Origin of the sequence: Hymenobacter metallilatus (assembly GCF_003944705.1) — a bacterium.
Lineage (GTDB): Bacteria > Bacteroidota > Bacteroidia > Cytophagales > Hymenobacteraceae > Hymenobacter > Hymenobacter metallilatus.
The window spans coordinates 57,672-115,010 of the sequence record NZ_RWIS01000005.1 but is presented as its reverse complement, the minus strand read 5'-3'; the positions used below and the strand labels follow the sequence as shown (position 1 = coordinate 115,010).

Sequence of the window (57,339 nt, the reverse complement as noted above, 5' to 3'; positions counted from 1 at the left end):
AAAGGCGAAGAGCAAGAAACTCCGTACGTAACCACGCCCTACGCGCTGGCACTGCCGGCTGGCCTCCCCCAGAACGTAGCCGTACCCACCGGCAACCCCCTCACGGTAGAAGGAGTGGCTTTGGGCCGCCGACTGTTCTATGAAGTAAAACTCTCTGGCAACGGTACCCAATCGTGCGGGAGCTGCCACCAGCAGAGCCGGGCTTTTACCGATGGGCAGTTGCGGGCCATTGGGGCCGACGGGCTGGCTCACCGGCGCAATACCATGTCGTTGGTAAACCTTCTCTGGGAGAAGAGCCTGACCTGGGACGGGGCCGCCACCAATCTGGAACAGCAGGCCCGCACCCCCATCGAAAACCCCGTGGAGATGCACCAGCTGCTGGCCGAGGGCGTCCGAAAGCTACAGCAAACGGAATTGTACCCGCCGCTTTTCCAGCAGGCTTTCGGCAGCAGTACCATCACCGAGGACAACGTGCTGAAGGCGCTGGCGCAGTTTGAGCGCACCCTGATTTCGGCCAATTCCCGCTACGACCGGTATTTGCGCAAGGAAATTTCGCTGAGCCCGACGGAGCGGGCCGGGGCCGCGCTGTTCAACAATCATCCGGGCGAGGTGAGCGGCTTGTTTATCCGGGGCGGGGCCTGCCACCACTGCCACATCAGCGAGAATGGCCTGTTCAGCTCCCCCGATTTCTTCAACAACGGCCTCGACCTCACGTTTACCGACCCCGGCCGCGGCGGCGTCACCAACCTGCCGGCCGACCGGGGCAAGTTCAAAGCGCCCAGCCTGCGCAATATTGCCCAAACAGCCCCCTACATGCACGACGGCCGCTTCTCGACGCTGGAGCAGGTACTCGACCACTACAACGAGCATATCCAGGTCAACAGCCCCGGCGTCGACCCCAATGTGCTGCTGTCCAACACTCCCAACGGCACCAAGCTCGACCTCACGGCTCAGGAAAAAGCCCAGCTGGTTGCCTTCCTGAAAACCCTCACGGATTCCACTTTCCTAACCGATAAGCGGTTTTCGGACCCATTTAAGCAATAGAGCCCCAAAAATCGGTAGGTTTGGCGGCTTCTTACGTTCTCACTTGCTGCTACCTGCTACTTCTTCCCCGTTGGCGGCTTCGCGGGCCGCTACGTACCTGCCGGCTTTCACCGGAGTGCGGGCCCTGGCTGCCTATTTGGTGTTTCTGCATCATTTCAACCCGTTTCAGCACTCTGCCGCCCTGGCCCCACTGGCTGCGCTGGTGCTGGAATTTCACGTAGGCGTGCCGGTATTTTTCGTGCTGAGCGGCTTTCTGATTACGCTCCGCTACGGCAACGCGCCCCTGACGCAGCCCCGGCAGTGGCTGCGCTACCTGCGCAACCGGTTTGCCCGGATTTACCCCATCTATTTCCTGCTGACGCTGATTACCTACGCCGTTTTCTGGCACCGGGGCATCTTTTATCCTACCGAGCTGGTGCAGAGCATCACGCTCACGCAGGCATTTTTCGATTCCACCAAGTATATCGGTATTGCGCAAGCTTGGTCCCTGACGGTGGAAGAATGCTTTTATCTGTGCGCGCCGCTGGCTTTCTGGCTGTTGCGGAAGCGCCTGATGCCCCTGTGGGCTCAGCCTTTCGGGCTGCTGGCGCTGGGTTGCCTACTGGTGTTGGTGTGCGCACCTTTCTACACCCCGCTCCAGGGCCTATTCGGCTCCTGGAAGTTCATGCTGCTCTTCACCTTTCCAGGCCGGTGCTTCGAGTTTTACGCGGGTATACAGCTGGCGCTGCTCTACCAGCGGGGCCAGCTGCGCCGCTTCCGCTTCCGAGCCACCTGGACTTTACTGGGCCTGGGGCTGATGCTGGCCTGCGTGTGTGGCATGGTGCTCATCAAGGGCGGCTACACGTACGGGCAGGAGCATCCGCTGGGCGTGGTGCTGAACAACGTAGCCCTGCCCGGCGGTATCCTGCTGTTCTTTGCCGGTCTGCTCACCGAAGAAACCATGCTGCGCCGCCTGCTCTCCAGCGAACTGCTCCAGGTTCTGGGCAAAAGCTCCTACGTTTTCTACCTGATTCACATGGGCGTGCTCCACGACTGGCTGGCGGCCCACGTCAGCGCAAATACCGGTATCTTGTTTCTGCTGCTCAACCTCCTGGCCATTCTGCTCCACTACGGCGTCGAAGAGCCCGTGAGCCGCTGGCTCCGGCCCGCGCCCGAGCCGGCACCCACCCTTTCTGTTCCGGCATGAAACCTTTGCTTGCTTCTCTCCTGATAGCCGTCCTACTTACCGGCTGTACGCTGGCTCCGCGCCGGGGGCAGCATCGGCCGCTCAGCCCCGACCATGAGGTGGCCGCTCCCGACCGGTGGCCGCCCGACACGGCCGCCACCGATTCGGTGGCGCCCGCCAAGCCCTGACCCGCTTCAAACAACAAGCCCCCTGCCGAAACCGGCCGGGGGCTTGTTGCATCTGGTAGCAGATGGGAAGGTTAATCCACGTTATCGTGCAGGAAACGGTTGTCGCCCAGCAGCTCGTTGTCATCCGAAAGGTTGAAGCGGCTGATGTTCTGCTCCGAGGAGGGCACCACGTTTTCCAGCTTCACCTGCCGACGCAGGTAGGCCGGGGTTTCCAGCTGGTCCTTGATGGCTTCCGAGTTGAGGCCGTTGCTCAGGGCCTGTAAGCGCTGCCGACGCTCCTCGGCCCGGGCGTCCAGCGACGGCCGCGGCAGCGAGTGGTGCGTGGCGGCCGGCTGCCCGGGCTGCTGTGAAAGCACCGGCTCCGGCGCCGGCATCGAAGGCGCCGAAACCACCGACGCATCATAGCTGGCAGGGGCCGGAGCGGAGGTTTCCAGGTCGTAGCGGGTGACGGGCTGGGGTTCGGCCGCGGCGGGCACCGGGGAACCAAACGTCGGAATTACCGGCGCAGCCGGGGCCTCCTGCCGGTCCTTATCGAAGATGTTGATCTGCGGATCGGGCTGGGCCACGGCAGCTTCCGCCTCCCGGGCTACCACGTTGGTGATGTTGTGCGCGTCGCGGGCAAACCCGGTGGCAATAACCGTCACGCGGATGCTCTGGCCCAGCGTGGGGTCAATACCGTGCCCGAAAATCACCTCGGCGTTCTGGCCGGCCTTCTCCTGGATGTACTCCGTAATTTCCGTGAGTTCATCCATTTCCAGCTCGGCCTGGTCGCCCGACATAATGCTGAGCAGGATTTTCTGGGCCCCGTGGATATCGGTGTTGTTCAGCAGCGGCGAAGCCAACGCCTCCTCGGCCGCCCGCTGGGCGCGGTTTTCGCCCTCCGTGATGCTGCTGCCCATTACGGCCGCGCCCGAGTCCTTCATGACGGTTTTCACGTCTTCAAAGTCCACGTTCACATCGGCCGTTACCGTAATAATTTCAGCAATGGATTTGGCTGCCGTGCTCAGCACGTTATCCGCTTTGGCGAAGGCCGAGCGAATAGGCAGATTCCCAAAAATCTCCCGGAGCCGGTCGTTAAGAATCACCAGCACCGTGTCGCAGTTGTCGCTCAACTCCTTGATGCCCTGCTCAGCCTGCTGACGCTTCTTCTTGCCTTCAAACAGGAAGGGGGCCGTTACGATGCCCACCGTCAGGATGCCCAGTTCCTTGGCCACCTTGGCAATAACCGGAGCGGCCCCGGTACCGGTACCGCCGCCCATACCTGCCGTAATGAACACCATCTTGGTGCCATTGCTCAGCAGCTCCCGGATTTGCTCCCGGCTCTCGATGGCCGCCTGCTTACCCCGCTCGGGGTTGGCCCCGGCTCCCAGCCCTTCGGTCAGGTCGGCGCCAATCTGGAGGCGGTTGGGTACGGTGGAGGAAGCCAGCGCCTGCTTGTCGGTGTTGCAAATGACAAACTCCACATCCTTGATGCCTTGGCTGAACATGTGGTTGACGGCATTAGAGCCGCCACCACCTACGCCAATCACCTTGATGATGGACCGGGACTGCGCCGGAATATCAAACGTAAAATTCATGTGGTGAGTCAATTAAAAATTAAAAATTATGAATTAAAAATTGAGCGTAATCCGCTTTCAGTTCGACCAACTTCAGGGCTCATTTTTAATTTTTAATTCACAATTCTTAATTGACAATTAATATTGCTTGTCGTCGAAGTCATCAATCAGCAACCCTTTGGTGCGGCTGATAATCTTCTGGAAAAAGTCGCCGGCTCCCGACGATTTTTTGGCGGCATCCGCAGCAGGCTGGGGGGCCGACTGCGGCATTTGGGGAGCAGTTACCGGGGGAGCCGGAGTGGCTGTGGGCCGCGCTTCGGGCGTTGCGCGGTAGTGGTTCTGCTCGGTTTCCTCGTAGGTGCGCTGGGTGGTGCGGTCGTCGATGGAGCGGTAGCCGGCTAGCACCAGGCCCACCGTGGTAGCGTACATCGGCGACTTCACGGCTTCAATCTTGCTCTTACCCAGGTGCTCGTTGGGGTAGCCGATGCGCGTATCCATGCCGGTTACGTACTCGGCCAACTGCACCAGGTTTTGGAGCTGGGAGCCGCCGCCCGTCAGCACGATGCCGGCGGCCAGCTTATCCTGGAAGCCCAGACGCTGAATTTCGGCGTACACCAACTCCACAATTTCCTCCATCCGGGCCTCAATGATGTACGCCAGGTTTTTCAGGCTGATTTCCTTGGGAGCCCGGTCGCGCAGGCCCGGAATGCTCACGATTTCGTATTCGGAAGCCTCCTCGGCAATGGCTTTGCCAAACTTCACTTTCAGCTGCTCGGCCTGGTTTTGCATTACCAGGCAGCCCTGCTTGATGTCGGAGGTGATAATGTTGCCGCCGAAGGGCAGCACGGCCGCGTGGCGGATGATACCATCCTTAAACACGGCCAGATCGGTAGTGCCGCCCCCAATGTCAATCAGGGCCACGCCGGCTTCCTTTTCCTCGTCGCTCAGCACCGACATGCTCGACGCCAGCGGCTCCAGAATCAGGTTGTCGATTTCCAGCCCGGCCTTGGTGACGCACTTGTAGATGTTGTTGATGGCCGTGCTCTGGGCCGTGATGATATGGAAGTTGCCTTCCAGCCGCACGCCCGACATGCCCACGGGGTCCAGAATGCCCTCCTCATAGTCTACTTTGTAGTCCTGGGGCATCACGTGGATAATCTGGGAGCCGGGTGGCGTTACCAAGCGGTACATGTCGCTGGTAAGGCGCTCCACGTCGGCCTGGGTAATTTCATTATCGACGGAGGCGCGGGTGATGCTGCCGTTGTGTTGCAGGCTCTTGATGTGCTGCCCCGCAATACCCACATTCACCACCCCAATGTTGATGCCCGATTGTTCTTCGGCCTGCCGGATAGCCTTTTTGATGGCATCCACGGTCTTGTCGATGTTTGACACAATACCGCGCACAACTCCTTCCGACACGGCTTTGCCCATGCCCAGAATTTCGAGCTTCCCAAATTCATTTTTACGCCCAACCAAGGCGCAGATTTTGGTGGTACCAATGTCGAGGCCGACTACAATCTTATCGTGTTGCATGGGGAGGAGGGGCGAGAGAGTTGCGGTTGGTTGCAGGAAAAGGGCGTCTAATTCGCTATAAGGTAGCGTTTTAGACGGATAATTTTATTCGCAGATGATTTGATCCTTGAACTCGACATTAACGCGGTGATACGTGTCCCAGCCGAGAACAGGGGGAATTTGACGGTAAAATACCATCAGTTTCGCAAATTTTTCCGAAATATTCTCAGGAAAGCCAAATTCTACTCGTTGGTCGCCGACTTGTTGGGTAAAAGATATCTTACCATTGGCACTAATAAATACCTCCGCAACCTGCGCCCGCCAAAATGGTTTCTCGTCGATAAAACGCAAAAATTCCAAATAGCGGGTGCCGGTAGTATCCTGAAAAAAACTGGCGGCCAGGGGCTGCCCGCCTAAGCGGGAAATGGGTACCACCCGAGCCGTGAACAGAGGTGAAAGAGGCAGACGGTGTCCATCGGCATCCAGGTAGCTGTCCTGGCGCGAGTCGGCGTGGACCAGGCGGGCAATGGGGCGGTTCTGGCGCACGTCGGCGTGCAGGTTGCCGGCCAGGTCGCGGTATACCTGGGCATCCTTCACGAAGCTGTGGGCCTTCAGGCGCTGCTCCAGGCTTTTCAGGTTGATGTCGGCGGGGGCGGCTCCTTCCAGCCGGTCTTCGCCCTGCCGGGTCATTAGGGCCGTTACCTCCCGCTCACTGATGAAGAAGTTGTTGAACTCGTTGCTGATGGAAACAATAACGCCTCCCACGGGCCGGTTGGCCTGGCGGAAAGCCGCAAATGCGCCCAGGCCGGCCAGCACGATCAGGCAGCCCGTGGCAAACAGCAGGTTATTGGCTTTACGCTTCAGCTCCATTCCAGCGAATATCCAAAATATTCTTTAAACGGGGAACAAGTTGATCAATGTCGCCGGCCCCGACCGTGGCTAATACGTCAAAATTCGGATTGGTTTCGGCATTCCGCAAAATTTCCTCCTTGGTTTGCAGAGATTTTTCGGGCGCGGTTATTTGTGACAAAATCAATTCGGAGGTTATGCCCGGCATGGGCAGCTCCCGGGCCGGGTAGATATCCAGCAGCACCACCTCATCGGCAAGGCTCAGACTCTCAGCAAATCCGGGGGCAAAGTCGCGGGTGCGGCTGAACAGATGCGGCTGGAAGATGACCCGCAACCGGCTGCCCGGGTACAGGGCCCGCACGGAACGCAGGAAGGCCTCAATTTCGCGCGGATGGTGGGCATAATCATCCACGTATACCTTGGGCGCGGCGGGCGTGCCGGCCGTCAGGATAAACTCGAAGCGGCGCTTGACGCCCCGGTACGCGGCCACGGCAGCTTGCAGCTGCGCGGCTGAGAGGCCATACAGTTGCGCCACGCAAGCCGCAGCAAGCATGTTTTCCACGTTATGATACCCGGGCACAGCCAGCTCCAAGTTCTCAACAGTACCGTACGGGCCATGCAGGGCAAACCGGAACTGGTGCCCTTGCGTGGAAATATCGGTGGCATACAGCTCCGGCCCCTGCTCGGACGTGAGGCCGTAGCGAATGACGCGCACGCCTGCGGGGGCGGCAGCGGCCACGCTGGGGTCGGCGGTGTGGTTGATGATGAGCGTGCCGCCGGGCTGAATCTGGCCCACAAACTGCCGGAACGACTCCACCAGCGCCTCCTTGTGGCCGTAGATGTCGAGGTGGTCGGCGTCGGTGCTCGTAACAATGGCCACCGTCGGGAACAGGGTCAGGAAGCTCCGGTCATACTCATCGGCCTCTACCACTACTGGAGTGTTGGTTGTTTGCTGTTCGGGGTTGGAGGCCAGGTCTTCAGAAGCTGCCGAAGAATTTTTAATTTTTAATTCTTCATTCTCAATTCCCTCCTCCGGCAGCAGCAGGTTGGAGCCCAGGTTCACGCTGATACCGCCCAGGAAAGCCGCGCAGGGCACGCCGGCGTGGTGCAGCAGGTGGGCTACCATGCTGCTGGTGGTGGTTTTGCCGTGAGTACCGGCTACGGCTATGGTGGGGCGGCCTTGGGTGAGTACTCCCAATACCTGGCTGCGCTTCTGAATGTCGTAGCCTTGCTCCCGCAGCCACGCCCATTCTTGGTGGTCCTGAGGAATAGCGGGCGTGAGGACCACCAGCGTCTGCTCCCGGTGCTGGCGCACGGCCAGCGGAATGTTGTCCACGGCATCCTGGTAGTGCACGGCAATGCCCTCGGCGGCCAGCTTTTCGGTGAGGGGCGTGGGCGTTTTGTCGTAGCCGCTCACCTCGTAGCCGTTGGCCCGGAACCACCGCGCCAGGGCCGACATACCAATGCCGCCAATACCGAGGAAGAAGACGTGCTTTTTCAATTAAAAATTGAGAATTAAAAGTTAAAAATGAATTTCTTCCGCCAGCACATCTACCTGAGCACCAAGCACTACATCCTGTGCACTAGTTTCAGCAACTCGTCCACGATGGTAGCCGTGGCTTGCGGGTGGGCCAGAAGGCGGATGTTGGCGGCCAGCTGCTGCTGGCGGGCTGGGTTCTGGAGCAGGGCCAGGGCCGTATCGTACAGTTGGGAGCCGGCCTCCGCGTCGCGCACGAGCAGGGCGGCATCTTGCTGAGTCAAGGCCAGGGCATTTTTGGTCTGGTGGTCTTCGGCCACGTTGGGCGAGGGCACCAGAATGCTGGGCTTGCCGGTGAGGCACAGCTCCGATACCGACAAGGCCCCGGCCCGCGAAATTACCACGTCGGCGGCGGCATAGGCCAGGTCCATGCGGCGCACGAACTCCAGGGCGTGCAGGTTGGCGGCGGCGAAGGGAGCGGCTTGTTTGGCGGCTTCGGGGTAGTAGGTTTTGCCGGTTTGCCAGAGCAGCTGCACCCCGGCTGCTTGCAGACGGGGCAGAGCGGCGGCCGTGGCCTGGTTGAGGGTGCGGGCTCCCAGGCTCCCTCCTATTACCAACAATACCGGCCTACTGGCATCCAGCCCAAAAAACCCTAGCGCTTCGGCCCGCTGCCCGTCGGCAATTTCGGTGCGCACGGGGTTGCCGGTGAGTACCAGCCGGTCGGCGGGAAAGAATTTTTCCATGCCCGCGTAGGCCACGCAGATGCGCTGCACCCGCCGGGCCAGCAGCTTGTTTACGAGACCGGCATAGGAGTTCTGCTCCTGGATAAGAGCCGGAATGCCCCGGGAAGTAGCGGCCAGCAGCACCGGGGCCGAGGCGTAGCCACCTACGCCTACCACGGCATCGGGCCGGAACTTCTCAATGAGTTTGCCGGCTTTGCGCACGGCGCGCATCACTTTAATCGGGAACAGCAGGTTTTTGGGCGTAAGGCGGCGCTGCAAACCGGCAATATCCAGGCCCACAATGTCGTAGCCGGCCTCGGGTACGCGGGTCATTTCCATGCGGCCGTTGGCTCCTACAAACAGGATAACGGCTTCCGGGTAGCGGCGGCGTACTTCGTTGGCAATGGCTATGGCCGGGAAAATATGCCCGCCGGTGCCGCCCCCGCTGATGATGAATTTCATGGAGTTTGGTTTTTGGTCGGCAGTTTTTGGTTTTTGGATTTCCGGCCGCCTAAACAGACCCAAAACCAGAAACCAAAAACTACAAACCAGTTAAGCGTACTGCGTCACGCGCGGAATGCGGGGGGTGTCGGCGGGCTCACCCACCATGGGGCGGATTTCCCGCTCGCCCCGACTCACGGCCAGGATGATGCCGATGCTGATGCCGGTGAAAATGAGTGAAGTGCCGCCCATACTGAGCAGGGGCAGCGGCAAACCGGTAATCGGGCCCAGGCCCACGGCCACGCCCATATTCACCATGGCCTGTAGCACCAGGCTAAAGCTCAGACCTGCCGACAGCAGCCCCCCGAACGCGCCGTAGCTGTTCATCACCGTTTTCAGGCCCCGGTACAGAAAGGCCAGGTAGAGGAACAGAACCACCACGCCGCCCACCATACCATACTCCTCAATGATGATGGCGTAAATAAAATCGGAGTATGGGTGGGGCATGATGTTGCGCTCCGTGCTCTTACCGGGACCCTTGCCGAAAATACCGCCGGTGGCCTCGGCAATGTAGGCGTGCTCCAGTTGAAACGGCACCGGCTTGCTCTTGTCGGTGAAGTTTTCAATCCGGGATTTTACCGTTTGCAGGCGTTGACCGGAGGCCAGCCCTACCCCGCCAATTACCACCCCAATCACCACCATTACCGCCATCTGCTTCAACGGAACCCGCCCAATGAACATCAGCAGCAGGCAGGTGGCAAACAGCAGCAACGCAGTGGAGGCGTTGGACAGAATGATGAGGCCGCAAATCAGCCCGACCCACAGCATAACGGGCAACAGCGTAGTCAGGAAATCATCGACGTGCTGCTGCCGACGGCTGAGCATGGAGGCTAAGTGCGAAATCAACGCCAGTTTAGCCAAATCGGAGGGCTGAAACGTTTGGTTGATGAGCGGAATGGTGAGCCAGCGGGAGGCATCGTTGAACGTGGTTCCGCCAAAGAAATACGTGAACAACAGCAGTGGCACCGAAACCAGCAGCGCGTAGAGTGAGAGGCGGGAGTAGTAGCGGTAGTCGATGCGGTGGGCCAGCCACATGAAAAACAGGCCCACGAAAATGAGGCCGGTGTGTTTGATGAGAAAGTACTCGGTGTTGCCGCCCATCTTCTTGTAGGCCAGCGTACCCGTAGCCGAGTACACCACCGCAATGGAAATGAACGAAAACAGCAGCACGATGCCCCAGAGCACGGGGTCACCTTTCAGGTTTTGTCGCAGCCAGTTGGTTATGGGTTCCATCGGTGAGTGGGTGACTGAGTGAATAAATGGAGTTCGAATTAATAGAACATCATGCTGAGCGAAGTCGAAGCATCTCTACCGCTTCGTTACAATGCTAACCTAACGAAGCGGTAGAGATGCTTCGGCAAGCTCAGCATGACAGTTACCTTCTGACGTGGCCGAGTGAGATGCTTCCGCTACGCCTCAGCATGACGTGCTGCTATTCGTTGGCTTCTTCGTTGGTTTTATCGTCAATGAGTTGCTGCACGGCCTGCATGAACTGCCGGCCCCGGTCCTCGTAATTTCGGAATAAATCGAAAGAGGCGCAGGCGGGCGAGAGGAGCACCACGTCGCCGGGGGCGGCGAGGCCGACGGCGCGCTGCACGGCGTCGGTCATGCTACGGGTTTCCTCCAGGTGAGGCACGACGGGGCCAAAATTGGCTTTAAGCTTCTCGTTATCCACGCCCAGGCAAATCAGCGCTTTTACCTTATGCTGGGCCAGCGGAATCAGCGTGGAGTAGTCGTTGCCTTTGTCGGTGCCGCCGGCAATCCAGATGATGGGCTGGTGGATGCCGTCCAGCGCGTACCAGGCGGCTTCCACGTTGGTGGCCTTGCTGTCGTTGATAAAACGGGCCCCGCCAATGTCGCCGACGGGTTGCAGACGGTGGTCGGCGTTGTGAAAGGACGCCAGGCTGGTTTCAATCTGCGCCTTCTCGATGCCGGCCAGGCGGGCACAGAGCACGGCGGCCAGCATATTCTGGCGGTTGTGCTGCCCAATCAATGGGGAAGCGGCGGTGCTAAGCTGCTCCGTTTTATTGTAGTAACCGGGCTGCAAATCCACGCACACCTGCGCATCGGCCAGGTAGTAAGCGCCTAAGTGATAATCGGGGCGGTGGTGCAGGCTGAACGGCAACTGCTGCACCGGCCGTAAGGCCGCCTGGAAATAGCGCTGAATGTTCTCGTCGTCGGCGTTGTAAATGAAGTAGCCGTTGCTGTCCTGGTTGCGCATAATGCGCAGCTTGGCCCGGGCATAGCTTTCCAGGGAATAGCCGTACCGGTCGAGGTGGTCGGGGGTGATATTGAGCAACACCGAAATCCAGGGCTGAAATTCGTAGGTATCATCCAACTGAAAGGAACTCAGCTCCACTACGTAGTAGTCGTGCTGGTCCTCAATTACCTGCTCAGCCAGGGAGTAACCCACGTTGCCGGCCAGGCCTACACTCAGGCCTGCTTCCTTGAGCAAGTGGTAGGTAAGCAGCGTGGTAGTGGTCTTGCCGTTAGTACCCGTGATGCAGATGCACCGGGCCTGGGTGTAGCGGCCGGCCAGCTCAATTTCCGAAATAATGGGCGTGCCTTTTGCTCTCAGGGCCTGAATAATGGGCGCCTTCTCCGGGATACCGGGGCTTTTCACCACCTCATCGGCCCGCAGGATTTCAGCTTCGGTGTGCTGGTTTTCCTCGAAAGGAATACCGGCGGCTTCCAGCTTTTGCTTGTAGGCGGGCTGGATAGGGCTTTTGTCGGACACAAACACGGTGTGGCCTTTGGCTTGCGCGAGCAGCGCCGCTCCTACCCCACTTTCCCCGGCTCCTAAGATGACGTAGTGCATGAGTCGTTCTTTATAGGTTCCCGCAGAGGACGCAGAGTTTTCCGCAGAAGGCGCAGAGTCGTTCCAGAACGACTCTGCGCCTTCTGCGGAAAACTCTGCGTCCTCTGCGGGAACCAACATTAGCGCAGTTTTAAGGTTACCAGAGTCAGCACCGCCAGCATAATTCCCACAATCCAGAACCGGGACACGATTTTGGATTCGTGGTAGCCCAGCTTCTGGTAGTGGTGGTGCAGGGGCGACATGCGCAGCAGGCGGCGGCCTTCGCCATACTTGCGGCGGGTGTATTTAAAGTAGCTCACCTGTACCATCACCGAGAGGTTTTCAATCAGGAACACCCCGCACAGCACCGGAATCAGCAGCTCCTTGCGCACGATGATGGCCAGCACGGCAATAATGCCGCCGATGGCCAAGGAGCCGGTGTCGCCCATGAACACCTGGGCCGGGTAGGAGTTGTACCACAGAAAGCCCACGCAGGCCCCCACGAAGGCAGCGCAGAAAATCACCAGCTCCCCGGAGTTCGGAATGAACATGATGTCGAGGTAATCAGCCAGCAGGGCGTTGCCGCTCACAAAGGCGAAGATGGCCAGCGTGATGCCAATGATGGCCGAAGTGCCGGCCGCCAGCCCGTCGAGGCCGTCGGTGATGTTGGCCCCGTTGCTCACCGCCGTAATGATGACGATGACGATGGGAATGTAGAAGAAGGCGTAGTACTCGTTGAAAAAGTCGCCGGCCGTGGCAAACAGGTCGCCGTAATTCAGCTCGTTGTTCTTGAGGAAGGGCACGGTGGTAATCATCAGCTTTACATCCTGGTACACGGAGCTGGCATCCACGGCCGAGAAGGCGCCGTTGGGCAGCGCGTACTGGCGTACGGTTACGTCCTTGCTGAAAAACAGCACCCAGCCCACCGTGAGGCCCAGCCCTACCTGACCCAGAATTTTGAAGCGGCCAGCCAGCCCCTCCTTATCCTTCTTCACCACTTTAATGTAGTCGTCCACGAAGCCAATCAGGCCCAGCCACACGGTACTCAGCAGCATGAGCACGATGTAGATGTTGTCGAGCTTGGCAAACAGCAGCACCGGCACCAGAATAGCCAGCAGGATGATGAGGCCGCCCATAGTGGGAGTGCCTTTTTTCTCCAGCTGCCCCTGCAGGCCCAGGTCGCGGATGGTTTCACCAATTTGCTGCCGCTGCAACGCCCGGATGAGGGGAGCCCCAAAAAACTGCGCAATAATAAGTGAGGTAACTACCGCCAGGGCCGCCCGGAACGAGCTGTACTGAAATACGCCCGTACCCGGCAGGTGGTACACTTTGTAGAGGTAGTTAAAAAGGTAATACAGCATGAGCGCAGGGGTCAGCAGATGGCCAGCAGATGAATTCCAAGCTGCAAAGATTCGGGTTTTCGTTGTTCGTTTCTCGTTTTTCGTTGTCCGTTTCTGGTTATGCGTTGTTTTTCAAGAGCTTATTAACACGCACCTTCTACCGGGCCAGCTCCGAAAAACAAAAAACGAATAACCAGAAACTCATTTCCCCAGCAACTCAAACATCTGCTGGAGCACTAGCTTGTCATCAAAATCGGTTTTGACGCCTTGGATTTCCTGGTAGGTTTCGTGGCCTTTGCCGGCTACCAGCACAATATCGTGGGGCCCGGCCAGGGCTACGGCGGTTTTGATGGCCTCGCGCCGGTCGGCAATGGTGAGCACCTTGCCCAGGGCCTCGGTGGGCACGCCGGCCTGCATCTGGGTCAGGATGTCGTTGGGGTCCTCGAAGCGGGGGTTGTCGGAGGTCAGCACGGCGCGGCTGGATAGCTCGGCGGCCAAGCGGGCCATGATGGGGCGCTTGGCCCCGTCCCGGTTGCCCCCGCAGCCCACCACCGTAATTACCTGCTGGCTGGGCTGGCGAATGTCGGCAATGGTCTGGAGCACGTTTTCCAGGGCATCGGGGGTGTGGGCATAATCCACGATACCCGTAATGCGGGCCTTTTCCGACACTACCGGCTCGAAGCGCCCCGGCGCCGAGGTTAGACCCGACAGCACGGTAAGCACCTCCGTGGGCTCCTCCCCCAGCAGCACCGCCGCCCCGTAGATGGCCAGCAGGTTGTAAGCGTTGAACACCCCAATCAGCCGGAACTGTACTTCCCGCCCATCAATTTCCAGGTGCAGGCCGTGCACGGCGTTTTCCAGCAGCCGGCCCCGGAAGTTGCCATTTCCTCGCAGAGAATAGGTTTCGCGGCGGCCCAGCACATTCTGCAGCATCACGGGGCCACGCTTATCGTCGGCGTTGGTGAGGGCAAAAGCCGACTTCGGCAACTGGTCAAAGAAGCCCTTTTTGGCCTTGAGGTAATTATCGAAGGTGCCGTGGTAGTCGAGGTGGTCGTGGGTGAGGTTGGTGAAGATACCCCCGGCAAAGTGCAGACCCGTAATGCGGTGCTGCACCACCGAGTGGCTGCTTACCTCCATAAACACGTGGGTGCAGCCGGCCCGTAGCATCTGGGCCAGCAGCTCGTTCAGACGAATAGCATCGGGGGTGGTATGGGTAGCCGGAATTACCTGCTCGTCAATCTGATTCTGTACCGTGCTCAGCAGCCCGCAGTGGTAGCCCAGCTCCCGGAACAGCTTATGCAGCATGGTAGCGCAGGTGGTTTTGCCGTTGGTACCCGTTACGCCTACCAGCTGCAGCCGGCGCGAGGGGTGACCGTAGAATTCGGCCGCCATCCGGGCCATAGCCTCCGCCGAATCGGGCACCTGCACGTAGGTTGTAGTGGGGTTTAATTCAGCAGGCAGTTCCTCACACACTACGGCCGCCGCCCCCTGTTCCGCAGCCTTCTGGATAAACTGGTGCCCATCGGTGGCAGTGCCGCGCAACGCGAAGAACACCGCGCCCGGCCGGGCCTGGCGCGAGTCCAGCGTAAGGCTGGTAATGGGCATAGCTGCGGGCCCATGCTGGGCCTGCACGGCTACTACGCCGAGAAGGGCAGAAAGTAAGGGTTGCGCGTTGTTCAAAGCGGATGCAGACAAGAGCGCGCCGCGGTGGCGCAGGAGTTAGCGGAATTGGATAGGGCCTTTTCAGGCTTTGGGCTTCGGTGCGGCTTTTACCGAAGCCGTTTGCTTGTGGGGAGGCGAGGCGGATTTCCGGTCCGCCGGTTTTGGCTTGCCGGTAATGCTGGCGGCGGCAGGTGCCGCAGCGTGGCCCGCCTGTTCCGTGGGGGCAGCTTCGGGGGCCGCCACTGGCACCGGGGCGGCCTGCAGCCGGCCAATGGCTTCCAGCTGCAATACTACCGTGGTACCACGCCGCACCGCCGAGCCGGCCGCAACGGACTGCGCCTTCACGCGGCCGGTGCCCAGGCTGCGTACCCGCAGGCCCCGGTTTTCGAGCAGAAACAGGGCGTCGCGGAGGGTAAGGCCCTGCACGTTGGGTACCCGGCCGGGGCGTACGGGCATGGGCCGCAGGGCCAGCTTTTCGGCGCTGGCGCCGGCGGTAGTGCGCACCCAGTCGTCGGTACCGGTGGCCCCGTCGTGGCCCACGCCCAACTGGGCGAATACCATTGTCAGCTCGTCCTGCATACCGGCCCGCACGAAGGGTACCCGGGAGCGGGACACCGGCGCCCGGGCCAGCAACGGCCGCAGGCTGGCCGCGTCGCGGGCCATGGCCTTATCGGCCACTTCCTTGAACACCGGCGCCGATACCTCAGCCCCCGACCAGCCGCCCCGCTTGGGCGAATCGACTACCACAATGCAGCTGTACTTGGGATTTTCGGCCGGGAAGTAGCCGCAGAAGCTGGTAGAGTACATTTTGGTGTAGGCTCCGTTCTTGAACTTCCAGGCCGTGCCCGTTTTGCCGGCAATGCCATAGTCGTTGGAGCGGATGCCGCGGGCAGTACCCTCACTCACCACGCCTTCCATCATGGAGCGCACTTTAGCCAGGGTTTCGTCGGAGCAGATTTTCGGGTTCAGCACCTGAGCCTCAAAGCGCTCCAGCACGTTGTCAGCCTGCTTGATTTCCTTTACGATGATGGGCTGCACCTTCACCCCGTCGTTGGCCACCGCGTTGTAAAAAGCCAGGGTTTGCAAGGGCGCCAGCTTCAGTTCGTAGCCAATGCACATGGTGGTAAGAGAGGTGCGGCTCCAGGTACGGTCTCGGGGGTCTTTGATATAGGGTCGGGCCTCCCCGGCCATCTGGAAGCCCAGGGGCTTATCCAGCCCGAATTTCTTGAGGTAGTCGGTGTACTCCGTCGGGTTACGGCCAAACTGCTTATCTACCAGCACCGCCACCCCAATGTTGGACGACTTCTCGAACACCTGCTTGAGGGAAATACGGCCGTTGGCGTGAGTATCAGTTTTTACGGCCCCACCAATTTTCATGGAGCCCGTGCGGCCGGTATTCACCGTATCGGTCAGCTGCAAATCGGGGTTGGCTTCCAGCACGGCCATCAGGGAAGCCAGCTTGAAGGTGGAGCCCGGCTCGGTACGGCCCTGGTCGGCAATGGCGTAGTTATAATCCTCGCGGTACACGCCGTCGGCTACCCGACCCAGGTTGGCCACGGCCTTGATTTCCCCGGTTTTCACTTCCATCAGAATCACGCACCCATACTGGGCATCGTTGTCCACCAGGGCTTTGTACAGGGCGTTTTCGGCCACGTCCTGCAGGTTAATGTCAATGGTGGTTTTGATGTCGTAGCCGGGCTGGGGCTTTACTTCGGTGCCGTCGTAGATGGGTTTGTTGCCCCCGGGCAGCCGCTCAAACAGAGCCTCCCCGTCCTTGCCGGCCAAATGGCGGTTGAAGGTGAACTCCAGCCCGGCCCCGTTTTTTTCCTCGTTCACGAAGCCAATGGTGCGCTGGGCCAACCCCCCAAAGGGCCGGAAACGCTTGTCCACTTTCTCGAAGATTACGCCGCCTTTGTTTTTACCCGCCCGGAAAATGGGCCACTGGGCCAACTCTTTCTTTTCCTGGAAGTTGATCTGCCGGGAGTTCAGGCGCAGGTAGCGTGACTTCTTGTTCCTGGCCTTGTTAAGCGTCATCAAATACTCCCGCTTCGTTCGGTCGCCGAAAAAGCGGGAAAGCATTTCCGCCAGCGAATCAGCGGCCTGGGTAGTGAATATCTTGTCAGTTACCACGCTCGGGTCCCAAGCCACCCGGTAGAAGGGCAGGGAGGTAGCCATGATGCTGCGGCCATCGGAGGCGAAAATATTGCCCCGGGTAGCCGGTACGGGCTGGTAGGTAACGCGCCGCTCCTGCTCCAGGGCCCGCCAGCGGGCCCCTTCCTTAAACTGCACCTGCCCGATTTTCCAGACCACGGCGCAGGAGAACAGACAGACACCCAGAAAAGCCAGCCGGACGCGGGTTACAATGCTTTTTTTAACGTTTCCTTTCATTGCGACGGGGGGCAGAACGATTGGAAGATGGTTCAGGAGTGGTGGGCACCGGGTTACCGTTCACATCCACGCCAATGGGCATGGGCGGGGCGGCTTCGGCCACCGAGTCGTCGTCGGAGAGTACCCGCTCGGCAGCCCGGCGCACCGAGTCGGCCTTGGCGCGGGCGGCCATGGCAGCCACGGAGTCAGCCGTTAGCAGGGGCACCTCTTCCAGCTTGGCCTCATCAATGCGGCCGGCGGGCACGGCAATGCGGAACGGGGGCGAAGAGCTTTCAATGAGGCCGTAGGCGGCTACTTTACGGGCCACCTCACTCTGCTTGCTGGCCTCCATGTAATCTGACGACAGGGTGGTGTAATCAGCCCGCAGGTCTTCGGTTTCCACTTTCAGCTTCTGAATGCTGCGGTTCATGCGGGTGGCGTAGTGCGTGTTGCCGATGTAGACCAGCGTCAGGAACATGATAAACAGCAGGTGGGGCAGGTAGCGCACCGGCAGCCCCTCCCGGAACAAGCCATCTACCCGCGTAATACGCTCCAGCAGGGAAAACACGCTCCAGGAGCTCCGCTTCTGAGCGGCCGGGCGCGGTTCCCGTGGTGCCCGGGCCGACCGGGGGGCGGGAGCCGGCGCCGGCTCGGGAGCCGCCACTGGTTCCGGCACCACGACAGGCACCTCACGCGGGGTGTTGGCGCGGGGTTGGTTGGCTGGTCGGAGCGTGTTGGCAGGCATCTTTAATTAAAAAATGAGCATTAAAAATTAAAAATTTGCTCCCCCTGTTTTGCACAGCTCACTAGGCTGAATATTTTCATCCTCAGCACCTTACCCGTCGCCATCTTCAAAAGCTGCGTCATCTTTAATTCTTAATTTTTAATTGCTACCCGCAGCTTAACACTGCGGGCCCGGCTATTCAAGGCAATTTCTTCGGCGTCGGCTTCCACAGGCTTACGGGTCAACGCTTCGAAGGGCACGTTGGTACGGCCGAACAGGTCTTTTTCCACCTCCCCGAAGAATTTACCTTTCGCAATGAAGTTCTTCACCAGCCGGTCCTCCAGGGAGTGGTAGCTCATCACCACCAGCCGACCGCCGGGGCGCAGCACCTGAGCGGTTTGCTCCAGCATCTCACGCAGGGCGGCCATTTCGTCGTTGGCTTCGATGCGCAGGGCCTGGAATACCTGGGCCAGGTACTTGTTTTCCTTACCCCGGGGCGTAACCGGGGCAATAGCCTTTTTGAGGGCCGCAATGGTGGTAATAGACTGCCCACGCCGGGCGGCGGCCACCGTGGCAGCCAGGGTGCGGGCATTGGTAACTTCCCCGTACATGCCAAAAATGCGGTGCAGCTCGGCCTCCGGGTACTCGTTGATGATATCAGCCGCGGAGGCATCGTCGCCGTCGGGGTTCATGCGCATGTCCAGGGGGCCGTCGAAGCGGGTGCTAAAGCCGCGCTCCGGGGTATCGAACTGGTGCGACGACACGCCCAGATCGGCCAGGAGCCCATCCACGGGCAGGGCGTTGTGGCGCAGCAGCTCTTGGTGCAGCTGGCGGAAATTGCTGCGAATAAACGTGAACTGCGGCCGGGCCAGTTTGGCGGCCTCCTGCTCGGCATCGGCGTCCTGGTCGAAGCTGTAGAGGTGCCCTTCCGGCCCCAGCCGCTCCAGAATGCGGGCCGAGTGGCCCCCCCCGCCAAACGTAACATCTACGTAGCGGCCGCCGGGCTGCAAATCCAGTGCCTCCAGGCACTGCTGCAGCATCACGGGGCGGTGGTAGTCGGTATCGTTGGGGTAGTGGCTCAAGGGTAGCTCAGGCAGCCAGTGGGTTGCCCGGGTTAGGTTCGGTGGTCAGAAATTTTTGGGCCAGCTTGGAGAAAGTCGGCTGGTCTTTGATGAGGAATTCGTCGTAGCGGGCCGGGTCCCAGATTTCGCAACGGTTACCCAGCCCCACTATAATGGCCTCCTTCTCAATGCCGGCGTAGCGGCGCATGGTACCCGGCAGCATAAAGCGACCGATGCTGTCCAGCTCCACTTCCGTCATGCCCCGGAAGAAGTTGCGCTGAAACTGCCGGTATTCCTCGTTGAACTCGTCCAGGGCCATTACTTTCTCGTGAATGACGCGCCAGGCGGCCCGGGGGTAGAGCACCAGGCAGGGCTCAAAGCCCCGCACCAGCACCAGCTGGCTGCCCGAAGCCTCCGGCAAGTTGGCCTTCACCTTGGCCGGCAGTACCAGCCGCCCCTTGGGGTCGAGCTTGCACTCGTATTCGCCGGAGAGCAGCTGGGTCATATCGGGTGAGGTGACAGGGCATGGGAACGGGATATAGCAAAAGTACGCAACCCATCGGAAAACCCCACCACCTTTTACCATTTTCTACCACCCGCTAAAACAGCCTGAAAACCCTGCAAATGCAGTTTATTCGGTGGTCCTGCGCTAACCCTCCACTAACCCTGACATCCTGACAGAACAAAACAGGAGGTTCCGCACCTTTCGCTTCTGAGCTCAGCCAGCGCCCAAAGTTCCACAATTTTACAGAGTTCAACGCTGGTTTTCTCGGCGGCTGGTACGCGGCCAGAGCAGTATATTTGTATCTGGTTATGCCCTACTTCCCCCTGCGTTGGCCCTTTAGCTTTTGGCTGGTTGATAGCCGACGTTCTGATGCTCCTGCCTGGGGCCGGGTGGTGAGTACTGGGGATGGTCCGGCGCTTTCTGGCTGGGTCCCGGCGTGGGGCTTAGCGGGCGGGCCTCTTGCTCGCCCCCGGCAGAAACACTAACTTCCTGACCCTTATGAACTCTGTATTCGGAGCCGGACGGCTACTTGCCACCCTGGGCCTACTTGCCGGTAGTGCCGCTGCTTCGGCCCAAACGCCCGATGCTTCGGTGGCACCGGTACGGGGTCAGGTGCTGGATGCCGCTACCAAAGCACCAGTGGCAGGGGCCGTGGTGCGCTGGCTGAGCACGCCTGCTCAGGCCACTACCACCGACGGGCAAGGCACGTTTTCCCTGGTGCGCCCCGCCACCCCTGATACCCGCCTGGTAGTTGACCTGCTGGGGTACCGCTCCGATACGGTGCAGGCCCGCGGCACCAGTTACCTGCGCGTAGGCCTGCGCCGCTCCCGCGAGCTGGGCGAAGTGAAGGTGGAAGGCCGGGCCCTCTCCTACTCCGGCCTCACCCCTACCAACACCCAGGTGCTCACCAGCCGCGACTTAACCAAATCGGCCTGCTGCAACTTGGCCGAAAGCTTTGAAACCAATGCCTCGGTAGAGGTTTCTACCACCGATGCCGTGTCGGGGGCCCGGCAGATTCAGCTGCTGGGGCTGGACGGGGCGTACTCGTTGCTGACCATCGACAACCTGCCCGCCCTGCGGGGTCTCTCAACGCCTTACCGCCTGGGTTACCTGGCCGGACCCTGGATTGAGAGTATCGACATCATCAAGGGCATGGGCTCGGTGGTGAATGGGTACGAAAGCATTTCGGGGCAGGTGAACGTGCGCCTCAAGGAGCCCGACAAAGCCGACCGGCTGCTGTTTAATGCTTATGGCAACGACCTAGGTAAGTTCGATGTGAATCTGAACCTGGCTACTAAAGTGGGGAAGAAGGTAAGCACGGCCCTGCTGCTGCACACCGACCACCTGGGCCGCCGCGTGGACCGCAACCACGACGATTTTCTGGACCTGCCGCTGGCTACGCAGCTCAACCTGTTTAATAAGTGGAAATATCTCTCAGGGAAGGGGGTGGTAGCGGAGGTAGGCCTGGGGGCATTGCGCGAAACCCGGCAGGGCGGTGATATGCGCTACCGTGAGTACAGTGCAACCGGCTATTACGGCATCACGCAGGAAACTAACCGCTTTACCGGCTACGCCAAAACCAGCTACACCTGGCCCGGCCGCCCCTACCAGAGCCTGGGGCTGCTGTTGAGCGGTACCAGCCACGTCTTTACCTCCCGTTACGGCCTGCGCACCTACGACGGTACCCAGCGCACCGGCCTGGCCACACTGCTGTTCCAGAGTATTGTTGGTACCACGGCCCACACCTACCGTACGGGCCTGAGCTTTCTGCACGACGACTACCAGGAGGTATACCGAACCGGCTTTACGTACCTGACGGAAACGCCCGCCGAACGGTACGCCCGGGAGCACCGCAACCGGCTGGAGCGGGTGCCCGGGGCGTTTGCCGAGTACACTTACCAGAATGCCCGCAACCTGACCGTGGTAACCGGCCTGCGCCTGGACTACCATAACCTGTACGGCTTGTTTCTGACGCCCCGCCTCAACGTGAAGTACGACCCGGCCAAAAACACGGTGCTGCGCCTGGCAGCCGGCCGGGGGCAGCGTACGGCCAACCCCCTGGCCGAAAACGCCGGTATGCTGGTTAGCTCCCGGGAGTTTGTCATCAGCCCCGGTTTGCGGCCCGAAACGGCCTGGAACCTGGGCGGCTCTTTTACGCAATATTTCACGGCTTTTGGGCGGCCGGGCACCTTCATCACCGACTATTACCACACCGAGTTCGGAAACCAGGTAGTTTCGGACCCTTACACGGCAACTACGCAGCTGCTCATCGGCAACCTGGAGCCGGGTGGGCGCAGTTTCTCGCGCAGCCTGCAAACGGAGGTGCAGGTGGAGCCCGTAAAAGGCCTGCAGGCCAAAGCTGCCTATAAGTACCTGGATGTGCGCACCATCTACGACGGGCAGCTGCTACCCAAGGTGCTCACGCCCCGGCACCGGCTATTCCTGAACCTGGGTTACGCCACGGCCTTTGATAAGTGGCGGGCCGACTTCACGGTGCAAGGCTTCGGCCGGCGGCCCCTGGCCCACCCCCCCGGCAGCACAGGCCACCAGCACGGCTCCGGCGAAGCTACTCTCCGGTACGCCCCACGCTATGCCCTGCTTAATACCCAGCTGACCCGGGCATTCAAGCGGTTTGAGGTGTACGCGGGCGTCGAAAATATCACCAATTATCGCCAGCGTACCCCCATCCAGGGGGCCTACGCTCCTTTCGGCCCGGATTTTGACGCGGCCATGGTATGGGGGCCGGTGTACGGACGCCTTACCTACGCTGGCCTGCGCTTCACCCTGCAATAACCCCGGCAGCTGCCGCATTACTGATTTCGCCGCATTACTGATTTCTGAATCACTTTCAAGCACCCCATGAAAATCTTCGCTTCCTTCCTGCTGACCTGCACACTGCTACTCTCGGCGGCGACTTCCTTCGCGCAGCAAGCGGCCCCAAAGGCCAAAGGCCCCGCCACCGAAACCCTGCAACTGAAAACGTCGGCGGTGTGTGAGATGTGTAAGGCCCGCCTCGAGAAGGCATTGGCCTACGAGAAAGGGGTCCAATCGGCTACCCTGGATGTATCCAGCCAGCAGTTGACGGTAACCTACCGCCCCGATAAGACCACCCCGACAGCCCTGCGCTCCGCCGTTCAGAAAACCGGTTACGACGCCGACGACCAATTGGCCGACGCCCGGGCCTACGACCGTCTGCCTGACTGCTGCAAAAAAACCAACAGTATCCACTAGCCTGCAGGGCCTACCAGGCCGGTTTTCCGAGCCAGAATAACAAAGCCGACGCCTCCCGCTGCTACCAGCAGGAGGCGTCAGCTTTAAGGACCACCGGCCAATCAGGCCAGCACCGAGGCAAGCATACGTACTTCAAACTGCAGGTTGGCAGTGAAGGCTAGTGGGCGGTTAAGTCGGCGGCGGTTGGTACCCGAAATTTCCAGCGTAAACCACTCGGAGCGCAGAAACTCCAGCAGATTAGGCTGCCCCAGCATTTCCATCTCAATGTGAGTGGGTTGCACATTGCGGGGGCCAAACGTGGCAATGGGTACCTTGCGACTATTGGCCGTCAGAAAGCAGCTCCCGCTTTCCAGCGCCCCCAGCGTGGGTGTGCCCCGGCCAATGCCGTGTTCCGGATCAGGGGCCCAGCTTAGCGAAGCCTGCCGCAGCGTTACGGCCGTAACGCCCGGATGCGTGAGCGAGGCCAGGCAGGGTAAGGAGCCAGGCAGCGTGGTTTCGCAGAGAAAAATAAGGTCCATGCCGGGGTCAATCCGCAGATTGATGGCGCGGGTGCTTACGCCAAACGCCGAGCGGATGGAACGGCGCAGTCCCTCATGGTGGGCAATTGTGAGAGCTACGCCTAAAATAACCGGCGGCGCGCCGGAAGAGGCACCCATCGGGGGGGCAGAGTAAGTGGAAGGTTTCATAACCAATAGGTGCGTGCAGGTGGGCAGTCATTGAGCCGAAAGAAGAAAGACCGGTGGCAGGACGGGCAAACAGAGCAGAATATGGCAGTATGGGTAGTATGATTGTACTACGACAGAATATAGGTAATCATCTAGATTTCACCTCATTAAAGTAGAGCAAGCCAGCTTAAAAGTAGACCAGCAGACACTACAGACCGTTGAAAATTGTTTTCTTTCAATAATTTATAAGACAATTCGATTTTATCTGTTTATATTGACCCCACTCCTCCGTAATAGTGCTTCGCGTATGAAGATTTCGTGCCTGCTCCTCGACGACGATCCGCTTGTGCTGGACTTGCTGCAAGCCTATGTGGCCATGACGGATATTCTGGATGTGAAGGCTGCTTTTACCGATCCGCTGGACGCGCACCGCTACCTGATGGACAACCACGTGCAGGTGCTTTTCTCGGATGTGACCATGCCCCACCTCAGCGGTATTGACCTGGTGCGCTCCTTGCAGCAGCCTCCCCTGGTGGTGCTGATGACGGCCTATCCGCAGTACGCCATGGAAGGCTTTAACCTGGATGTCATTGATTTTCTGCTCAAGCCTATTTCCCTGGACCGGTTTCTGAAAGCCGTGAATAAGGTAGCCGGTATTCTGCGCGTAAACACCTCGGCTTTGGATGTTCAGAATGATACACTCACGGGCTGGGGCTCTTTTTTTATCCGCACCGATGCGCAATTTGTGCGCCTGCATTACCGGGAAGTGCTCTACATTGAGGCCCTGAAGGATTTCACCAAGATTAACACCTCCGATGGTCGTACCCACCTGACGCTGGTGAACCTGAAGAACCTGGAAGAGCAGCTCCCACCCGGCTTGTTTGTGCGCACCCACCGCTCTTACCTGGTGAATGCCTCCCGCATCGATTCGGTCAGCAACCTGGAGGTAAAAGTAGGGGGCCACGCCCTGCCCCTGGGCCAGACTTACCGGGAACGGGTTACGGAGCGTATTGTAAACCGCTCCCTTATTCGGCGGCAGCAGTAACGGCGGACTGCCGCCGGCCAGCCAGCACTACCGGACTGTCTTCGTCGAGGGCGGGCAGGGTAAAGTGAAACTGCGAGCCAACACCCTCCTGGCTCTGAAAAGAAAACTCCCCGCCGTTGCGTTGCACAAATTCCTGACACAGCTGCAGGCCTAGCCCGGTACCTTTCTCGCGGGCAGTACCCAAGGTGGAGAAAGGGCCCTGATGCCCCAGCAGGCGAGCCTGCTGGTCAGCTTCCATCCCAACTCCTGTGTCCTGCACTGTTACCATCCACCACTGCGCTTGCCGCCGGGCGGCTACCGTTACCGTGCCGCCAGCCGCCGTAAATTTGAGTGCATTGCTCAGCAGGTTTCGCAGTACCAGCCGTATCATGTTGATGTCGGCGCGGGCCAGACACACCTCGGGTACCTTATTGAGCAGTTGAATCTCTTTGCGGTCGGCATCTCCCTGGAATAAGGCTACGGCTTCTTCAACCAGCTCGTCCAGCCGGATACGCTCCGGCCGGGCGCTGCCTTCGCCCTTCAGCTGCGAAGCCGACCAATTAAGCAGGTTGTCGAGCAGGTGCAGCGTACCATCGAGCATGCGCGTAAGCCGCTCAGAATGTGCCGCCAGCCGGTCGGCGGGCAGGCGGCCCAGCTTCAGCAGCGCCAGCAAGGAGTATAAGGAGCTAAGCGGCCCCCGCAAATCGTGGGAAATGATGGAAAACAGGGTGTCTTTGGTTTGATTGAGGCGGTCCAGCTCTTCCTTTTGCCGGTTGATGGCTGCGTTTTTCCAGTGCAGGAGGCGGTTGGTATGGCGCTGCCGGCGCTGGGCCCGGTACAGACCTAGGGCGGTGGCCAGCAACAACACCACACTAACAGCCAACAAGTTACGCACCATTTTCTGCCACCGCAGATTGGCCTGCTGCAGCTGACGCTCCTTTATCAGTAGCTGAATTTCTCTCTCCTTTTTTTCGGTTTCGTAGCGGGTTTGCAGCTCCGCTACCTGCGCCAGTCGTTGCTCGGCGGCTACACTATCCTGCAGGGCGGTGAAGCGCGTAAGGGCGTCCAGCGCGGCCTGGGGTTTGCGGTGGCGGCGGTACAGGCTGGTCAGGGCGGCGTACAGCTCACTCAGCAGCACCGGGGAGCCACTATGCCGGGCGGGCACCAGGGCCGCCTGCAGGTAGCGGCTGGCAGCAGCTTCATTGCCAAGCGAGTCGTAGGAAATGCCCAGGTCGCGCAGCACCACTGTACGCTGGCGGGCCGGGGCAGTGGTTGGCAACCACTGTAAGGCTTGCTGAAACCAGCTGTTGGCCGTTTCGGTATTGCTCAGCGACTGGTATACCTGCCCCATTCCGTTGTAGGCCGCACTGGTTTGGGCGCTGTCCTGCTGACGGCGGGCCCAGGCAATGCTTTGCTGCAGGTAGTACAACGCCCGGCTCGGGTGCTGCTGCTCCAGATGAGCACCCCCCAGCCGATGCAGCACCTGAGCGGTATGCGCGTGATTATGGGCCAGCTGCCAGGCCGCCAGGGCCTGCTCGTAGCTTTTCTGGGCCCGAAACCAGTGGCCGGTGCGGCCATACAATTCGCCCAGGTGCTCCCACACCTGCCCCTGCCCATTCAGTTGCCGCCGCTGCCGGAAGGTGTGCAGGGCCAGTTGATAGGTTTGGCGGGCCTTGCCCGTGTCGCCTTGGCTGAGCAGGGCCCGGCCCGCCAGCCAATGGGTCCAGGCAGTGGCCTCAGAATCGGGCTGGCTAAAGCGCCGGGCGTGCCGATACTGCTGCAATGCCAGCTCCGGCCGCCCCAGCGTGTAGTAGGCCTGGCCCGCCGACCAATACAGCTGCCGCAGCCGTAGCGTATCCTGCTGCCGGGTAGCGGCGGGCAGGGCCGCCAGCGCCGTGGCCAGCAACGTCCGGGCCTCGGGCACCGACAGCTCCCGAATGGTCGGGACGCCACCCGGATTACCGGCCCCGGCAGCCGACCAGCAGCAACTCACAAGCACTACCACTCCCCCCCAGCCCTTCAGTACCGCCCGGACTACGTGCTGCATGGTAGGGTAAGCTTAAGGGTAGATTATACGGAAAGCGGACGGGTTGTTCTTTCCTCAATATAGCAAAACACAATTATTAAACTACTCCTACGTCCATTCCCTCCCCTGGCAGACGAGCCGCCCTCGGGGCATTAGTTTTCGGCCGCTGCCTTGGCCTGCCACAGCCGCCACCACGGCAGATAGGGCTGGTCGTGGTGCTCATAATGGTATCCAAAAAAATAGCAGCTGAGAAAGGCCCAGACATGATGCCGGAACTGGCTGCGTGACTTGTGCGGATTTTCGGGGGCGTGCTCCCCACGGTGCGGGAGGTAAGTGCCGAAGAAAAACAGCTGCAGAGTGGCCAGCACAGCCGGCAGCATCCAAAAGGCAATGACGTTTACTGCCGGAAAAAAATACTTGAGGCCGTTGTAGGTGGCAGCCATCAGCAGTACCTGGGCCGCTGTCACGTAATTCCAGGCGAAGCGGGCAAACCAGGGCAGAAACCCCGGGTGCTTTCCATCATGAAAATCGGGGTCGGCCTCGGTGGCTACGTGGCGGTGGTGGGCGTGGTGCTTGGGTAGCATCCGCGGAAACCAGTTGAAGGCAAACAGACCAGCTGCTAGTGTGCCAATGGCATTGTTAAGCCACTTCCGGCTGCTTACGACCCCATGCATGGCATCATGCGCCGTAATAAACAGCCCGGTGTAGAGGTGGGTTTGCAGCAGCGCCAGTAAGTAGGGCCCGGGCGTATGCCAATCGGGCTGATAGTACGCCAGCAGATACGTCAGCAGGGCGGCCCAACTGCCCAGTACCAGCCCCGCTATGCCCACACCCCGGTAGCCCAAGGGCTTGGGCGGCACCAGCCGGCCTTGTTTGGGTGCCAAGTTGTGGGAGGTTGACAAAACCGGCATCTGTTTCCTGATTCCGTTAAAAAGCCAGCAGCGTATCGCGCACCTGTTCCATCTGCCACATGGGCGTGCTGGTAGCTCCGCAAATACCCACCGACTGGCCCGGCTGGAACCAGGTAGGGCATAGCTCTTCGGCCTTGGAAATAAAGTGGGTGGCGGGATTGGTATCCTTGCACACCTGGTACAGCACCTTGCCATTGGAGCTTTTGGTACCCGACACAAATACTACCTGATCGAACTGCGCGGCAAACCGGCGCAAGTCCTTGTCCCGGTTACTCACTTGCCGGCAAATAGTGTCGTTGGTGTTCACCTGGTAGCCCCGCGCCTCCAGCTTCTGCTTGATGCTGTAAAAGGAATCGGTGCTTTTGGTGGTTTGGCTATAGAGCGTAAGCTGCTGGGGCAACTCATGGCGGAGCAGTTCCTCCAGGTTTTCAAACACAATGGCCTGGCCGCTGGTCTGTCCCAGCAGCCCACGCACCTCAGCGTGGCCGTGCTTGCCATAAATGAAGATTTTTTCCTTCCGGTCGAAGCTGCTTTTGATGCGGTTCTGCAGCTTAAGCACTACCGGGCAGGAGGCATCAATCAGCGTAAGATTGTTCTGCAAGGCCGTTTGGTAGGTGCTGGGCGGCTCCCCGTGAGCCCGGATCAGCACGGCCTCCCCGCGCAGCTGGTGCAGCTGCTCGTAGTCGATAATGCGCAGGCCCCGGCGCTCCAGGCGCTCTACCTCTTCATCGTTGTGCACAATATCGCCGAGGCAGTACAGGTAGCCCTGCTCGTCCAGCAGGTCTTCGGCCATCTGAATAGCATAGATTACGCCGAAGCAAAAGCCGGAATTCGTGTCGATACGGACGCTCAGGTGGTGCGGCATAGCTAACGGACTAACTGCGGAGGTTCGCAGAAGGTTACGCTCAGGGGGAGGAAGATAGAACACAAACCGCGAAACCCCACAGTAGTTTTCATCTTCCGTCCTCAGAACGCCCCAAAGGCTTTGCGTTGTTCCAGGTCCCGGATAACCTTTTCCTCAACCGGCGAGGCGCGCAGAATTTCCTGCGCACGCCAGAATGCGGCGTCGTAGGGCTTTTTCCGGGCCTGCTTCAGGTCGTCGTAGCTGGCACCAGTGGTTTTGTAGCCTTTGCCGGCCGGGCGGGCGGTGTAACGGTAAAAAAACAGGTTGCCGTGAATGGTGGTGGTATCGGGCCGGCCCTGGTAGCGCAGCACAATCTGCTGCTCAGCCCGGATGGCCTGCACCCGGCTCAGGGAGTCGCGGTGCGGAGCAAATTCGGTGGTCATCTGCATCGTCTGGCTGGCCACGGTGGTACCTTGCCGCAGCTGCAGGGACATGAGGTTCTCAATCGGAATGCGGGCTTCCAGGCGGCGTAGGGCGGCCGTGTTGAAGTCGATGTATAGGGTACCTTCCGGCACAAACCGGTCGAGGCCGGGCCGCTTGCGGAACTCGATAACGGCCGTTTCCTGGCCCTGATTTTCCAGCACCTCCCGCAGCCGGAACGTAAACAGCTGCTCACTGCCTGGGCTCAGCGGTACCGACAGCGTGCGGCGGCTGGGCCGGGAGTCAAATACTGGAATCAGCCGTAGGGCCGACGAAAAGCTGCTCATTTCCACGCCGGTGTCCTCCGCAACGGAGCCGTAGCGGGCCTGCTCCATTTGCCAGCCATTGATGCCCTGTCCGTTAAAGCGCACATCATAAAACGCATCCAGAAATTCGGTGTAGCGGCCGTTGTGCTCCTGCTTCTGCCGGTAAAAGGCTTTCCCAAACTCTTCTTCTTTCTGGTGGCGGGCCAGCTTGGCATAGGCCCGCTGCACCAGGGCGGCGGCCAGCTGGTTAGGGTTGCGCACCTTCACCTCGGGCAAGGCCACAGTGCTGGCTTTCAGCGTTACAGTTACCGGCGCGGCCGAGGTGACATCCAGCACGGCGGTGGTGTAGCCCAGGCTCACAATGGCCAGTTTCTGGGGCAGCTTGCTCACGCGCAGACTGAACTCCCCGGCCTCGTTGGTAGCAGTGCCCGGCTCGGCACCCGGCGGGCCCACGTTGGCGAAGGGCACCGGCCGGTTCTGCTCGTCCACCACCCGGCCTTTCAGCACAGTTTGCTGGGCATAAGCAGTGCTGGTAACAATGACGGCAACGGTCAGAAGCAACAGTTTTTTCATAGACAACGGAATAGGCAAGCAGCCGGCCCGGGCGCATATACCCGGCCGAAACACTGCTAGAACGCACAAAAGCCACTGGGGTATATACGAAGGCCCTGCAATTCCGCAGGTGGAATGCAGGGCCCTGTAGTTTTCATCGGCCGGCTCGGCTAGAGCTGTGCCAGCTTCTGCGCCTCGGCTTCCGATACATGGCCGCGCTGCACCAGAAAGTCGCGCACCAGCCCGAACGACTCTGCATCGAGGCCGGATTTGGGGTGTTTGAGCAGGGTACTCACCAGAAATTGCCGGTCATCGTCCACGTGCGCGCTCAGGCCCAGAAAGCTGGGCAGGTTGCTTTCCACACTCAGGCGCAGAAACCGAATTTCGGCGTTGTCGTCGTCCAGCTTCACGGCCTGGTCGAATAGCTTGCTGGCCTGCTGCACGTAGGTGAGCTTATTGAACATGGAAGCGTCGCGGGCCCGAATGGCTTCAGCGGCAGCTTTATAGGCCAGCACCACGGCATCCTGCTTGTCGTAGGCAGCCATGAGCTTATGAAATTTCTCACCGGCCTCTTTGCTGGCAGCGGCCTGTTGATACTGGCGGCGCAGATGAGGTAGCGCGTAAGGGTTGGCTTCGGTTGACACGAGGGTGGAAAACGTCAGGGAAAGAAATAGGAATAGGAATCGATTCAGCTTCACGCGGGGGTGTTTTTCGTTGTTGGCTGTTCGTTTTTAGTTGCTCGGGAGCAGTTTGGGGGGAGGAAGGGCGCTAAGCTCCTGCGCTACCGCCCCGGCGAAACTAGCAGGTATCGGCCACTTCAAGCCACAACCGCGCCAAACACTTACCTACCACTCCCTAGCCCCAGCGCCTACACAAACAACTAACAACGAAAAACAACCAACCAAAAACCGCCCTATACCCGGGCCAGCCGGTAACGGAAGTAGGAGCCCAGCAGCAGCAGCAGCTTGGTATTGTTGGGCACGCGCACCCGCTCGCCCAGGATGGTAGTGGCCGGCAGCTGGCGGATTTTGTGGAAGAGCTTGAGGTAGTACACGTAGGCCAGATACACGCCCAGGCGGGCCGCCCGGGGCAGTTGCACGATACCCGCGTAGCCGGCCTCAAAATCGGCCCGGATGTCGGCCTCAATGTCGCGCTTCACCTCATCCGTGAACCGCTCGTACTGCACCCCGGGGAAGTACACGCGGCCCCGCTCCTCGTAGTCGGAGCGCACGTCGCGCAGGAAGTTCACTTTCTGAAAAGCCGAACCCAGCCGCCGGGCTGGCTCCCGCAGGTGGTCGAACAGGGCGGTATCCCCCTCACAGAAGATGCGCAGGCACATCAGCCCCACCACTTCCGCCGAGCCGTAGATGTACTGCTCGTACAGGGACTGGTTGTAGTTCCGGTCGTCGAGGTCCATTTCCATGCTCAGCAGAAAGGCATCGATAAACTCCCGGTCAATGCCGTAGCGGCGCACCACGTCCTGGAACGCATGTAGCACCGGGTTCAGACTCAGCCCGATTTCCAGGGCCTCGTAGGTCTGGCGCTTGAAATCGGCGAACAGGGCAGCCTTGTCGTGGGCGTGGAAGGTGTCCACAATTTCATCGGCCCAGCGCACAAAGCCATACACCGAGTACACCGGCAGGTGAAACCGCCGGTCCAGCGTGCGGATTCCCAGCGTGAAGGACGTGCTGTAGCGCTTGGTTATCAGCTTGGCGCAGGCCCGGCTGGTGTCGGTAAAAAGCTGAACGTGGTCCACTTTGTGTCAATTAAAAATTGAGAATTAAAAATTAAGAATTGGCCGGACTGCTACTCGTGGTACTCTATCTATCCCAGACAACTCCTACTTATTGCTTCTCAACGTCCATCATTTTTAATTTCTAATTCTCAATTTTTAATTGAAAACTCCTTCTCCACTTCCTTGGCCACCACCTGGCCCGAGATGAGCGAGGGGGGCACGCCGGGGCCGGGCACGGTAAGCTGGCCGGTAAAATACAGATTTCGCACCTTTTTGCTTTTGAGGGAAGGTTTCAGGATGGCCGTTTGGCGCAGGGTGTTGGCCAGGCCGTAGGCGTTGCCCTTGTAGCTGTGGTAGTCCTGCATGAAGTCCTGGTGGGCGTAGCTGCGCTTGTACACCACCGCGTCGCGGATACTGGTGCCGCAGTGCTTTTCCAGCCGGTCCAGCAGCAGGTTGTAGTAATACTCCCGGGTTTCTTCGGGGTCGGGCAGGTTGGGAGCCACCGGAATCAGCAGGAAAATGTTCTCGCAGCCTTCCGGGGCCACGCTGGGGTCCGTCTGGCTGGGGGCCGATACGTAGAACAGCGGACGGCTGGGCCACTTGGGGTCCTCGTAGATTTCCTGGGCGTGCAGGCTGAAATCCTCGTCGAAGAACAGATTGTGGTGGCGCAGGTTGGGCAGGCGCTTGCTCACGCCCAGGTAAAACAGCAGCGACGACGGGGCCATAGTGCGCGAGTCCCAATACGCCTCGTCGTAGGTGCGCCACTCGGGGGCCAGCAGGTGCTGCTCGGCGTGGTGGTAGTCGGCCCCGGCTATTACCACGTCGGCGGGCCGGAAGCCCTGGGCGGTCTGCACACCGGTAGCCCGCCCGTTTTCCACCACAATCTGCTGCACCTCCTGGTTGTACTCCAGCCGCACGCCCCGCTCCTCGGCCAGGGCCACCATGCCTTCCACGATGCGGTGCATTCCGCCCAGCGGGTACCAAGTGCCCAAGGCCAGGTCGGCGTAGTTCATGAGTGAGTACAGGGCCGGGGTGTTTTCGGAAGTGGCTCCCAGAAACAGAATCGGGAATTCTACCAGCTCCAGCAGGCGCGGGTCCCGGAAAAACTTACGCACGTGCTTGTGCATACTCTGGAGCAAATCCAGCCGCACGGCGTCCAGGGCCAGGCGCGGGTCCAGGAACTCCAGCAAAGAGCGGCCGGGCATGTGCACAAACTTGCCGATGCCCACCTCATACTTGTAGGCCGCCTGCCGCAGAAACTCATCAAGCCGGGCCCCACTGCCGGGCTCGTACCGCTCGAACAGCTGGCGCAGCTCACTCATGGCGGCCGGGATATCCACGGCCTCGGGTCCTTTGAAAATTACCTGATACGAGGGGTCCAGCCGCACCAGCTCGTAGTAGTCCGACACCTTTTTGCCGAAGCGGGCGAAATACTGCTCGAAAATATCGGGCATCCAGTACCAGCTCGGGCCCATATCGAAGGTAAAGCCCTGCGCCCGGAACACCCGCGCCCGGCCGCCAGGACCTTCGTTTTTTTCCAGAATCGTGACGCGGTAGCCGCGCTGGGCCAGGGAAGTAGCCGCCGACAGGCCCGCAAAGCCGGCGCCAATGACCAAAACGTGTTGGGAGGAAGCAGGAGAAGCCAAACAGTAGAGATTGGGTGGAAAGGGTGCAAGCTACAATCCGGCGGGCATACGGAATTGTTTTGCATACAGACGCTACTTTCTTGCCCGCCGGCACAAACAGACGGGCCGCAAATCACGTCACCTGGGATGGTAAACGTAATCTGCGGCCCGCGATACGCCCGGGGCGGGTCTGTACTCTCTCCCTATTCCCTACACGCCGGGGGCGTATGTCTTCAGCGCCTGCTTCAGCTCTTTGCGGGCGATGTGGATACGGTTTTTCACGGTTCCAATCGGAATTTGCAGCTTCTCCGCAATTTCCAAGTACTTGTAACCGATGTAGTACATCATAAACGGAGTCCGGTACTCGGCCGAAAGGCCGGCAATGGCTTCGTTGATATCCGTTACTACGAAGTCAGACGTTGCACCGTTGTGCGTAATGTAATTTTCGTTGGTGTTGAAGTACTGGAAGTACTCCGTGCTGTCAATATTGCTATTGCGCTTGGTGATTTTGTTGTAGTTGTTGATGAAGGTGTTGCGCATGATGGTGTACAACCACGCCTTCAGGTTGGTGCCCGCCTTGAACTTGTCTTTGTTCAGCATGGCTTTGAGCAAGGTTTCCTGCACCAGGTCCTTGGCATCGTCTGCGTCGCGCGTCAGGTTCATCGCCACGGGCTTTAGGGAGTAAGAAATCTTCTGTACTTGGTCGGTGAATTCCAAAGAGGTCATACTGTTTAGCTTTTCGTGGCAAAAAGTTAAACAAATATACGTGGCGTTTTGAAAGTAGTGCGTACCTACATCAATTTATTTTCCTTAATGCCCGTATTTCGTACGCCGCCCATCTAATATTCACCCTATATCACTGTATTTCAGCCCACTAACAAGCATTTATCTCTTTCATACACTACCCCAAAAACAGACTACCCCAGCGTTACTGCTAAGCAGTACGGCCGGGGTAGTACTTGGTTGGAAGCCAATAGATTATCCTTCTGTTAACTCTGGCTGCGCTACGCAGGCATCGGCAGCCACTAGGTTGTTAGCCAACAGAATAAAATCTGTTACCAAACCCAGTCGGGCCGCATTGGGGGGCAGCTCAAACGCCAGCTGTGCCAGAGGGCCGTACAGATACAGCCGAATATCAGGACAAAGCTGCCCCAATTGGTGAACAAAATCCTGTACTTCGTGGCGCTCCGGCACCGCCGTGAGTACGGTAACAGCTGCATAGGGCTGGTACGCGGTGCATACTTTCTGCAGCTCGCTGAGCGGCAGGCTCTGGCCCAAGTACAGCACATGATGGCCCCGGGCCCGCAATACGTAGTTCATAAACAGCAGCGCCAGCTCGTGCATCTCGCCCTCCGGCAGAAACAGCACCCAGCGCCGCGAAGTAGCGGGCTGCACCGGTGGCAGGGAGTCGGTGGCAGCCATGAGCTTCTGCTTGATGAGGTGCGTCACCAAATGCTCCTGGGCCGGATTCACGGTACCGGCCTGCCACATAACGCCAATACGCTGCAAAAACGGGTAAACTACCCGTAGCACGGCCTGCTCAAACCCATGCTGCTCCACCACCTGATTTAGCGTACAGGTGAAGTTGCATTCATTCATTTCGAGCATGGCGGCCAACAGGGCGTTTACCTGATGACAGTACCGTTCCGAGTGGGCGTCATCATCACAGGAAATAACGGCGTTGGCCATTTCCTCCTCCGATAATTTGGCAATCTGGGAGATGCGGTAACCCCGGCCGCAAAGGGTGGCTACGTTTAGCAGGCGGCGCAGGTCATCGTCGCAGTAGGTGCGGATGTTGGTAGCAGTGCGCACGGGCCGCAAAATGCCGTAGCGCTGCTCCCAAATGCGGATAGTGTGCGCCTTGATGCCCGAAAGCTGCTCCAGGTCGCTGATAGAGAAATGTCCCACGGTGCTAGCCCTTCCTTTCTTGCTGATGATACGCTGACTGTGCTCCGCGCAGCACCCGCGTGGGTGCCGGACGGCGCAGGGCCAACTGATAGTATTTCGGCGACACCCACAGCAGCCCGAATTCCTCGCTACCGTCGCGGCCGGTGGTTTTGTGGTGCATTTTATGCGCCATATTCAGGGCCCGCAAATAGGCGTTGCGCGACTTGCGCCAGAACCGCAGCCGCCCATGAATCAGCACGTCGTGCACGAAAAAGTACAGCGTACCGTAGCTGGCAATGCCCACGCCCATCCAGAAGCGGTAATCCTTGGCAGCCGACCCAACCATAATCAGCAGCATGGATAGGGAGCCGTAGAACAGGAAGAAGAAGTCGTTGCGCTCAAAGCGGTGCGGGTGCCGCACATGGTGGGAGCGGTGCAGGAACCACAGTGGCCCATGCAGCACAAAGCGGTGCATAAACCAGGCTACGAATTCCATTCCGAGAAAAGTAGCCGTGGTTACGGCTACGGCTGCCAGCGTCGTCATAGAAGGCAAACCAGTGCGAAAGTGAGAAGTTTAAAAAAGTAGGTAAGGGAGAAAGGTACAAAAAATTGCCAGGGCCCGGAAAAGGCGCCGGAGTCAAGCTGGCCGTCGGAATGTGTACCCCAGAGCTGCGCTCCGGCCTTATACAAGAAGGTTGTTACTCCCAGGCGCGAGCTGAAGCACAGCTCCGGGGTCCATGTTCTGACGGGCCGGAATTCAGCTCTGGAGTACAGGTTCTGCTACTTCAGCTAGTTTTCCCAGGTAATCTTTTCCTTGCTCAGAAAGGCGGCAATACCGCGGCGGCAGTCGTCGGAGCCGCGGGCCTCGGCGTTCATGCGGGCAGCGTAGCGGAGGCTGTCTTCCAGGGGCATTTCCGGGATACGGGCCAGCATTTCCTTGGTAGTTTCCATGCTTTGACCGGAGTTTTCCACGCAGAGGCGGCGGGCAAACCGGTACACGTTGGCGGCTAGCTCCTCGCGGGGCACCAGGAAGTTGACCAGCCCAAACTCCAGAGCCGCCTGCGCCGAAATAACGTCGCCGGTGAGCAGAAGCTGCTTGGTGCGGGCTTCGCCAATCTTACGCAGCAGAAACACGCTTACAATGGCCGGAATAAAGCCAATTTTCACCTCGGTGTACCCGAATTTGGCCTCCGGCACGGCAAAGGCAAAGTCGCAGATGGTGGCCAGGCCGCAGCCCCCGGCCAGGGCGTGGCCCTGCACTTCGCCAATCACCACCTTTTTCAGGGTGTAAATCTGGTGGAAGAGTTGCATGAGGTGGGTAGAGTCGGCCAGGTTATCGGTGTAGCCAAACCCCTGCAGCTCCTGAATGTAGGCCAGGTCGGCGCCGGCGCAAAACACGTCCCCTTCGGCCCGCAGCACAATTACTTTGCAGGCCTCGTCATTTTCCGCAAACTCGAAAGCCTGCTTCAGCTCCGTTACTACGTCGGCGCTGAGGGCGTTGCGCTTATCGGGGCGGCTGAGGGTGATGTAACCAATGGAGTCCTGCGCGTCGTAGCGAATAAAACGGAGGTCTTCCAGTTCCTGAGTGGGCATGTCTTCCATAACCAGGGAGTTGCAGTACGGTGAAACAACTCAGCAGGTGCGGTATTCCGGGCAGGAATGAGGCAGAGACTGAGACAGAGCGGGGGCGCGAAAACCAAACGTAGCAAAATTGATGCTACGCTACTAGTATAGCCTATACTCCGATTCGGGGGTATACGGTTTCGGCCAACGCCCAATCCGGACCCGCCTACTGCCGGCCCTGAACGATAAACGCCCCAGCCAGCGTGACATCGTGGGTGCGGAAGCCAGCGGCGCGCAGCAAGGAATCCTGGCGAAGCACGTACCAGCTTTTGCAGGAAGAATCGAACACGACGGGGGCAGTAGTACCAAAGGTTGCAGCCAGCTCCTGGGGCCTGATGCGGGCATTGCGGCGCAGCACCACGGCCGCCAGGCCCGGCACCGGCGCGGTGGCCCCGCTCAGGGGCCCACTCACGAAAGCCAGCCGCCGACCACGCCACGCGGCCAGGGTAAGGCCCGGCTCAGCCACCACGGCCGGCACCGGACAGGCCTCCCACCCCGGGTGGTAGACCACCCGCCGGGCATCCCGCTGAATGCTGCCCGGTACAATCCGGTAGGTCCGCTCGGTTTCGGTGAGGGGCAGCGAGTCGAGGGTAACGATGTGGGCGCTGGCACCCTGCCAGAACCCCACTACCGAGCGGCGGGGAATACTGTATACAACCAGTTCCTCGGTGGGTGCCAGCTCGTGGGCGGCCCATACCCGGGACCCCGCAAACACGCCCAGCAGCGCGCAGGCCAGCGCCAGCCACGGCAGCTTGCGCAGGGCGAAGAAAAGCAGCAGGGTCAGGATAACGCCTCCAATCAGCCAGACCTGCGGCGTGGTAACGTGAATACCGGAAATCAGGGCGCTGGGCATCAGGCGGCCTACGCCGAAAATGTATTCGTTGAAAACCCAAATCATCTTCTCAAACAGCCCGGCCACTGCTCGCGGGCCATAGTCAAGAAAAGCCGCCAGGTTCGGCGAAATCAGCCCCACGCCTGCCACCAGCCCTTTCAGCACCAGCAGCCCCAGCCCAACGTACACGGCCCCGCTGGAAATGGGTACGGCTACCAGGTTGGAAAACAAAAAGCTCAGCGGGAACTGATGGAAGTAGTATAGGCCCAGCGGAAACGTAGCCACTTGAGCCGCCAGGGAGAGTGCCGTAGCAGCCCACACGTACTGCAGAAACACGCCCAGCCAGTGCCAGCCTTTCTGCACCATTTTCGGCTGCCAGGGCCGCTGCTTATTTAAAAAATAAGCTTTGGGCTGCAGCCAGCCCACAATACGCGGCTGCAGGTACACAATGCTCAGCACGGCCAGAAAAGAAAGCTGAAACCCCACGTCGCAGAGCAGGTAAGGGTCGTAGCAGAGCAGGAAAAAAGCGGCCACCGCCAGCAGGTTGTACATGGAGGTTTGCCGGCTCGTGGCGCGCCCCACAATGATGAACGTGAACATCACGGCCGCCCGCAGCACCGAGGCCGACAGGCCGGTTACGAAGGCATAGCTCCAGATAACAGACAGGCCCAGCAAAGCCGTAAACAGCCGGAACAACGGCCCGCGCCGCCCGGGCAGCCGGGCCAGCAGCCACGTTACGGCCCCGAACAGCAGCCCCACCTGCAACCCCGATACGGCCATGATGTGGGTGGTACCGGTGTTGGCGTAGGCCTGCCGGGTTTCCTGGTCTACCTCATCCTTGATACCAAGCACCAAAGCCGAGGCCAGCGCGTACTCCCGCTTGGCGTGCACGTACTGCCGGAACACGCCATCCAACACCCGGGCCGCTCGCATGGCCACGGCCCGCAACATGCTGGGCGGCTCGTAGGCCACCCGCAGAAACTGGTCGGGGTGAATGAACTGCTGGTGATACACCTGATGGTACTGCAGGTAGCGGCGGTAGTCAAACTCGCCGGGATTGAGCGGGGCTTTGCTGGGTGCCGGTGCTCCCCGCACCACCCACACGTCGCCGTACTGGGGCGCGGCCAGGCCTGCTTCCCGCGGTATTGAAACCCGCACTCCGCCCCGCGCCGGCTGCCAGCGGCCCGCCACGCGCACGGCTTGCACGCGCACCGTGGTGGCATAGGTGGCGGGGCGCACCACCGGATACTCATCCACTACGGCCCGGTAATACTCGATGCGGCTGCCAAACCGGTACAGGTGGTTGGCCGAGCGGCTTTCGGTAGCCTGCTGGGTGAGAGCCACCCCGGCCACGTACAGCATCAGCACGGCCAGGAGCCCGGCCGCATCGGTGGCACCGGGAGTGGCCTGGCGAGCCGCCCAGAGCTGCACCGCCAGAAACCCCAGAAACAATATCACCACCACCCAGCCCACCTCGGGTAGCACCGCACCGGCGTATAGGTAGGTAAGAATGCCGGCCATCAGGGGCAGCACCAGCCGGATAAATGCATTGGGAGCCCAGCTAATTACCATGATATCACACCGATAGTTGCCTGTATTGCTTTGCTGCCGCAGCAGGCAGGTAAAATGAGGAAAATCCGCTGAACTGCAAAAAAGATGGGCCGGCTCCTTTCCTCCAAGGAAAGGGGCCGGCCCGGCGTTCAAATGGCTGCAATAGTGGCTGAACAGAGCTATGGCCTCTGCCACACCATGCGGTAGTGCTCAATGCCGGCCTCCCAAAACGCTGCGTCCACCTTTCTAAAGCCGTGCCGCTCGTAGAAGCGCACGGCGGCCACCTGGGCGTTCAGATACACCTCAGCGGTGGGGTGGGCCGCCTGCACGTCCCGAAGCACAGCCTTTAAAAGCGCCTCCCCCACCTGCTGGTTGCGGTACTCGGCCAGCACGGCAAAGCGCTCCAGCTTTACGCCCTGCTCGGTGCGGCGCCAGCGGGCAGCCCCGCAAAACGTGCCATCCCCGGCCCGGGCTAGGTAGTGGGTGGCGTCGGTGTGGTCGTGGGTGTCGTGCTCCAGCTCGGCCGGTACGTTCTGCCCCAGCACGAATACCGTATGGCGAATTTCCAGGGCAGCAGTTAGCTCCTGAGCTGTTGTTACGCGGTGGGCAATGGCCATATACTCACAGATTACGCGGATTTTAAGGCAGATTTCGCAAATGTGAGGCGGGCTGCAACAGGTAGCTACCGTCTCGGATGGAGTGGCAAACATACAGCCATCTACCCCAGCGCGCTACCCTGGGTATCCTACAACAAAAACGGCCACTTACCTGTGGCCGTTTTGCTGGGTTATGCTCCAGGCAATACATCTTGTTTACCTGCCTAAATCCGCGAAATATGCGGTAAAATCAGCGCAATCTGTGATTTATTGCTCGTGGTTCACAGGCAGTTCCCGGGTGCCATCGTCTTCGCGGCGGGCGTCGGGGTGCTTACTGGGGTCGTGGTGGGCAATTTCATCCTGACGGCGCTGGTAGCTGGGACGATACTCCCGCACCGGGCGGTTGGCCTGGTCCTTCTGCTGCTGCACATCAAACTTATCGTAGGCCTGCACAATCTGCTTCACCAGGCGGTGGCGTACTACATCATCCGCTGTCATTTCCACAAAGCCGATGCCGTTTACCCCTTGCAGAATATCCAGGGCCTGAATCAGCCCTGATTTTTGCTTGGTGGGCAGGTCAATCTGGCTCCGGTCGCCGTTCACCATCACTTTGGCATTGGGGCCCATGCGGGTCAGGAACATCTTGAGCTGCGAAGGCGTGGTGTTCTGGGCCTCATCCAGCAGCACGAAGGCATTGTTGAGGGTACGGCCGCGCATGTAGGCCAGCGGGGCAATTTCGATGGTTTTGTTTTCGAGGTAGAACTTGAATTTCTCGGGCGGGAGCATGTCTTCCAGCGCGTCGTAAATCGGGCGCAGGTAGGGGTCCACCTTCTCTTTCATGTCGCCGGGCAGGAAACCCAGGCTTTCCCCGGCTTCTACTACGGGCCGGGAAATGATGATTTTCTTAACCTCCTTGTTCTTGAGTGCCCGCACGGCCAGGGCCACCGATATATAGGTTTTGCCCGTACCGGCCGGCCCCAGCGCAAATACTAGGTCGTGGCGCAACACAGCATCCACCAGCCGCTGCTGGTTGGCGGTTTTGGCCTTAATCACGCCGCCCTTGGCCCCGAACAGGATAACGTCGGGTGAGGCGGCCATCCGGGCTTCATCCAGGTCCTCATCAGCCGACGATAAGAACTGGCTGACGGTTTTATCGGTAATCTGACCGTACTGGTGGTAATGCTCCAGCAGCGCCGACAGAATATCGTTGATGCGGCTGATGACGGCCGTTTGGCCCTGAATCTTGATTTCGTTTCCGCGGGATATGATTTTACTGCCCGGAAAAGCAGCCGCCAGCTGGCGGATGTTTTGGTTATCGGGTCCCAGGAATTCAACCAGGGACACATTTTCCAGTGTGATGATTTTTTCGACCAAACCGAGGGAATTTAAGAAGGAAAGAGGGAAGCCACAGGTCCCGTCTGGAACGACTCAGGCGCTTACAACCAATAAACAACCCGCTCCGACAAATCGTTGCGGCTGCCTGTTCGCAGCAAAACGCCTACTTTTGCCGCCCCTGCTGGGGGCTTGGCAATAGTACGAATAACTCTCAATTTCCGGTCATGGGCCTGATTACGTTTCTGTCCGATTTTGGCTACCGCGACCATTATGTGGCAGCCGTGAAGGCCCGGATTCTGCAGTTGGCTCCGCAGGTGCCCGTGGTGGACATCACTCACGGCATCGAGCCCTTCAATATCGCCCACGCGGTGCACGTGCTGGGGGCTGTGTACCAGGATTTTGCCCCTGGCACTGTACACTTGGTTGGGGTAAACGACCTGGGCTCACCGAAAGCGGCCTGGCACGCGGCCCGGTTCCGGGAGCATTTTTTCGTATCCGCCGATAATGGCCTGCTCCCTTTACTCTGCGACGGCACTCCCGACGAGCTGGTGATAGTGGGCTCCGACCACGCGGCCACCTCCTCCCCCACCCGCGACCTGCTGGTGCCCGCCGCCGTGCACCTGGCCCAGGGTGGCGCCCTCGCCGAACTGGGCCCCGCCACTACGGAGGTGTATCAGCTGCTGAACCGCCAGATGCGCCTGCAGGACAACCGTATTACCGGCCACGTCGTGCACGTGGACCATTACGGCAACCTGATTACGGATATTTCCCGCACCGCCGTGGAGGTGGTGGGGCGCGACCGGCCCTGCACCATTCACTTTGCCCGCGAAACCGTGCGCGAAATTGTGCCCCATTTTCAGGCTGCCGCGCCGGGAGAGGCCGTATGCATTTTCAACAGCCAGGACCGCCTCTGCATCGGAATTAACCAGGGAAATGCCTCCGAACTACTAGGACTTCATTTCGATTCGCAGATTGACGTCCGGTTTGTAGGCTGAGGCTTCGTTTCCCGTTGGTTGTTTTGGCAATAGTTGATTTTCAACGGACCCCATCGTACCGAGTGTGTATTTCACCGCGAAATATTGCGAGAAATGAACTGGAACGGTGTTCTGCGGCCCCTGAAACCACAACGGCCCCGAAAGCGAGAAACCACAACGAACAACCCAAAAACTGAAGCATGTTGATCCGAATTGTACGCCTGACGCTGGAGCCGGCGCGGGTGCCGGAATTTCTGAAGCTTTTCCAGGACACGGAAGACCAGATTCGGCAGATGCCCGGGTGCAGGTTCCTGGAGCTGTGGCAGGACGCCGACCAGCCGAACGTGTATTGCACTCACAGCCATTGGGATTCGGCGGCGGCTTTGAACACCTACCGTCGGTCGGCGCTTTTCGGGCAGGTGTGGCCAGCCACCAAGGCCTTGTTTGCCGCCCCGGCAGTGGCCTTTTCCGTACATCCGGCCGTATTACCAGTCTAGCCAACTGTATAGCGGGTGGCAACAACGCGCACCTGCTGCTGTCCTGTACTTTTTTGTTTTCTGCCCTGATGTCTGTTTCCGCTGACTACTTTGAGTTTTACCAGCTACCCGAGTCCTTCCGGCCTGATGTTGCCGAGCTAAAACGGCAATACTACGCCCTGAGCCGTGCATATCACCCTGACTTTCATGCCACTGAAAGCCCTGAGCGGCAGCAGGAAATCCTGCAACTGGCCACGCTCAACACCAATGCCTACCGTACTCTATCCGATGCGGACCTGCGCATGGCTTACATTCTGGGACGTCATGGGTTGCTGGAAGAAGGCAAACAGGAGCTTCCTGCCGATTTTTTACTGCAAGTCATGGACCTCAACGAGCAACTGATGGAGTTGGAATTTGAGCCTGATTCAGCCGCTGCTGCCCGAGTAGAAGCCGACGTCAACTCCCTGACCAACACACTGGAAGCTGGTATCGAACCTGTGCTGGCCGGGTACGAGGGGTTGCCCGCCGACGCCCGCCCCCAGGCCCTGAAACAAGTACAGACGTATTACTTGAAGAAGCGCTACCTCTTGCGCATCCGCGAAAGTCTGGCTAAGTTTGCACCCCGTTCCTGAACTACCGGCAAGAACGGCTCAAAATGCCCGGATGGCGGAATCGGTAGACGCGTCGGTCTCAAACACCGATATCGAAAGATGTGCCGGTTCGACCCCGGCTCCGGGTACAAACAGAGAGGCCCCGCTCAGTTGAGTGGGGCCTCTCTGTTTGTGGATACCGCTTGCTTACTGCACAAAGCTGGGCCGGATCAGGTTTTCGAAGGTGAAGATTTCATCCCACTTGGCCTGAGTGAGCAACTGGCGTTCCGTTACGGCAATATCGTGCACCGATTTACCGGTTTTCAGGGCTTCCTTAGCAATTTCAGCAGCAGTTTCGTAGCCCAGCACCGGGTTTAGCTGCGTCACAATGCCGATGCTGTTACGAACCAGACTTTCGGCGTGCTCCTTATTGGCGGTGATGCCCACCACGCACTTCTCGCGCAGAGTGCGGCAGGCGTTGGTCATGTAGCTGATGCTGGTGAAGAGGGCAAAGCTGATGACGGGCTCCATCACATTCAACTGCAGCTGCCCGCCTTCGGCGGCCATGGTCACCGTTAGGTCAGCCCCAATCACGTAGAAAGCTGTCTGGTTCACCACTTCCGGCACCACGGGGTTGACTTTGCCAGGCATGATACTGGAACCGGGCTGCAAGGGTGGCAGGTTGATTTCGTTGATACCGCAGCGCGGGCCCGAGGACAACAGGCGCAAGTCGTTGCAAATTTTGCTCAGCTTCACCGCCGTGCGCTTCAGCACCCCCGAAAGCTGCACGTAGGCTCCGGTATCGTAGGTGGCCTCAATCAGGTCGCCGGCCAGGCTCAGGTCCAGGTCAGTGATGTCGCGCAGGTACCGGGTTACGAGGTCGGCGTAGCCGGGGGGGGCATTTACGCCGGTGCCAATGGCCGTGGCTCCCATGTTGATTTCGCTGATGAGGCGGCGTGAATCTTCAATGCGTAGCAGCTCTTCGCGCAGGTTGGTGGCAAAGGCCCGGAACTCGTCGCCCATGCTCATGGGCACGGCGTCTTGCAGCTGGGTACGGCCCATTTTCAGTACGTTACGAAACTCCTCCCCTTTCGCGGCAAACGAGTCGGCCAACTCCCCCAACACTTGGCTGTAGCCCACCAGCTTGTTGCTGAGAGCAATGCGGAAGGCCGTGGGATAGGCGTCGTTGGTGCTCTGAGAGCAGTTGACGTGGTTGTTGGGGTGGCAGAACTCGTACTGCCCCTTCTGATGGCCCATGATTTCGAGGGCCACGTTGGCTAGCACCTCGTTGGCGTTCATGTTCACAGAGGTGCCGGCCCCGCCCTGAATCATATCCGTCAGAAACTGGTCGTCGAACTCCCCGGCCGCCACCCGGTCGCAGGCCTGGGCAATGGCCTGGGCTATTTCCGGCTTCAGTACACCCAGGTCGCGGTTGGCCAGGGCCGCGGCCTTCTTCACGTAGGCCAGCGCCTGCACAAACAGCGGCTCCACTTTCAGCGGGATACCGGTGATGTGAAAGTTCTCCAGCGCCCGCAGCGTCTGGATGCCATAATATACATCGACGGGAATTTCACGCTCACCCAAGAAATCGTGCTCAAGTCGGGAAGTAGTCATGCGGCGGTAGAAGTCAGAAGTGGGAAATGAGGGCGAAAGAAGGCGCGAAGGTAACGGCCCCGGCCGAACCGGGTAAGGACTGTACTGCATCGGGCCGCTTGGGGTTAACAAAAAAGCCTCTCCGGTAAGCGGAGAGGCTTTTTTGTTACGCATACCAGGTTTATGCGCCAGGCCGGCGGACCGCAGGGCTAGAAATTATACGCCAGTCCGCCGGTTACGCCCGTGGATTTGCCCACGTTGCGGCCCGACACGTAGGTGCTGGCGCCCAGTACCAATCCAAACCCCTGGGCCAACGGACGAAATACGCTCACGCCCAATCGGGTATAATCAACCCGGGTGGCAGTGAAGTCCCCATCGAAGCCCGGCTGCAGGATATCGGTGCCAGTGCTGGCCGACTGCTGAAAAGCTGCCCACCCATCTACATAGAAGCGCGGCCCCGCGTAGCCGACTTTGGTTTCAGCCACGAAGGCGTTGGGCACCCGGCCCGACCGGAGGCTGTAGCCAGCCTGGCCGGTGAAAAACACGCCCGAAGCCGTTTGCAGTTGCGCAATACCTAACGTAGAAACTTTGGTAGCCCGGTTGCCAATGGCAATGATATACTCCAGGCCCTGCTCCGACTTATAGTTGCTGACCGGCGTGCTCAGGCTGGCTACTCCCAGGAGGTTCAGGAGGCTGCTGCCCAGCTCAGTGGAATATACTTTGAATTTCAGGAGACCGGAAACATCCTGCAGCCCTTCGCGCACATTGGTGTAGGGCGAGTTCTGCGTTACGAGTGGATCGGCATTGCCTTCCGAACGCACATAGGGCAGACTGAGCACGGCCTCAATCTTATCGGTGATGCCATAGTTGGCATAGAGGCTTACGGAACGCACATTGATACGGCGAAAAATGGGCACCTGATCAACTTTTTCCGGCACCAGATACACGCTCTCGTACCACTCCTGTGTACCTGATATTGACACCGACCCGTGCTTCCGGCCCGACATAAAGCCGCTGCTCAGGCTCTGGGCCTGCGTGACAACGGTGCTCATCAACAAAATGGCCCCGATGGGCGAGAAGTAACGGTAGTTCATCGAAGAAGAAAAGGTTGGTGCCTGAAAAAGGAGTAGACTGACGCGAATGAGAAAAATACAAAATTCAGCAAATTCCCAAAACGGGAAAATAATTTCCCACCCGCTTGGCAGCACCTACGAAAACAATTATTCGTTCGGTTTGCGGATTAGATAAATCCGTTGAACTTTTGTTCTCGTTAGTATCGGGGCTCAGTTGCAAAAGTAGCTGGGGAAACCGTATAAAACGCATCAGGTTTTATGAAAAAACTGTTTTACAACTCTTTACCCCTGCTTTTTGGCGGAATGATGCTGCTGGGCGGCTGTGGCAAAGATCGGGATGCAGCACCATCTATTGCCAGCATCGCTGTGGCCAATGACGACTTCCAGCTATTAGAAGACGCAGCAGTGCGGGGTGGGGTAGCCGGCGTGCTATCCAATAAGAATCCAAACGATGCTAGCGGTAACTACACCGTTTTCGCTCCTAACAATGCCGCATTTGCCCGGCTTGGCTTCCGGGCGGCCCCGGATCTGGCCAGTCTGCAAACTTCTTTTTTGACCAACACGCTCCTCTACCACGTCTCGAACGGCGACCTGCCTGGCTCCGCGCTTACGCCAGGCGCCACCTCGGCGTCGGCGCTGGGCGTGAGCCGCCGCTTTATCGACCGGGGCGGGGTGCGCTACATCAACGGCTCCCGCATTCTGGCCACTGATGTAAAGGCCGCCAACGGCACCGTTCATGTGGTGGATAAGGTGCTGCTGGCTACTGGCCTCGATATCGTGCAGTCGGCTATTGCCCTGAAGGATGCCAAGGTGTTTACCAAGCCGGAGCTAAGCTTTTTGGTGGAAGCCGTGGTGTACGCCGAACTGGTGGGGCCACTTTCGGCCTCGGCGGGCAGCCCCCAGCTCACCGTATTTGCCCCCACCGACCAGGCCTTCCGCGACCTGGGCACCCTGCTGGGCGTCCCGCTGAACGTGCCGGCCGACATCCGGCGGCTACCTAAGGCTACTGTGCAGGCCGTACTGCTTAACCACGTGGTGCCCGGTGGCAAGTTTACCTCGGAGCTGCCCGAAAACACCACTGTAACGCCGCTGGGTGGTTCTCCCCTGAAACTCGGCGCGTTTACCGATGGCGTGCTGACGGTACAGGGCAAGAGCAACACCGCCCCCGCAGCCATGGTTATTCCGGATGTGCAGTGCGTTAACGGTACCGTGCACGTTATCAACCGGGTGCTGCTGCCTTAACCCTTCGGTATAGCTGGCGGTAACATTTACACTTTTAGGGGTTGAGTATTAAGGTATATGCGGGTTGAACAAGTTGGTAAAGCGCTGTACCAGAGCTACTGGCCGGTAGTGTTGCTGGGCCTGTTGCTGCTGGCTCCCGGGCTAGTCAGCGCGCAAGTACTGAACAAGTACAGCCTCGAAGGAGAGTGGAAGGGTCCGTTGCCGGTGCCCGGCGGCAGCCTGCCCATCCAGGTTATTGTGACGGAATTGGCCAGCGGCAACCGGTTTGCCGTGCTGAACGTGGTGCCCCAGCGCATCAACCGTATCCCGACGGCCGTGGCCCAGAAAGGCGACACGGTGCTATTTGTAGCGGAGGAAGTAGGCTGCCGGTTTGTGGGCGTACGCACCCCCGATGGGCGACACCTGGCCGGTACTTGGACCCAGCCGGGCTTCAAAGCGCCCCTCACGCTGGAGTTTATTCCACCCCCTCCCAGCGCACCCAAAACGTTTCGCTTTCCGCCCCCCTACCGGGTACAGGAGGTAAGTTTCCGCAATGAAACTGATAAAATAACGCTCCAGGGCACCCTGACCATTCCGGCCGGCCAGGGCCCATTTCCGGCCGTCGTGCTGTTGTCTGACTGGGGGCCGCAAAACCAGGACGGGCAATACGGCTCATATAAACTGCTGGGAGGGCTGGCCGACCACCTGACCCGGCGCGGTATTGCGGTGCTGCGCTTCCACGACCGGGGCGTGGGCCAGTCGGGCGGGCGTACGGAGCTGGCCAGCCCCGACGACCGCACGCGCGACGCCCAGGCCGCATTGGCCTTTCTGCGGGCACACTCCTTGGTTGACGTGCAGCACACCGGCCTGATTGGGCACGGCGAAGGGGGAAATGTGGCGCTGCTGGCGGCCGCCCGGCCACTACCTCCCGCTTTTGTAGTGGCGCTGGCCGCCGCCGGGTTGCCCGGCTCCGATGTGCTGAGCGTGCAACCCGGGCTGGGCCAGCCCCCGGCCGTGGCCGACACTTTGCTCAGCAGAGCCCTACGGGACCAGCAGCAGCGGGCCGCTACCATTCAGCAGCAGGTAGAAAAAATGCGGGCCGACGGCTCGAATGCCGCCCAGATTCAAATTTACCTCGACCAGCAGTACCTGCGCCAGAAAGCAGAGGAGAAGAAGCGCCTGGATGCCTTGGCCAAAGCGCAGCGGCCCGTGCTGGAAATGGTGCGCCAGATGCCCGACGACCTGGCTGCTCAAGCCCTGGTTATCAACATGCTCCGCGAAGCCCACCCCAACCAGCCCGATTCTACCTACCGGGCCGGCGCAGTTCGTCTGACCAGCCCCTGGACCCGCTCCTACCTGCGCTTTTACCCGCAGCGGGAGTTGGAAGCCGTGCAGTGCCCGGTACTGCTGCTGCACGGCACCGACGATTTGCTGGTAAATGCGGCGGCTAACCTGAGCGCCCTGGAAAAAGGCCTGAAAGGCAACCGCCAGCTACAAGTGCGCCGCCTGGATGGCCTCAATCATCTGTTTCAGGCTCCCATCACAGAATGGCCCTTGCTCGATGGGCAACCCTCACCGGTCGTGGCTTCGGCTGCCCTGGACGCAATGCGTACCTGGATACAGGCGCTGGTGCCATCTAACAAGCCCACTACCGCGCCTGAGGGCCGGCAAGGTGCCAAGAACTAATCTTAGAGCACCTGCTCAGCCGGCCCACCAGAAACGTCTTCCGGACCCATTCGGAGCAGCTTTTTTGAAGACCACCGAGTAGCCTGAGCAATCCTGTTTCGTTTACCAACATCCTGCCGCGCTGTTGCAAGGGCGTTGTTTTGATACCGGTTGCCCCCTGCGTAGTATTGCTACCGGATGCGGCCGTGGATGGACTGGCTGCTAGGCTTGTCTATATCAATGAATTCTTACGCTCCGGGCCTGCATATTCTGGCCACGTTTACTGCCTCCGCCGGCGCTCTGCGTGATATGCCGGCCTGCCAGGCTTTTTTTGATGCCCAGGTGGCCGCCCAGGAGCTTACGGCGGTGGGGGCAGCTTACCACGCCTTTCCGACCGGCGGCTTTACGGCGGTGGTGGCTCTTACCGAGTCGCACCTGAGCATTCATACCTGGCCCGAGCACGGACTGGCTACCTTCGACGTGTTTCTCTCCAACTTCCGCCGCGACAACGCCGACCGGGCCCGGGAGCTGTACGCCGCTACTTTGGCTTTCTTTGGGGCTACCGAGCAGAGCATAACCGAAGTTCGCCGATGAGCCAGCCCGCTAGCCCGGCCCCGGCCGCCGTCTGTTGCCCTGAGTGCAGGCACGAAGTCCGCTACTACGACGCCGTGCACAGCGCCTTTTTTGGGTGCCCGCACTGTCGCACGTTATTTGAGTACCCCGAAACCGGAGCTCCCAAAAAGCTGCGCAAGTTTCGGGATATACCCGGCCAGCAACCGGTGCTGGCGTTGGGCAGCGTGGGCCGGCTGGAAGACAAAGCCTACCGCGTAACGGGCTATATGTGGCGCTGTGAAGCCAAAAACGCCTCTTACCGCTGGGAGGAGTTTCAGCTGCGCGAGGAAGGTAGCGGCAGCTACCGGCAGCTAGCCGTGTTTCAGGGCCATTGGCTGCTGATTACGACCACCGAGGAGCAATACCGCGTGAGTACAGAGGGAGTACTAGAGGCACCGGATACCGATTTTCGCCTCTACAACCGGTATTCTCCCCGCATCCTGTACGCCGAGGGTGAATTCGACTGGAACGTGCTGGCCGACGAGAGCCTGACAATTTCTGAGTACATCAGTCCGCCCCTGATGCTGGTGCGGGAACGGCAGAATAAGAACTACAACCACTGGTTCAAGGCTCGCCACCTTGAGCCGCAGGAGGTGGCCGAGGCCTTCGGGCTGCCCCCGGAGCAGCTGCCCTACCGCAGCGGCGTAGGCTCGGCTCAGCCCGCTCCCGGCGAATCGGCGTGGCCCGCGTTGCGCACTTTTTCCCTGCTGATGGCCCTGCTGGTAGTGCTTACTCACGTGTACCTGGTGCTATGGGGCAACGAAAGAGTATTTAACCAGCAATTCACGAGCGAGGTGCCCGTAACTACCGATACGGCTCAGGTTGGCCTGCCTATTACCGGTGCCACGCAGGAGCGGCAGCCACTGGTGTCGCCGTCCTTTACGGTGCCGGGCACTGGTGCCCTTACCGTGAAACTTTATGGGGAGGTAAATAACACCTGGGTAGAAGTGCCGTTCACCCTGGTAAATGAGCAAACCGGCCAACAGTTTGCTGGTACCAGTAGCCTAGAATACTACTTTGGGGTAGAAGAGGGCGAAAGTTGGAGCGAAGGCACCAAGCAGCAGGAACTGCTACTAAACATGGTACCTGCCGGCCGCTACCACTTGAACTTCTACCCCATTACCGACCCGGTTAACAACTTCGGCATCGTGTTTCGGGCTACCGTGGAGGCCCGCGCTACGGCCGGTTCCAACGCGGTGCTGGCCTTGGTGGTACTACTGCTGTATCCGGGCATCCTGTACGTCCGGCGGATTCTGCACGAACGGGGCCGCTGGGAAAGCAGCGACTTTAGCCCCTATGCCTCCTCCGACTCCTGATTTCCCCTTATCAACTGCTATGGACTGGCTTCGCTCCCTCTGGAAAATCCGCTTTTACGCTCTGTTCGCGGCCCTCACCTACGGCGGCTTCGTGTGGGCCGGCCTCTCGGGCCTGCGTCTGCTCGGCGACGACAATGAGCAGGAGCCCAACCTCAACGGTACCGGCGGCTCCCACGGCTCCGGCGGCCGCGCCACGTATTTTCACAAGTGAGTTGCTAGTTATTGGTTGTCAGTTAGTGGTTGTTGGTTGCCAGTTGAACGTCATTCCGCGCCTGCGAGAAACCTCGCTGCTTGTAGCGCTGGACACTGGTAACCAGTACGCAAAGGCCCCGGCGAAGCATTTCGCCCGCTGATGTCAGGATTACTACCACAACCTCAGCACGCGAGATTTCTCGCAGGTTCGGAATGACGTTCAACTGACAACCAACAACCAGCAACTGGCAACCAAAAACTAGCAACCGGCAACTTAAAATCATTCCCCATGGAATATCTCAACTTCAAGCTCATTGCCTCTTCCGTTATTTACTCGGTGCTGGGGATTTTTATCCTGGTTATCAGCTTTGTGGTGATTGAGAAGCTCACGCCCCGGATGCTCTGGAAGGAGATTATCGAGGAGCACAACACGGCGCTGGCCATTATGGCGGCGGCGTTTATGATTGCTGTGGCCCTGATCATCAGTTCCGCCATTCATGGATAAAGTGCCCGTGCGCCGGAAGCGGCGGCCGGCTCTCGGGCCGGCCACCGCCCCAACGGATTACCGCTCGGCGCTACTGCTGGGCTCCGTGTTTGTTATTGCCACCTGTGGCCTGATTTACGAGCTGATTGCGGGCACCTTGGCCTCCTACCTGCTCGGCGACTCGGTGATGCAGTTTTCCACCATCATCGGGGCCTATCTGTTTTCGATGGGCATCGGGTCCTGGCTGTCGCGCTACCTGGGCGGCTCGCTGTTGCGGTGGTTTATCCGGCTCGAAATTCTGGTGGGGCTGGTGGGTGGCTTCTCGGCCCCGCTGCTGTTCGTGCTGTTCGAGTACGTGGTGTCGTTCCGGCTGATTCTATACGCGCTGGTAGGCCTTACGGGCGTGCTGGTGGGGCTGGAAATTCCGCTGCTGATGCGGATTCTGGAAAACCGCTTCGAGTTCAAGGACCTGGTTTCCCGCGTGTTCACCTTCGACTACATCGGGGCGCTGCTGGCCTCACTGGTGTTTCCGCTGGTGCTGGTGCCGCAGCTGGGTCTCATCCGTACGTCGTTGCTGTGCGGGGCGCTGAACGTGGTAGTGGCCGGCGTGGCCTTGTACCGCTTCCCCGAAACCAGGCCCTTCCGGCGCGACCTAACCGGGGCGCTGGTGGCCTCTTTGCTGGCTCTGGGGGTGGGCTTCGGCTACGCTGAGCGCATCCAGACCTACACCGAGGGTATGGCCTTCCAGGATCAGGTGATTTACTCCAAAAGCACCACCTACCAGCGGCTGGTGCTCACCAAAAATCAGCGGGAGCTGCGGCTGTTTCTCAACGGCAACCTGCAGTTCAGCTCCCTCGATGAGTACCGCTACCACGAGGCGCTGGTGCACCCGGCCATGCAGGCCCTGCCCCGGGCCCGGCAGGTGCTGGTGCTGGGCGGCGGCGACGGCCTAGCAGTGCGTGAGCTGCTGAAGTACCCGCAGCTCCAGCGCATCCGGCTGGTGGACCTTGATGCGGGCATGACCCGGCTGTTTCAGCGCAACGAGATGTTGCTAGCCCTCAACCAGCGTGCGTTGCTTCAGCCCAAAGTCCAGGTCATCAACGGCGACGCCTACCAGTGGGTGCGCCAGGACACCAGCCGCTACGACTGCATCGTGGTGGATTTTCCCGACCCCGGCAACTACTCCATCGGTAAGCTGTACTCGGCCGCGTTTTACCGGGCCCTGGAGCAGCGGCTGGCCTCGGGCGGCTGGGTGGTGGTACAGAGTACCTCGCCCTACGTGGCGCGCCGCTCGTTCTGGTGCGTGGCCCACACCCTGCAGGCTGCCGGCTTCACTACCCTGCCCTACCACTGTTACGTGCCCTCATTCGGGGAATGGGGCTTCGTGCTGGCCGGCCGCAACGCCCACTGGCGCCCCGATGCCGGCCCCCTTCCCGCCGGCCTGCGCTACGTGACGCCCGCCACCATCCGCGACATGCGCTACTTCCCGCCCGACATGAGCGAAATCCCCACCGACATCAACCAGCTCAACAACCAAGCCCTGGTCCGCTACTTCGAAGATGACTGGGGCCCCTACGTACACTGATTCGTTGTTAGTTGCTCGTTATCAGTTGTTTCTTTCATCCTGAGCTTACGAAGGACCTTAGCACGATAGAACGACCATCGTTTTTAAATCTCGTGCTGACACAATAAGGTCCTTCGTCCTCGCTTGATGCGCGACATGCTCAGGATGACACCAACAACTGATAACGAGCAACTAACAACTAACAACGAAAAAACAACTTGCCTTCCCGTCGTCATTTTCTTCACCAAGCCGCACTGGGTAGCGCGGGGCTGCTGCTGGCCCCACTGGCGGGGCTGCACTCGTGCGCGCCGGGCACCGGACGCAGCCACATTCGGGGCAGTATGCACGGGGCCAACCACGCCACCGGCCACCTGCTGCGCAACGTGGCGGCGCTGCCGACCCCCACCCGCACCGAGACGGTGGAGGTACTGATTATCGGCGGGGGCGTGGCGGGGCTTACGGCGCGGCGGGAGCTGGAACGGCAGGGCGTGCCGCCGGCCCACATCCTGCTGGTGGAGCTGGACGAGCAGCCCGGCGGCAACTCCCGGGCCGGCCGCAATGCGGCCTCCACCTACCCCTGGGGTGCCCACTACCTGCCCGTACCCGACGTGCGCAACCATGAGCTGCTGGCGTTTCTGCGCGAAGCCGGCGTCATTACCGGCCACGACGCGGCCTCCGGCCTGCCCGTGTACAACGAGTACCACCTCTGCCACGACCCCGAGGAACGGCTGTTTGTGCAGGGCCACTGGCAGAGCGGGCTGGTGCCGGAGCTGGGCGTGCCCCCGGCCGAAAAGCAGCAGATTGCCCGGTTTTTTCAGCTGATCGAAGAGCTGCGGCAGGCCCGCGGTCAGGACGGGCGCGACGCCTTCCGGATTCCGGTACAGGAGTCGTCCGAAGATGAGCAGTTCCGCCGCCTCGACGCGCAGCCGTTTGCCGCCTGGCTGGATGAGCAGGGCTTCACCAGCCCCTACCTGCGCTGGTACCTCGACTACAGCTGCCGCGACGACTATGGCGCTACGGCCGCCCAGGTATCGGCGTGGGCGGGGCTGCACTACTTTGCCGCCCGCAAAGGCCGCGCCCACAACGCCACGGCCGCCGACGTGCTGACCTGGCCCCAGGGCAACGGCTTCCTGGCCGAGCAGCTGCGCCGGCAGGTTACCTCCCCCCTCCGCCCCAATACCGTAGCCTACGCCCTGCACGACACGCCCACCGGCCTGGCCGCCGACTGCTTCGACGTGACCACCCGCCAGACGACCCGGGTGCAGGCCCGGCGCGTGCTGCTGGCCACCCCGCAGTTCATCACCGAGCGGCTGCTGACGTCCTTGCCTGCCTTGGCTCAACGGCCTCTGCCCTGCCACCGTGCCCCCTGGGTGGTGGTGAACCTCACGGTAGAGGGCCTGCCCCAGGGCCCCGGCCAGCCCCTGAGCTGGGACAACGTGCTTTACGGTACCGAATCGGTGGGCTACGTGAGTGCCCGCCACCAGGGCCTGAGCCTTTCGGCGGCGGGGCCGCAGGTGATTACCTGGTACCTGCCCCTAGCAGCCGCCAACGCCGCTACTGCCCGCCAGCAGGCTTATCAGACCAGCTACGACGAGTGGGTGCGCCGGGCGCTGGCCGAGCTGGAAACCGCCCACTCCGGCCTCACCCCTCTGGTACAGCGCGCCGACGTGTGGGTGTGGGGTCATGGCATGATAGCCCCCATGCCCGGCTTCGTGTGGGGCACTGCCCGCCAGGCTGCCGCTCGGCCCTGGCAGAATAAAATATTCTTCGCCCACACCGATCTGAGCGGCATATCTATATTTGAGGAAGGCTTTTACCAGGGTTTACGCGCCGCCCGAGAGGTGCTGGCCGCCAGACAAGACTAAATGTCAGGTTCCATCCAGGCTTTTACGAACATTTCGTATTATTACGAAATGTTCGTAAATACATTCAAACGACTGCCCCAGAACGAGACTCATCTTATCCGGGCAGGATGTACTGGGCTGGTAGGATGCCTCCTGCTGCTACTCCTGGCTACTCCTATGTGGGCGCAAAGTACGCTCAGCGGCAGTGTGCTTGATTCTGTGACGAACAAGCCGCTGGCTTTCGGCACTGTATTTCTGGCCAACACGACGCTGGGCGTTACCACCGATGAGGCCGGCCGCTTCACGTTTGCCCGCGTGCCGGCGGGTAGCTACGAGGTGGTGGCTTCCTATATCGGGTATGGGTTGCGGCGGCAGGCAGTGACGGTGAACGGGACTGCGCAGCAACTCACTTTCCGGCTGCCGCCCACGGCCAACGCGCTGGGCGAAGTGGTGGTGCGGCCCCGGCCTAACCGGCCCGAGGATTACCAGAAATTTACGGAGTCGTTTCTAGGCAGCACCACCTTTTCGGCCCAGTGCCGCATCCGCAACCCCGCCGCCGTGCGGGTGGAGTACGATGCGGAGCGCAACGAGTTAACAGCCACCTGCGACGAGTTTCTGACGGTTGAAAACCGGGCGCTGGGCTACCGGATTCGCTACTACGGGCTCGATTTCCGGCAGAATTTCGCGGAGGGCTGGATTGCGTTTTACGGCTCGCCGGTGTTTGAGCCTATTGCCACCCGCTCGGGCCGGCAGCAGCGCCGCTGGGAAGCCAACCGGCAGCAGGCCCATCGGGGCTCCCTGCCCCACTTTCTGCGCAGCACTTATGAAAACCGGGTAGCAGAGGAGGGCTTCCGGGTGCAACGGCTGCGGCGCCGGCCCCACCCCGGCCGCGCCCGCGCCGACAGCCTGCTGGCCCTCATGCGCGCCCAGCCCTACGAGGCCCGGGTGGTAGATGACCAGACGTTCAGCGACTCGCTAATGCGTCTGAGCCGGGTGCCGCGCCAGGTGGAGTACCTGTTCACTCAGCCCCTCACGGCCCCCGATTTCAGCCAGCGCCCACCCGCTGCCACCACCGTGCAGCTGTCCTTCCCCGATTTACTGGTGGTGGAATACGCCCAGGAGCCGGCCGATCCGGCCTACGTGGCCTTTACCGCCCGCCATTCCGCCCTGGACCAGACGCTGCCGGCCGGGCTGGGCAAGCAGTCCTCGGTGCTACACCTGCAACGGGCCCAGGTGCCGCTGCAACCCAACGGCCTGCCCGAAAACCCGCTGGACCTGGTGACGGAAGGCTACTGGGGTTTCGAAAAAATGGGTGAATTCCTGCCCGTAGACTACCGCCCCCCGACCCAACCCTCCGGCAGCCGCTAGCCCACCCGAAACCATTACTTTCGGGGTAGCTCTGCTGCCTGCTGTTTACCCTATGCCTCCGTTTGCTGTTCCTGCGCGTACTTCTTTCTCTCAGCCCTGGATTCGGTCGGTGGGGTTTGATGGGCTCTGGATTCTGGGGCCGCCCTTCTTGGCACTGCTGGTGGTAGCGGCGCTGCCATCGGCCTTTCATAACTCCACCCGGATGCCGGTGTGGGCCTGGGTAGTGCTGGTGGTGCTCATTGATGTGGCGCATGTGTACAGCACGTTGTTTCGCACGTACTTCGATGCCCAGCGCCGCCGACAGTTTCGCACGGTGCTTTGGGTGGTGCCACTAGGCTGCTATGCAGCCGGAGTGGCACTCCATAGCTTGGGCGGGGGCCTGTGGTTTTGGCGGATACTGGCCTACGCCGCAGTTTTCCACTTCATCCGCCAGCAGTACGGATTTTTACGGCTGTACAGTCGCCTGGAACCAACCACCTCCCGTGTTAGCCAACGCTTGGATACCTGCCTGGTTTACGCAGCTACTCTGTACCCGCTCCTGTGGTGGCACCTCTCCAGGCCCCGCAATTTCACCTGGTTTGTTGCGGGCGACTTCGTTCAGTATGACTGGCCCGGTGGCCGTGCCCTGCTAACGGCCTGCTACGTGGGGTTGCTCGGGCTGTATGTACTAAAGGAAGGCCGGCAATGGTATTGCACGGGCTACGTTAACTGGCCCCGGAATCTGTTGCTGCTCGGTACCGTTACTTCCTGGTATGCAGGCATTGTATTGCTCAACGGCGACTTACCCTTCACCCTGCTCAACGTGGTGGCACATGGGGTTCCGTACCTGGCGTTGGTTTGGGCTACCAGCCAGCCGGCACCCAGCGTACGGCACCGCACGTGGTGGCAGGGCCGGTATGGAGTAGCTTTCTTTCTGGCACTGCTAGCTGCCCTGGCCCTATTGGAAGAAGGCATCTGGGATGGACTGGTCTGGCGGGAGCACGCTACCGTGTTCGGCTGGTTCCAGCAGCAGCTGCCGACCGTATCCAGTTCCTGGGGCTTGGCAGTGCTGGTGCCGCTGCTAGCGCTTCCGCAAGCCACTCACTACGTACTGGACGGGTTTATCTGGCGCCGAAGCCGCTGAGCCTTACCCAACGGCTTTTCTATACTGTAGAACGTTATGCTGAGCGGAGCCGAAGCATCTCTACCGAGGGCAATATTTTAGCATTGCAACGAAGCGGGAGAGATGCTTCTACGGGCTCAGCACGACGTTCTACTGTAAGTCCCTCTAAATGTGCCTGCTTACGCGGCTTTGGCCACCGGAGGCACTACCTGAGCGTCCAGAATCTCCACCACGAAGCCTTGCTCGGGCGAGTATGTTTTGCGGTAGGCAAGCGTGAGGAGTCGGCCCCGGGACGAGGTAGCCGTAGTAGAACAGATTTCTCCGTAGGCCTTCTCCTTTTCCAGGAAAGGCCGCAGCTGCTGAACAGTCTGTAAAAACTCGGCGGGCAAAATGCCCTGCTGCTCCTGCAGCGTAACGGCACTAACGGGGTAAAGAAAACGGGTGGCAAACAAGATCATACGAGGTGGCTTGGGTAGCATACAGGCAGGTTTTTCATCCCGAAAAACCAGTGCCCGAAAAACACTCCCTGCCGCCATTTAATTCCCTGACCAGCTGGCGTAACCGGGCTTATTCCTTCCTGCCCCAAGCGGGTCGCGGGCAGCTTACATAGTT

Annotated in this window: 51 protein-coding genes and 1 tRNA gene (2 of these 52 running past the window's edge); 20 read left to right on the top strand and 32 right to left on the bottom strand. The window is 59.9% G+C overall.

Annotated features, from left to right (window positions below; translation table 11 throughout):
- The 3 genes in view from EI290_RS09170 to EI290_RS22420 are tightly spaced (at most 43 nt apart) and all read left to right on the top strand, a layout consistent with a single transcriptional unit that may run on beyond the window.
- On the top strand, nt 1-1,044 hold the 3' portion of the coding sequence (locus tag EI290_RS09170; RefSeq protein ID WP_125428943.1) for a cytochrome-c peroxidase. 78 nt of this gene lie to the left of the window's left edge; the window shows 1,044 of its 1,122 coding nt (coding positions 79-1,122); its start codon lies beyond the left edge, outside the window; it ends in the stop codon at nt 1,042-1,044.
- Between the two features lie 43 nt (nt 1,045-1,087).
- Complete coding sequence (locus EI290_RS09165; protein WP_185816916.1) at nt 1,088-2,230, top strand: acyltransferase family protein; 1,143 nt, start codon at nt 1,088-1,090, stop codon at nt 2,228-2,230.
- Nucleotides 2,227-2,397 carry a hypothetical protein gene (locus tag EI290_RS22420; RefSeq protein ID WP_185816915.1) on the top strand — a complete coding sequence of 57 codons (171 nt, stop codon included), beginning with the start codon at nt 2,227-2,229 and terminating at the stop codon, nt 2,395-2,397. The genes EI290_RS09165 and EI290_RS22420 overlap by 4 nt, the downstream gene beginning before the upstream one ends.
- Nucleotides 2,398-2,468: 71 nt before the next feature.
- On the opposite strand, the gene ftsZ is transcribed toward EI290_RS22420, so the two are convergent.
- From ftsZ to mraZ, 13 genes are all read right to left on the bottom strand, one after another.
- Nucleotides 2,469-3,974: a cell division protein FtsZ gene (gene ftsZ, locus EI290_RS09160; RefSeq protein WP_125428939.1), complete on the bottom strand. Its 1,506-nt coding sequence runs from the start codon at nt 3,972-3,974 to the stop codon at nt 2,469-2,471.
- 117 nt (nt 3,975-4,091) lie between these two features.
- The gene (ftsA, locus tag EI290_RS09155) at nt 4,092-5,486 is read right to left on the bottom strand and encodes a cell division protein FtsA (protein WP_125428938.1); all 1,395 of its coding nucleotides are present in this window, start codon (nt 5,484-5,486) and stop codon (nt 4,092-4,094) included.
- Between the two features lie 84 nt (nt 5,487-5,570).
- A complete protein-coding gene (locus EI290_RS09150; protein WP_125428936.1) occupies nt 5,571-6,335 on the bottom strand; it encodes a cell division protein FtsQ/DivIB in 765 nt (254 codons plus the stop codon).
- Nucleotides 6,319-7,815 (bottom strand): UDP-N-acetylmuramate--L-alanine ligase, encoded by a 1,497-nt coding sequence (locus tag EI290_RS09145; RefSeq protein WP_125428934.1) that lies wholly within the window; start codon nt 7,813-7,815, stop codon nt 6,319-6,321. The genes EI290_RS09150 and EI290_RS09145 overlap by 17 nt, the downstream gene beginning before the upstream one ends.
- Nucleotides 7,816-7,883: 68 nt before the next feature.
- Nucleotides 7,884-8,975, bottom strand: a complete 1,092-nt coding sequence (murG, locus tag EI290_RS09140; protein WP_125428932.1) for an undecaprenyldiphospho-muramoylpentapeptide beta-N-acetylglucosaminyltransferase — start codon at nt 8,973-8,975, stop codon at nt 7,884-7,886.
- A 90-nt stretch (nt 8,976-9,065) separates the two neighbouring features.
- Nucleotides 9,066-10,247, bottom strand: coding sequence for an FtsW/RodA/SpoVE family cell cycle protein (locus EI290_RS09135; RefSeq protein WP_125428930.1), 1,182 nt, complete (start codon nt 10,245-10,247; stop codon nt 9,066-9,068).
- 199 nt (nt 10,248-10,446) lie between these two features.
- On the bottom strand, nt 10,447-11,832 hold the full coding sequence (murD, locus tag EI290_RS09130; RefSeq protein WP_125428928.1) for a UDP-N-acetylmuramoyl-L-alanine--D-glutamate ligase: 1,386 nt from the start codon (nt 11,830-11,832) through the stop codon (nt 10,447-10,449).
- A gap of 119 nt (nt 11,833-11,951) precedes the next feature.
- Nucleotides 11,952-13,172, bottom strand: a complete 1,221-nt coding sequence (gene mraY, locus EI290_RS09125) for a phospho-N-acetylmuramoyl-pentapeptide-transferase (protein WP_125428926.1) — start codon at nt 13,170-13,172, stop codon at nt 11,952-11,954.
- 180 nt (nt 13,173-13,352) lie between these two features.
- Complete coding sequence (locus EI290_RS09120) at nt 13,353-14,831, bottom strand: UDP-N-acetylmuramoyl-L-alanyl-D-glutamate--2,6-diaminopimelate ligase (protein WP_125428924.1); 1,479 nt, start codon at nt 14,829-14,831, stop codon at nt 13,353-13,355.
- A gap of 63 nt (nt 14,832-14,894) precedes the next feature.
- On the bottom strand, nt 14,895-17,201 hold the full coding sequence (locus tag EI290_RS09115) for a penicillin-binding protein (RefSeq protein ID WP_125428922.1): 2,307 nt from the start codon (nt 17,199-17,201) through the stop codon (nt 14,895-14,897).
- Nucleotides 17,185-17,925, bottom strand: coding sequence for an FtsL-like putative cell division protein (locus EI290_RS22415; protein WP_185816914.1), 741 nt, complete (start codon nt 17,923-17,925; stop codon nt 17,185-17,187). The genes EI290_RS09115 and EI290_RS22415 overlap by 17 nt, the downstream gene beginning before the upstream one ends.
- A 131-nt stretch (nt 17,926-18,056) precedes the next feature.
- Nucleotides 18,057-18,986, bottom strand: coding sequence for a 16S rRNA (cytosine(1402)-N(4))-methyltransferase RsmH (rsmH, locus tag EI290_RS09105; protein ID WP_125428920.1), 930 nt, complete (start codon nt 18,984-18,986; stop codon nt 18,057-18,059).
- Between the two features lie 7 nt (nt 18,987-18,993).
- Nucleotides 18,994-19,470 (bottom strand): division/cell wall cluster transcriptional repressor MraZ, encoded by a 477-nt coding sequence (gene mraZ, locus EI290_RS09100; RefSeq protein WP_125428918.1) that lies wholly within the window; start codon nt 19,468-19,470, stop codon nt 18,994-18,996.
- A gap of 498 nt (nt 19,471-19,968) precedes the next feature.
- On the opposite strand from mraZ, the gene EI290_RS09095 reads away from it, so the two are divergent.
- On the top strand, nt 19,969-22,263 hold the full coding sequence (locus EI290_RS09095; protein ID WP_125428916.1) for a TonB-dependent receptor: 2,295 nt from the start codon (nt 19,969-19,971) through the stop codon (nt 22,261-22,263).
- A 66-nt stretch (nt 22,264-22,329) separates the two neighbouring features.
- Complete coding sequence (locus EI290_RS09090) at nt 22,330-22,701, top strand: heavy-metal-associated domain-containing protein (protein WP_125428914.1); 372 nt, start codon at nt 22,330-22,332, stop codon at nt 22,699-22,701.
- A gap of 101 nt (nt 22,702-22,802) precedes the next feature.
- Here the strand turns inward: EI290_RS09090 and EI290_RS09085 are convergent, their stop codons facing one another.
- Nucleotides 22,803-23,387: a hypothetical protein gene (locus tag EI290_RS09085; protein WP_148103628.1), complete on the bottom strand. Its 585-nt coding sequence runs from the start codon at nt 23,385-23,387 to the stop codon at nt 22,803-22,805.
- A 286-nt stretch (nt 23,388-23,673) separates the two neighbouring features.
- Here EI290_RS09085 and EI290_RS09080 point away from each other — a divergent pair, with 286 nt between their 5' ends.
- Nucleotides 23,674-24,411 (top strand): LytR/AlgR family response regulator transcription factor, encoded by a 738-nt coding sequence (locus EI290_RS09080; protein WP_125428910.1) that lies wholly within the window; start codon nt 23,674-23,676, stop codon nt 24,409-24,411.
- Here the strand turns inward: EI290_RS09080 and EI290_RS09075 are convergent.
- The 14 genes from EI290_RS09075 to EI290_RS09010 all read right to left on the bottom strand — a co-directional run bounded on the left by EI290_RS09075 (nt 24,392) and on the right by EI290_RS09010 (nt 40,692).
- The gene (locus EI290_RS09075) at nt 24,392-26,437 is read right to left on the bottom strand and encodes an ATP-binding protein (protein ID WP_125428908.1); all 2,046 of its coding nucleotides are present in this window, start codon (nt 26,435-26,437) and stop codon (nt 24,392-24,394) included. The two genes, EI290_RS09080 and EI290_RS09075, sit on opposite strands and share 20 nt — an antisense overlap.
- A 131-nt stretch (nt 26,438-26,568) precedes the next feature.
- Nucleotides 26,569-27,300, bottom strand: a complete 732-nt coding sequence (locus tag EI290_RS09070; protein WP_246008906.1) for a fatty acid desaturase — start codon at nt 27,298-27,300, stop codon at nt 26,569-26,571.
- 43 nt (nt 27,301-27,343) lie between these two features.
- The gene (locus EI290_RS09065; protein ID WP_125428904.1) at nt 27,344-28,192 is read right to left on the bottom strand and encodes a 4-hydroxy-3-methylbut-2-enyl diphosphate reductase; all 849 of its coding nucleotides are present in this window, start codon (nt 28,190-28,192) and stop codon (nt 27,344-27,346) included.
- A 101-nt stretch (nt 28,193-28,293) separates the two neighbouring features.
- A complete protein-coding gene (locus EI290_RS09060; protein WP_125428903.1) occupies nt 28,294-29,490 on the bottom strand; it encodes a carboxypeptidase-like regulatory domain-containing protein in 1,197 nt (398 codons plus the stop codon).
- A 149-nt stretch (nt 29,491-29,639) separates the two neighbouring features.
- Nucleotides 29,640-30,113, bottom strand: coding sequence for a hypothetical protein (locus EI290_RS09055; protein ID WP_125428901.1), 474 nt, complete (start codon nt 30,111-30,113; stop codon nt 29,640-29,642).
- Between the two features lie 269 nt (nt 30,114-30,382).
- Nucleotides 30,383-31,225 (bottom strand): phytoene/squalene synthase family protein, encoded by an 843-nt coding sequence (locus EI290_RS09050; protein ID WP_125428899.1) that lies wholly within the window; start codon nt 31,223-31,225, stop codon nt 30,383-30,385.
- A 128-nt stretch (nt 31,226-31,353) separates the two neighbouring features.
- Complete coding sequence (locus EI290_RS09045) at nt 31,354-32,850, bottom strand: phytoene desaturase family protein (protein WP_246008905.1); 1,497 nt, start codon at nt 32,848-32,850, stop codon at nt 31,354-31,356.
- A gap of 189 nt (nt 32,851-33,039) precedes the next feature.
- Nucleotides 33,040-33,555: a sigma-70 family RNA polymerase sigma factor gene (locus EI290_RS09040; protein ID WP_125428897.1), complete on the bottom strand. Its 516-nt coding sequence runs from the start codon at nt 33,553-33,555 to the stop codon at nt 33,040-33,042.
- Nucleotides 33,556-33,807: 252 nt separating this feature from the next.
- Nucleotides 33,808-34,737 carry a MerR family transcriptional regulator gene (locus tag EI290_RS09035; protein ID WP_125428896.1) on the bottom strand — a complete coding sequence of 310 codons (930 nt, stop codon included), beginning with the start codon at nt 34,735-34,737 and terminating at the stop codon, nt 33,808-33,810.
- Between the two features lie 4 nt (nt 34,738-34,741).
- Nucleotides 34,742-35,260: a sterol desaturase family protein gene (locus EI290_RS09030; protein ID WP_125428894.1), complete on the bottom strand. Its 519-nt coding sequence runs from the start codon at nt 35,258-35,260 to the stop codon at nt 34,742-34,744.
- A gap of 245 nt (nt 35,261-35,505) precedes the next feature.
- On the bottom strand, nt 35,506-36,318 hold the full coding sequence (locus EI290_RS09025; RefSeq protein WP_125428892.1) for an enoyl-CoA hydratase/isomerase family protein: 813 nt from the start codon (nt 36,316-36,318) through the stop codon (nt 35,506-35,508).
- Nucleotides 36,319-36,505: 187 nt separating this feature from the next.
- On the bottom strand, nt 36,506-38,743 hold the full coding sequence (locus EI290_RS09020; RefSeq protein ID WP_125428890.1) for a ComEC/Rec2 family competence protein: 2,238 nt from the start codon (nt 38,741-38,743) through the stop codon (nt 36,506-36,508).
- A 158-nt stretch (nt 38,744-38,901) separates the two neighbouring features.
- Nucleotides 38,902-39,339 carry a GNAT family N-acetyltransferase gene (locus tag EI290_RS09015; protein WP_125428888.1) on the bottom strand — a complete coding sequence of 146 codons (438 nt, stop codon included), beginning with the start codon at nt 39,337-39,339 and terminating at the stop codon, nt 38,902-38,904.
- Between the two features lie 246 nt (nt 39,340-39,585).
- Entirely contained in the window at nt 39,586-40,692 is a 1,107-nt protein-coding gene (locus EI290_RS09010) for a PhoH family protein (RefSeq protein WP_125428886.1), read from the bottom strand.
- 185 nt (nt 40,693-40,877) lie between these two features.
- Between EI290_RS09010 and EI290_RS09005 the strand changes: the two genes are divergently transcribed.
- The 4 genes from EI290_RS09005 (at nt 40,878) to EI290_RS08990 (ending at nt 42,842) form a co-directional block, all read left to right on the top strand.
- Nucleotides 40,878-41,648 (top strand): SAM hydrolase/SAM-dependent halogenase family protein, encoded by a 771-nt coding sequence (locus tag EI290_RS09005; RefSeq protein WP_125428884.1) that lies wholly within the window; start codon nt 40,878-40,880, stop codon nt 41,646-41,648.
- Between the two features lie 179 nt (nt 41,649-41,827).
- Nucleotides 41,828-42,124 (top strand): putative quinol monooxygenase, encoded by a 297-nt coding sequence (locus EI290_RS09000; protein ID WP_125428882.1) that lies wholly within the window; start codon nt 41,828-41,830, stop codon nt 42,122-42,124.
- Nucleotides 42,125-42,192: 68 nt separating this feature from the next.
- A complete protein-coding gene (locus EI290_RS08995; protein WP_125428880.1) occupies nt 42,193-42,735 on the top strand; it encodes an iron-sulfur cluster co-chaperone HscB C-terminal domain-containing protein in 543 nt (180 codons plus the stop codon).
- A gap of 25 nt (nt 42,736-42,760) precedes the next feature.
- Nucleotides 42,761-42,842 (top strand) — tRNA-Leu (locus EI290_RS08990).
- A gap of 58 nt (nt 42,843-42,900) precedes the next feature.
- Here the strand turns inward: EI290_RS08990 and aspA are convergent.
- A complete protein-coding gene (gene aspA / locus EI290_RS08985) occupies nt 42,901-44,307 on the bottom strand; it encodes an aspartate ammonia-lyase (protein ID WP_125428878.1) in 1,407 nt (468 codons plus the stop codon).
- A 188-nt stretch (nt 44,308-44,495) separates the two neighbouring features.
- Nucleotides 44,496-45,380: a hypothetical protein gene (locus tag EI290_RS08980; RefSeq protein ID WP_125428876.1), complete on the bottom strand. Its 885-nt coding sequence runs from the start codon at nt 45,378-45,380 to the stop codon at nt 44,496-44,498.
- A gap of 237 nt (nt 45,381-45,617) precedes the next feature.
- On the opposite strand from EI290_RS08980, the gene EI290_RS08975 reads away from it, so the two are divergent.
- The 10 genes from EI290_RS08975 (at nt 45,618) to EI290_RS08925 (ending at nt 56,748) form a co-directional block, all read left to right on the top strand.
- Nucleotides 45,618-46,601 (top strand): fasciclin domain-containing protein, encoded by a 984-nt coding sequence (locus EI290_RS08975; RefSeq protein ID WP_125428874.1) that lies wholly within the window; start codon nt 45,618-45,620, stop codon nt 46,599-46,601.
- 57 nt (nt 46,602-46,658) lie between these two features.
- Nucleotides 46,659-48,266 carry an alpha/beta fold hydrolase gene (locus tag EI290_RS08970; protein WP_125428872.1) on the top strand — a complete coding sequence of 536 codons (1,608 nt, stop codon included), beginning with the start codon at nt 46,659-46,661 and terminating at the stop codon, nt 48,264-48,266.
- Between the two features lie 219 nt (nt 48,267-48,485).
- Nucleotides 48,486-48,839 (top strand): S-adenosylmethionine decarboxylase family protein, encoded by a 354-nt coding sequence (locus tag EI290_RS08965; protein ID WP_125428870.1) that lies wholly within the window; start codon nt 48,486-48,488, stop codon nt 48,837-48,839.
- A complete protein-coding gene (locus EI290_RS08960; RefSeq protein ID WP_125428868.1) occupies nt 48,836-50,173 on the top strand; it encodes a DUF4178 domain-containing protein in 1,338 nt (445 codons plus the stop codon). Before EI290_RS08965 ends, EI290_RS08960 begins: the two co-directional genes overlap by 4 nt.
- A 19-nt stretch (nt 50,174-50,192) precedes the next feature.
- Nucleotides 50,193-50,384, top strand: coding sequence for a hypothetical protein (locus EI290_RS08955; RefSeq protein ID WP_125428866.1), 192 nt, complete (start codon nt 50,193-50,195; stop codon nt 50,382-50,384).
- Between the two features lie 270 nt (nt 50,385-50,654).
- Nucleotides 50,655-50,870 carry a DUF350 domain-containing protein gene (locus EI290_RS08945; RefSeq protein ID WP_125428863.1) on the top strand — a complete coding sequence of 72 codons (216 nt, stop codon included), beginning with the start codon at nt 50,655-50,657 and terminating at the stop codon, nt 50,868-50,870.
- Entirely contained in the window at nt 50,863-52,434 is a 1,572-nt protein-coding gene (locus EI290_RS08940) for a polyamine aminopropyltransferase (RefSeq protein ID WP_125428861.1), read from the top strand. The genes EI290_RS08945 and EI290_RS08940 overlap by 8 nt, the downstream gene beginning before the upstream one ends.
- A 197-nt stretch (nt 52,435-52,631) precedes the next feature.
- Entirely contained in the window at nt 52,632-54,278 is a 1,647-nt protein-coding gene (locus EI290_RS08935) for an NAD(P)-binding protein (RefSeq protein ID WP_125428859.1), read from the top strand.
- A gap of 156 nt (nt 54,279-54,434) precedes the next feature.
- A complete protein-coding gene (locus tag EI290_RS08930; RefSeq protein WP_221766246.1) occupies nt 54,435-55,625 on the top strand; it encodes a carboxypeptidase-like regulatory domain-containing protein in 1,191 nt (396 codons plus the stop codon).
- Nucleotides 55,626-55,677: 52 nt separating this feature from the next.
- Nucleotides 55,678-56,748, top strand: a complete 1,071-nt coding sequence (locus EI290_RS08925; RefSeq protein ID WP_125428855.1) for a hypothetical protein — start codon at nt 55,678-55,680, stop codon at nt 56,746-56,748.
- Between the two features lie 158 nt (nt 56,749-56,906).
- Here the strand turns inward: EI290_RS08925 and EI290_RS08920 are convergent, their stop codons facing one another.
- Complete coding sequence (locus tag EI290_RS08920) at nt 56,907-57,185, bottom strand: hypothetical protein (protein ID WP_125428853.1); 279 nt, start codon at nt 57,183-57,185, stop codon at nt 56,907-56,909.
- Nucleotides 57,186-57,329: 144 nt separating this feature from the next.
- A protein-coding gene (locus EI290_RS08915) for a DUF6929 family protein (protein ID WP_125428851.1) crosses the window boundary here: on the bottom strand, nt 57,330-57,339 show its 3' end. The gene runs 911 nt beyond the window's last position; only the last 10 of its 921 coding nucleotides appear in the window; the start codon falls outside the window, past its right edge; its stop codon occupies nt 57,330-57,332.

What these genes read in the sequence shown, in the direction of transcription:
- EI290_RS22420 (WP_185816915.1), top strand. Translation starts at nt 2,227, where the DNA reads ATGAAACCTTTGCTTGCTTCTCTCCTGATAGCCGTCCTACTTACCGGC.
- ftsZ (WP_125428939.1), bottom strand. Translation starts at nt 3,974, where the DNA reads ATGAATTTTACGTTTGATATTCCGGCGCAGTCCCGGTCCATCATCAAG.
- ftsA (WP_125428938.1), bottom strand. Translation starts at nt 5,486, where the DNA reads ATGCAACACGATAAGATTGTAGTCGGCCTCGACATTGGTACCACCAAA.
- EI290_RS09150 (WP_125428936.1), bottom strand. Translation starts at nt 6,335, where the DNA reads ATGGAGCTGAAGCGTAAAGCCAATAACCTGCTGTTTGCCACGGGCTGC.
- murG (WP_125428932.1), bottom strand. Translation starts at nt 8,975, where the DNA reads ATGAAATTCATCATCAGCGGGGGCGGCACCGGCGGGCATATTTTCCCG.
- EI290_RS09135 (WP_125428930.1), bottom strand. Translation starts at nt 10,247, where the DNA reads ATGGAACCCATAACCAACTGGCTGCGACAAAACCTGAAAGGTGACCCC.
- murD (WP_125428928.1), bottom strand. Translation starts at nt 11,832, where the DNA reads ATGCACTACGTCATCTTAGGAGCCGGGGAAAGTGGGGTAGGAGCGGCG.
- mraY (WP_125428926.1), bottom strand. Translation starts at nt 13,172, where the DNA reads ATGCTGTATTACCTTTTTAACTACCTCTACAAAGTGTACCACCTGCCG.
- EI290_RS09115 (WP_125428922.1), bottom strand. Translation starts at nt 17,201, where the DNA reads ATGAAAGGAAACGTTAAAAAAAGCATTGTAACCCGCGTCCGGCTGGCT.
- EI290_RS22415 (WP_185816914.1), bottom strand. Translation starts at nt 17,925, where the DNA reads ATGCCTGCCAACACGCTCCGACCAGCCAACCAACCCCGCGCCAACACC.
- mraZ (WP_125428918.1), bottom strand. Translation starts at nt 19,470, where the DNA reads ATGACCCAGCTGCTCTCCGGCGAATACGAGTGCAAGCTCGACCCCAAG.
- EI290_RS09095 (WP_125428916.1), top strand. Translation starts at nt 19,969, where the DNA reads ATGAACTCTGTATTCGGAGCCGGACGGCTACTTGCCACCCTGGGCCTA.
- EI290_RS09090 (WP_125428914.1), top strand. Translation starts at nt 22,330, where the DNA reads ATGAAAATCTTCGCTTCCTTCCTGCTGACCTGCACACTGCTACTCTCG.
- EI290_RS09085 (WP_148103628.1), bottom strand. Translation starts at nt 23,387, where the DNA reads ATGAAACCTTCCACTTACTCTGCCCCCCCGATGGGTGCCTCTTCCGGC.
- EI290_RS09080 (WP_125428910.1), top strand. Translation starts at nt 23,674, where the DNA reads ATGAAGATTTCGTGCCTGCTCCTCGACGACGATCCGCTTGTGCTGGAC.
- EI290_RS09075 (WP_125428908.1), bottom strand. Translation starts at nt 26,437, where the DNA reads ATGCAGCACGTAGTCCGGGCGGTACTGAAGGGCTGGGGGGGAGTGGTA.
- EI290_RS09065 (WP_125428904.1), bottom strand. Translation starts at nt 28,192, where the DNA reads ATGCCGCACCACCTGAGCGTCCGTATCGACACGAATTCCGGCTTTTGC.
- EI290_RS09060 (WP_125428903.1), bottom strand. Translation starts at nt 29,490, where the DNA reads ATGAAAAAACTGTTGCTTCTGACCGTTGCCGTCATTGTTACCAGCACT.
- EI290_RS09040 (WP_125428897.1), bottom strand. Translation starts at nt 33,555, where the DNA reads ATGACCTCTTTGGAATTCACCGACCAAGTACAGAAGATTTCTTACTCC.
- EI290_RS09030 (WP_125428894.1), bottom strand. Translation starts at nt 35,260, where the DNA reads ATGACGACGCTGGCAGCCGTAGCCGTAACCACGGCTACTTTTCTCGGA.
- EI290_RS09025 (WP_125428892.1), bottom strand. Translation starts at nt 36,318, where the DNA reads ATGGAAGACATGCCCACTCAGGAACTGGAAGACCTCCGTTTTATTCGC.
- EI290_RS09020 (WP_125428890.1), bottom strand. Translation starts at nt 38,743, where the DNA reads ATGGTAATTAGCTGGGCTCCCAATGCATTTATCCGGCTGGTGCTGCCC.
- EI290_RS09015 (WP_125428888.1), bottom strand. Translation starts at nt 39,339, where the DNA reads ATGGCCATTGCCCACCGCGTAACAACAGCTCAGGAGCTAACTGCTGCC.
- EI290_RS09005 (WP_125428884.1), top strand. Translation starts at nt 40,878, where the DNA reads ATGGGCCTGATTACGTTTCTGTCCGATTTTGGCTACCGCGACCATTAT.
- EI290_RS09000 (WP_125428882.1), top strand. Translation starts at nt 41,828, where the DNA reads ATGTTGATCCGAATTGTACGCCTGACGCTGGAGCCGGCGCGGGTGCCG.
- EI290_RS08995 (WP_125428880.1), top strand. Translation starts at nt 42,193, where the DNA reads ATGTCTGTTTCCGCTGACTACTTTGAGTTTTACCAGCTACCCGAGTCC.
- aspA (WP_125428878.1), bottom strand. Translation starts at nt 44,307, where the DNA reads ATGACTACTTCCCGACTTGAGCACGATTTCTTGGGTGAGCGTGAAATT.
- EI290_RS08980 (WP_125428876.1), bottom strand. Translation starts at nt 45,380, where the DNA reads ATGAACTACCGTTACTTCTCGCCCATCGGGGCCATTTTGTTGATGAGC.
- EI290_RS08975 (WP_125428874.1), top strand. Translation starts at nt 45,618, where the DNA reads ATGAAAAAACTGTTTTACAACTCTTTACCCCTGCTTTTTGGCGGAATG.
- EI290_RS08970 (WP_125428872.1), top strand. Translation starts at nt 46,659, where the DNA reads ATGCGGGTTGAACAAGTTGGTAAAGCGCTGTACCAGAGCTACTGGCCG.
- EI290_RS08965 (WP_125428870.1), top strand. Translation starts at nt 48,486, where the DNA reads ATGAATTCTTACGCTCCGGGCCTGCATATTCTGGCCACGTTTACTGCC.
- EI290_RS08960 (WP_125428868.1), top strand. Translation starts at nt 48,836, where the DNA reads ATGAGCCAGCCCGCTAGCCCGGCCCCGGCCGCCGTCTGTTGCCCTGAG.
- EI290_RS08955 (WP_125428866.1), top strand. Translation starts at nt 50,193, where the DNA reads ATGGACTGGCTTCGCTCCCTCTGGAAAATCCGCTTTTACGCTCTGTTC.
- EI290_RS08945 (WP_125428863.1), top strand. Translation starts at nt 50,655, where the DNA reads ATGGAATATCTCAACTTCAAGCTCATTGCCTCTTCCGTTATTTACTCG.
- EI290_RS08940 (WP_125428861.1), top strand. Translation starts at nt 50,863, where the DNA reads ATGGATAAAGTGCCCGTGCGCCGGAAGCGGCGGCCGGCTCTCGGGCCG.
- EI290_RS08930 (WP_221766246.1), top strand. Translation starts at nt 54,435, where the DNA reads ATGTGGGCGCAAAGTACGCTCAGCGGCAGTGTGCTTGATTCTGTGACG.
- EI290_RS08925 (WP_125428855.1), top strand. Translation starts at nt 55,678, where the DNA reads ATGCCTCCGTTTGCTGTTCCTGCGCGTACTTCTTTCTCTCAGCCCTGG.
- EI290_RS08920 (WP_125428853.1), bottom strand. Translation starts at nt 57,185, where the DNA reads ATGATCTTGTTTGCCACCCGTTTTCTTTACCCCGTTAGTGCCGTTACG.